The sequence below is a fragment of the Brevibacillus sp. B_LB10_24 genome, from assembly GCF_046036945.1.
Classification (GTDB): Bacteria; Bacillota; Bacilli; order Brevibacillales; family Brevibacillaceae; genus Brevibacillus_C.
The window spans coordinates 57672-115014 of record NZ_JBJQOQ010000005.1; the positions used below are offsets into that span (position 1 = coordinate 57672).

Sequence of the window (57343 nt, forward strand, 5' to 3'; positions counted from 1 at the left end):
GCAGAAGCGTCCGGTCAGGCCGATAGCCGATCAGGGTGAAGACAAAGTCATTCTCCAGAGCCAACGTGTCTTCTGGTGTCTCCACCGCAATAAAATGATCGTGGATTTCCGTTACGCGGGACGAGTAATAGACGGTGATCCGTCCCTTTTGCTCCATACTTTCGAAAAGGGGCCGGGTCCACGCCTTGACGCGATCAGACAACCGCTCACCCCGGCAGATCACGGTCACATCGGCACCCGCGCGTTCCAGGTCAAGTGCGGCATCTACCGCGGAGTTGTTCCCGCCGACGATCGCCACCTTCATGCCGGCATACGGATGCGCTTCTTTATAGAAGGAGAAAACCTTTGGCAGGTCTTCGCCGGGGATCCCCAAACGGTTCGGGTGGTCAAAATACCCGGTCGCGATAATGACATTGGCAGAGCCGTATGCCCGCTTCGCTCCAAACCGGTCCTTTGTCAGCACGCGAAACATCTGGTCTCCCCGTTCGATCGATGTCACTGTTTCGTACTGATGGATGCGCAGCTGATAACGTTCCGCGACCATGCGGTAGTAGTTTAGCGCCTCCAGTCTGGTCGGCTTCTCATGGGGAGTGGTAAACGGAAAACCTCCGATTTCGAGCAGTTCCGGTGTACTGTGAAAAATCATATAGGTTGGGTAATTGAATACCGAGTTGACCAAAGCACCCTTTTCAATGACGAGCGGCTCAATGCCGACTTTCCTAAGTTCTACAGCGGCGGAGAGGCCGCACGGGCCAGCGCCGATGATAATGGCTTGTTCCATAAGTGCGTTTCATACTCCCTTTCAACGATCGCCAGGATGTGCTACCCTATTATGATACCTGATCCACCCCGTGATTTGTAGTTCTCTCAACACAAAAGCAGAGAACCGGTCTTGATGGCCCTCTGCCTTTTGAAAGATTTGCGAATAGCGTATGACTGTTCTTCAATTTCTGTTCCGGTAAAACTCCCTCGCCTTTTCCAGATAGATTTTGTCTTCGTCCGCCAACTCGTCTTCCGCATAGATCGCCGCCACGGGACAAGCCGTTTGACACGCACCGCAGTCAATGCATACATCCGGATCGATGAAGTACTGATCCTCGCCTTCATGGATGCAATCAACCGGGCATACTTCGACACAATCCGCCGCTTTTTCCGTCACACAGGGGGACGTGATCACAAAAGGCACAGGAATTCCTCCTTTTTTGATTTGGCATCCTATTGCGAATTTTCGGTACTATCATAACTCATTGTCTGGCCAAATGCAATGTTATTCGCCTTTTATAGGGCGGCATCTGATGCGACGTTTAAAAAGAGGGGAATGACAAAATAGGTCACATTTAGCTGCACAAACAGCTGCCCGCATCAACAGGCAGCTGACCGTCTTTTCAGATGCGGTTGTACATTCGCATCACTTCGAGCAATTTTTCGTGATCGATCGCATGTACCTTTTCTCCGTACGGTTTTACCAAGGACATGGTTTCCGCCGCCAGCATGGCGTTGACCACGGATTCGTCAACTGCCTGGCAGGCCGCTTCGTAGATCGGATCAAACACCTCATCATTGAGGTATTCCATCGCGAGCTTTTTGCTCGACTCTTGCGGTATATCCATTGGATTGGCGACGGAGAACGCAAGGAAAATGTCACCCGAACTGTTGCCGCCCGGCGTGCCGCCCCTTCCGATTCCAATCGCCGCCCGTTTGGCAACCCGCCGCAGTTGGTGAGGCAGCAGCGGAAGATCGGTTCCGATGACGACGATGATGGAGCCGCGTTCATTCGTGTACAGCGTGTTTTCCGTGAGATGTTTCCCGACTGGAACACCGAGGACCGTCAGCCATTCGCGCAAGCCGTGGTTAGCCTGGATCAATGCGCCGACGTGGTAGGTCTCCCCGTCGATGTTCACCACGCGTGAAGAGGTACCGGTCCCCCCTTTAAACTCATAGCAGATCATTCCGGTTCCGCCGCCGACGTTTCCTTCTGCCACGGGACCGGACTTGGCGGCCTCGATCGCAGACAAGACGTGTTCCTCCCGGATATGCCGGCCGTTGATGTCATTGAGCGAACCGTCATACGTCTCGGCTACGACCGGCATGGCCCAGAAATGGCCATCGGAAAACTGTTCCCGGTACTGCTGAATCATCCAACCGGTTACCGCGTGATGGGCGATCCCGACCGAGTGGGTATTGGTAATGCAGATCGGGCTGACAAAGTAACCGGCATCGTTGATCCAGTGAACCCCGGTCATTTCGCCGTTGCCGTTGAGTGCGTAAAACCCCGCCCAGATCGGCTGCATCTTCGCTTGTCTGCCCCGCGGCAAAATCGCCGTCACTCCGGTGCGGATCGGCCCGGAACCGATTTTTACCGGGCCTTCCCCCTGGACCAAGGTCGTGTATCCCACTTCTACCCCGGGAACATCAGTAATCGCGTTGTACCTGCCCGTCTCTCCCGGAAAGGGCAGGCCGAGTTCGCGCGCCCGTTTTTTCCCCATAACGACTCCCCCTCTTCTTCCTGAAAACCTAGGAGATCAGCTTCAAACCGACAGCCGAAGCAAGCACCATACAGATGAACAGAACCCGCCGCCAGTCTTTCGACTCTCCGTAAAAGAACATGCCCAACAGAGCGCCTCCCGAAGCGCCAATCCCTGTCCAGACAGCGTAAGCCGTTCCCATCGACAAGGATTTCATCGCGATCGCCAGGAAGACAAAGCTGGCGGTAAATCCGCCGATCATCAAAGCCAGCGCCTGCCATGACTTGTCGTGATGCAGCTTGTTGATCATCCCGACGGAAAACATTTCGAACAATCCCGCCAAGATCAGCGAAACCCATGCCATTACGACTCAGCTCCTTTTGTCCCCGGATCTTTCTCTTTCGTCACCAGCTTGAGGCCGATCACTCCAGCCAAGAGCAAGAGGATCAACAGGACCTTCATGATTTTAAAGGGCTCTCCAAAAAAGACTAACTCGGCAAACACCGTTCCCGCTGTACCCAGTCCGACGAACACAGCGTAAACCGTACCGACCGGAAGCTTACTGCTGGCTGCGATCATCAAGTAGAAGCTGACAAGAATGGACACAGCCGTTCCCAGCCATGCCCATGGCGTCGCAGCGTGCTTCAAGCCGATGACCCAGAACACCTCAAATAATGCGGCAATCAATACTTTTAGCCATTCCCGATTCACGTTTCCCTCTCTCCTTCATCCAACGCTTACGTATTTATCTCGTAATTCCGCGCCAGTATATGTCCCATGAAGCCTCAAACCTTCTGTCAAAGCGCTCCGGGCCGCCGTACAGCAATTCGACCAGGACGCCGTCCAACATGCACATAAACGCGATAGCGGCCCGCTGCGGACCGGCATAGGAAATTTCGCCGCGCTCTGCAGCCTGTTTGAAGACTGGTTCGAGCAGCAGCTCCATGTGATCCAAGTACTGATACACCAGCTCCATGACCGCCGCCTCCAGAGGAACAGGCGGAAAGTACATCATCCTCATCCAAAATTTGATCCGGTCACTGCGCTCATAGCGTTCCTTGTACTGCCAGATCAAGTCATGCAAGAAACCTGGCAGGGATTTTCCGTCGCAATCTCGGAAATACTTTGTCACAAAGCTTAACTCGCTGCCGGCGACATCGCGGATCACATGCAAAAAAAGGTCGTCTTTCCCCTTAAAGTGTGCGTATATGGATGGCTTTTTAATCCCGACTTCATCGGCGATATGTGCCAGAGAGGCGCCTTCATATCCATGCTCGGCAAAGTGTGTCAGCGCAACTTCCTTGATGCGGTTAGCGGTCATAGAATCCCCCTACCTAACGGTCGTTAGGGACATTATTTCACATTTCCTTGTTCATGTCAAACGAAGGTATCCCTCATGCAATCCCTCGTTATCTCTGGAAGTTCAGGAAATGAGGAAATAAGAAACGCACCAGACTCTGCTGCTGTCTGCTGCGTTATCACTGTTTTTGTCTACTAAGACATTCTGCCAGTTACAATCGTTGTGGAAGACATCACTCGCCTTTTGCTGAAAAGAGGATTTTTGACTAACGATTTGTCTTACTGTCTCTATTTCTGAATGAAACGAATCGAATGCGGTTTCAGCCACAAAAGGAAGCAAATGTTTTTCCAGCACATCACTTTGGCAGGCTTTCTTTCTGCTTCCGCCAGTGGCGCCACGATCCTTCAGGAATGGGCGGATATCCTCGGGAATCGCCATATACGTAGACCCAGCCCGAACGATCCGCTTCCCCATCTTGAATCCATACTCTTTCGTACTCACGGTTATGGGCTTCCCCCGTGTACCCTTCCAACTCATCGAGGTCCCTCAGTCCCTCTTCACGGATACAATGCCATTCTCCTTCTACCCAGTCCGCTTGTTCATCCAGAACGAGCGCGGGATAAGCGCCAATGTCGTAGAGCCGGCCCCGGACTCGCCCCGGCTGCGATTGCACCAGGTACGGTTTTACAACGTGATGATTGCTTTCTCCAGGCAAGAGAGTCCCGTAAACAAAAACCCATATCATCGCCTCACCCTTTTGTCCATGATCACTCATTATATTCCAAATGACGGTAACAGGAACAGACCGGCTAAAGCGAGAGCCAGTTGTCCCTGACTCCCCTTTCACTGCCGGTCTGCCCTCGTTTCTTTTGTTTACCGTGCCGCCACTTTCTCTGGCGACGTTTTCTTCGCTGTTTTTCCCTGCTCTTTTTTCTGGCTTCGCTCAAAGGCAATCAGGATGGCCTCCTGACGTTTTACCCCTGTTTTTTCCAGATCTTCAATGGTTTGGACGATCTCTTTGTAATCTTTAGGGATGACTTTGACGAACTTCGTTACCGTCTGCCCCCAATTGGCCAGCAGCTTTTCGGCCAACGGACTGCCAGTGTACGCGAAGTGCTTCTCGATCAGCTGCTTGACTTCTTTGATCTCGCGCTTGTCTTCCAACCCCTCCAGCAGCACCATTTCCGGATTGTACAGAGCCGAAAACTGGTCTTTGTCCTCTGCGAGTACGTAAGCGGTGCCGCCAGACATGCCCGCTGCGAAGTTTTTGCCGACGCGTCCGAGGATCACGACGCGTCCTCCCGTCATGTACTCGCAGCCGTGGTCGCCGACTCCCTCGACGACTGCCGTAACACCGCTGTTGCGGACGCAGAAGCGCTCGCCGGCCATCCCGTTGATGTACGCTTCGCCGGCTGTTGCCCCGTAAAAAGCGACGTTGCCGATGATGATGTTCTCCTCCGGAGCGAAGGCGCTGCGCCCGGATGGATAAAGGATCATTTTTCCGCCGGACAGACCTTTTCCAACGTAGTCATTCGCATCTCCTTCCAGCCGGAGCGTGACGCCTCTTGGTACAAACGCGCCAAAGCTTTGTCCGGCAGACCCCTGGAAGCGCAGCTGAATCGTATCTTCCGGCATGCCGTGCTCGCCGAAGCGCTTGGTTACTTCACTGCCCAAAATCGTCCCGGTTACCCGGTCGGCGTTTCGGATCGGCAGTGTCGCTTCCACCTTTCCGTGACCTTCAATAGCCGATCGGCAGATATTGATCAGCTTTTGGCGATCCAGCGTTTTTTCCAATTTGTGGTCTTGGGAACGCTGGTGGAATCTTCCCGTTTCCTCCGGTACAGCCGGTTGATGCAGAAGCGGAGTCAAATCTACGTATTTGGCTTTCCAGTGTCCGCTTGCCTTGTCGCTCATCTTCAGCACATCGCTTTGGCCGATCATTTCCTCCATCGTGTGAAATCCGAGCTGTGCCATGATTTCGCGCACTTCACGGGCAACGAAACGCATGAAGTTGACCGTGTGCTGCGGATCTCCCTTGAACTTCTTGCGCAGGTCCGGATTTTGCGTGGCCACTCCGACCGGGCAGGTATCCAGGTGGCAAACCCGGGCCATCACACAGCCGACGGACACCAGCGGCGCCGTGGCAAAGCCGAATTCTTCGGCACCGAGCAGAGCGGCAACCACTACGTCGCGGCCGGTCATCATTTTGCCGTCCGCTTCCAGTACGACCCGATCGCGCAGCTGGTTGAGCATGAGCGTCTGGTGGGTTTCAGCCAGACCCAGTTCCCACGGCATGCCGGCATGCTTGATGCTGGACTTCGGCGAAGCGCCGGTACCGCCGTCGTGTCCACTGATGACGATCACGTCGGCCAGGCCTTTGGCTACGCCGGCGGCGATCGTCCCTACGCCTGTTTTGGCGACCAGCTTGACGCTGATGCGGGCGCGCGGATTGGCATTTTTCAGATCGAAGATCAGCTGTGCCAGGTCTTCAATCGAGTAGATGTCATGGTGCGGCGGCGGCGAGATCAGCCCTACGCCTGGCGTAGAACCGCGCACTTCGGCAATCCAGGGATACACCTTGTTTCCGGGGAGCTGGCCTCCTTCTCCGGGTTTGGCCCCCTGCGCCATTTTGATCTGGATTTCAGTCGCATTGACCAGGTAGTGGCTGGAAACGCCAAATCGTCCCGAGGCCACCTGCTTGATGGCGCTTCGTCTGAGATCGCCGTTTTCATCCGTGATGTAGCGCTGCGGATCTTCTCCGCCTTCGCCGCTGTTGCTCTTGCCGCCCAGCCGGTTCATGGCGATCGCGAGCGTTTCGTGCGCTTCCTTGCTGAGGGAACCGTACGACATCGCACCCGTTTTAAAGCGGCGGACGATGGAATCGACCGACTCGACCTCGGTGATCGGCACCGGTTTGCGGTTGGGCTGGAAATCGAGCAGATGGCGCAAAAAGACGAGCTGCTGTTCGTTTACCATCTCGGAATACAGCTTATACTGCTCGTAATCCCCTTCCCGGCAGGCTTTTTGCAGCGCGTGAACCGTCTTCGGGTTAAACAGGTGAAACTCCCCGTCCCGCCTGAATTGAAACTCGCTGCCGTGCTCCAGGGCCTCTTCCCGATGTTCCGGCAAAAACGCTTTGGCGTGCCGCATCGCGGTCTCTTCCGCGATTACGTCGAGGGTGATGCCGCCGATCGGGGCCGGCGTCCGGGTGAAATAACGGTCAATCACCTCGGGCGCGATCCCGACCGATTCAAAAATTTGCGCCCCGCGATAACTCTGGATGGTGGAGATCCCCATCTTGGACATCACTTTGACGACGCCTTCCACGGAAGTTCGCAGGTAAGCGCGTACGGCTTCTTCCATACGCAGTTCGCCGTAGGATTTTTCCCGGACAAGCTCACGGACGGTGTCGATCGCCAGATAAGGATTGACCACATCAGCTCCATAGCCGATCAGCATGGCAAATTGATGTACGTCGCGCGGCTCGCCGGACTCCACGATAATGCTGGCCTTGGTCCGCGTTCCCGTGCGGACCAGGTGGTGATGCAGTCCGCTTGCTGCCAGCAGGGCCGGGATCGCCGCCCGCTCCTGGTCCATCATGCGATCAGACAGGATCAACAGCGTGTAACCCGAGGCTATCGCTTCATCTGCCGCTGCGAACAGCCGGTCAAGCGACTGCTCAAGCGCTCCCGTCTTGCCGTCTGCGGGAAATACCATCGGCAGGGTGATTGCCTGGTACCGCTCGTATGGACTTTGTCTCAACCGGGCCAATTCTTCATTGGAGATCAGCGGCATCGCCAACCGGAGCCGGCTGCAATTGGCGGCGCCGGGTTCGAGCAGGTTTCCTTCCGCCCCGAGAAAGCTGATCGTCGATGTGACGCACGCTTCGCGAATCGCGTCAATCGGCGGATTGGTCACTTGTGCAAACGACTGCTTGAAGTAGTTGTACAAGAGCTTGGGGCGATCAGACAGTACGGCCAGCGGCATATCGATGCCCATGGAACCGATCGGGTCCTTTTGCTCCCATACCATCGGCGCGATGATCTTGTTTACTTCTTCCTGGGTATAGCCAAACGCCTTTTGCCGGGCGAGCAGTCCCGCGCCCTGCAGGTCTTTTTCCGGCGCTGCCTGCGGCAGATGGTCCAGGCTGAGCAGATTCTCGCTTACCCAGTCCTGGTACGGCTGTGCCGCAGCGATCTGCTGCTTGATTTCCTCGTCCGAGACGATTCGCCCTTCGTCCAGGTCGACGAGCAGCATCCGACCCGGACTGAGACGGCCTTTCTGGAGGATTTTATCTTCCGGAATATCCAAGACCCCTACCTCGGACGAGAAGACAATGGTATCATCAGAGGTCAGGTAGTATCTGGCGGGACGCAGCCCATTGCGGTCGAGGATAGCTCCGATCTGCCTGCCGTCCGTAAAGGCGATGGCAGTCGGTCCGTCCCAAGGCTCCATTAAAGCGCTGTGGTATTCGTAAAACGCCTTTTTGGCTTCGTCCATCTGTTCGTCCCTGTCCCACGGTTCCGGGATCATCATCATCGCTACATGCGGCAAGGAGCGGCCGGCCAGTGTAAAGAACTCGACGCAATTGTCCAAAATGGCTGAATCGCTGCCCTGCAGATCGATGACCGGCAGTACTTTTTCAAGCTCTGCCCCGAACACTTTGGATTGGAACATCTTCTCCCGGGCCATCATCCAGTTGATGTTGCCCTGCAGGGTGTTGATCTCCCCGTTGTGAATCAGATAGCGATTGGGATGAGCCCGCTCCCAGGTAGGAAACGTATTGGTGCTGTATCGGGAATGGACCATAGAGAAAGTAGACGCAAAAGCCGGGTCCTGCAAGTCCAGATAGTAGGCATCCAACTGCTCAGGGGTCAGCAGTCCCTTGTAAACGATGGTGCGGCTGGAGAAAGATACCGCATAAAAATCTTCCCCGGCGGCACGTTCCATTTGTTTGCGGATCATGTACAGCTTCCGTTCAAAATCGTCAGCGTCCTGCAGATCGTCACTGGCCCCGATGAAGAGCTGGCGAATGAACGGCTGGCTGGCCAAGGCCGTTTTGCCTAGTTTGGATGGATCGGTTGGCACCGTCCGCCAGCCGAGCAAAGTCTGCCCTTCTGCCTGAACCCACTTCTCCAATTGCTGTTCATAAGCGGCCCGGCGCTGTTCATCCCTCGGCAGGAAGAGCATGCCGACGCCGTATTTACCCGCAGCCGGAAGCTTGATTTTCAACTCTTTGCACGCTTTTTGCAGCAGTTTATGGGGGATCAGCGTCATGATGCCGGCTCCGTCCCCCGTCTCGGGATCGCTTCCCTGGCCGCCGCGATGCTCCAGGCGGCGAAGAATCTCCAACCCGCTGGCGACGATTTTATGAGACGCTTTTGCTTTCAGGTTGGCAATAAAGCCAATTCCACAGGCATCGTGTTCGTAGGCCGGATCGTAAAGTCCCTGTTTTTGCGGCAGTCCTTTCATGGTCATGGCAATCCACTCCTTCTCCATGTGTTTTCCTGATGCGACGAACCTGCCTCGGTCAGCTGTCCGCTGAATATTCCGTCTATATCTATGGCAGGGAATAAGGCTTGGCAATGTGTTTGTTCGTGCTTCGAAAAGTATGGTTTTATTGTAGATGAGCCGATTCATGCAAACAATATATAAATGAGATAAAATTAATCTCATTATGAGATGTGTGGAGGATTTTACCATAGAATTGGTTATGATTTCCTGCCGTCTGATGCAAAAAATAAGCTGACACTGTTGGGATCAGTGTCAGCTTGCAGGAGACGAAGACGCCAGCATGGATTAATGACCGATGACAAGGGAAGATGTCCGGTCACGCAACGTTTTCACTACGCTCATGGCCACGATGTAGCCTGTCTTGGGGTTTCTCGCAGACGGAGTGTTCTGGATTTGCAGCTGAATTCTCCCAAACCTCCCGCTTGCTACGATCTCATGCGTATTTTGGGTGATCGCTGGATCCACCCATACCTTGACCTTTGTCTTATCGAAGCCAATACCGGCAAGGCTTAACGCAGCCGATACATTGACGCTCTCCGGAAACTGCCGCGCCGAATCCCTGGCAACTCCATCAAACGCCAGATAAGGCTCCGTCAATCCCGCGAGGTCCACCTGCTGTTCAATAAACGTACCGTACCAGGCCTGCGGAGGCTTGCGGGTAATCAGCGTGACCTCGTCCATTTCCCCTACACTACCCGCAGCTATGCGGTCCAATCCGCCTATTGCCGCCGAGGGAATGAAGACTTTGCTGCCGCTTTCCGCTGCCCTGGCTTTGATTTGATGCAACAGCTGGTCATCAGCAAACGCCCCCACACTTACCACAATGAGATCGGCTCCCTGCGTCAGCGCAAGCGGTCCGTATTTTCTGACAGCCTCATGGCCGGCACTCTCAACGACTACATCCGGACGCTGTGCAAAGAATTCTTCCACCTTATCTGTCAGCACGGATGTATCGTCCTTCGTCGCGTTGTCATATTTGGATACATCCCGAACCAAAACGGAGACCAGCTTTGCCGCCCCTGCCTTTCCTTGTTTGATCGCTTCCGCCACATCTTCGCCAATCGTACCAAATCCTATGATTCCAACCTTTAACATAAACCCCTCCACCGTCAGCTGTCATTTGATTCCATACTCGTATCATACCAAAATAAAGTTGCATTTGGTATACCATAAACCAAGTTTGTGTGGTATATTTATCCTATACCGAACGGGAGGGATACTTAATGCCATCTGTTACTTTTCAAACCTCGGGTAAAATCATTGAAATTGATAAAGACACGAATTTGTTAAGAACGTCCATCCGATATGAAGGCTCTGTCCCCTATAAATGCGGCGGAGGTCTGTGCGGGACCTGCAAAGTACGCATTGTGTCAGGTCATGAGAATCTCAGCAAGGTGATGAAGAAGGAAGTAGACAGACTTGGAGAGGAAAAAATCAAGGAAGGCTACCGGCTCGCCTGCCAAACCTTCATTACCGGGGACGTAACCGTGGCATGGGGCGAGGAAGATCTCGAACGCCTGAAAAAAATCGCGGAAAGGCGCATCAATGCAGCGAAATAGTCAGAAGATACGAAAATCGAGAGGCTGTCTCACCAGGCGGATTTACTGATGTAACTGCCCGGGAGAGCCTCTCTTTTCTATTGCCTGCATTTTGATTTTTCCGGGTTAGGCATCATAAATTAGTAAATAAAGATTCTTCGGCGAACAAAAGATAGTTAACCGTTGAGACTGACGAAGCTTTACCCGTTAAAAAAAGGCTGTGCCGCAAGCCTTACCTGACTTGCGTACAGCCCGATCCAAAAAACGCCGCTCACTGCACCTTGATGATTTTATTTTCTTCATCTTGGTCCAATTCGTAGATTTCCTTCTCAATGTCCTCGATCGACTCGAATTTCGGAAACACCTTCAGCGGGATGCTGTTATCCGGAAATACTTCTGCCACGCCTTGAATGGTAATTCTTGTATCCGGGTTTTTAATTTTGCATACCGAGAAGGTCGATTTCTTCTTCCCGAAGAAGTGGTACTCATAATCAACGATCTTCTCCAAGTCGGGATTGTCGGTAACGGTGCGGTAACGTTCGGTTGTCGTCATTAAAACGTATACGCTCATCGATAAACCCCTCCACCCATGAATTTTACACAAACATCTATACTTCTTTTATTCTTTGTCTAAGGCCTCCAAATAAGCCCTTTTGGCATTTTCCACGTGGATTTTCGTGAAATATTCCGCCAACTCCGCTTCTCCGTCGCGAACTGCTCGTGCCAGGTCGCGATTCTCCTCCATCGCTTTGCGCATCCGGCCCGGCAGCTCGTAACCCAGATGCACAAACGCGCGAATATAATCGGACAATCCATCCAGCATCTGTGTCAGGCGGGGGCTCTGTGTCGCCTGGCAGATGACATCGTTAATTTTAAAATGAAAATGCCAGTGCTCCTGTTCAAAATTAGGCTGGGCCAGCGCGTGATCGATTTCTTCAATGATTTGTGTAAGCTCTTCGCGCTGAGCGGCTGTGGCCTTCTGCGCGGCCAGCTTCATCGCCAGACTTTGCAGGGCGGACAAAATCGTGAAAATCTCGATCACTTCCTCCGGCGACAGTTTGGATACGACTACCCCTTTTCGCGGAAGCGTTTTTACAAATCCCTGTGATTCCAGGCGGAACAAGGCTTCCCGGATCGGCGTCCGGCTTACGTTCAATTGATCTGCAAGCTCACGCTCAATGATTCGCTCTCCCGATTTATAGACACCTTGCATAATCGACTGCTTGATATATTGATATACTTTATCGCGAATGGGACTCAGTTCTTCGTCTTTCCAAATAATTGGTGTCTTCGGCATATGGTATACCTCCGATTGTTGTTTTTCCTTAGTGTAATCGATAATCTTACAACAATCAATGTACTGGAGGTCGTACCGAAGGAGAACAGTCGGCCGAGTACAGGAGCTCCATCATCCGTTGCTAATCGGGTGATGCTTATCTTTCTCCTGGACAGCAGGCTGACGAGCGCAATTCAACAGAGAACCGGCAGTACCTTTTTTCACTTCTTGATATCTGCTTGTGTCATTACTTCGTAAGCATCGCCCAGGTATTCCTGCAACGCTTTGAGCGCGGCGGTTCCTACCACGGTGTCTTGTTCGCCATTGCCGCCGCTGACACCGACACCGCCAACGACCTCGCCGTTCACGACGATCGGGAAACCGCCTACGAATATGGCAAATTTGCCTGGCATCATCACATGAATCCCGAATGCTTCGCCTGTCGTTGTCGCCGGACCGCCCGGTTGATTGAACAAATGGGTCGAGCGTTTATGCCCGCTTGCCGTAAATGCTTTGGCTATCGCGATCTCCGGGCCTGTAATGCGCGCGCCGTTCATACGCTCCAGCGCAATGATGCAGCCGCCATCGTCAACGATGCAGATCGTCTCCAACACGCCAACGTTCTCAGCGGCTTTCTTTGCCGCTTCGATCATTGCTTTTGCTTCTTCCAATTCCAATCTTAGAACCGATTTCATCGAAGGCCCTCCGTATCTGAATATGGATTAGGCATTGTTTTTTTTGTTCCGTAGTAAACGGTTTTTTCCTGCAGGTAAAAATCTAGCGCTGCCCGCCCGGATTCCCGGTAAGTCGCCGTGCTGGACATCTTTACGCCGCCAAACGGGGCGTTCAGCGCATTGCCCGTTGTCGGCCGATTTACCTTTACGACTCCGGATTGTATGTGGTCAATAAAATATTGCACCCGGTTGGCATCAGCCGTACAGATCGCGGCGGATAATCCGAAATCAACATCATTGGCAATCTCCACCGCCTCCTGGCAGCTGCCTGCGCGAATGACGGAAATCACAGGGCCGAAAATTTCCTCCCGGGCAATGCGCATCCCTGGCCTTACATCGGTAAAAATAGCCGGACTTACATAGTACCCGTTCGCGTAATCACCTTCGCGGAGCTGCTCCCCGCCAAAAACCAGCTTTGCGCCTTCCGCTATGCCGAGCTCGATGTACGACAGTACGTTCGTCAATTGGCTTTCATTTGCCAGCGGACCAATCTCAACGCCCTCGCTCAACCCGCTGCCGACCTTCAGCGCCTTTGTCTTCACGACTAACGCATCGACGAACCGATCGTGCACTTCATCCATGACGATTACCCTGCTGGTTCCCGTGCAGGCTTGTCCGGTCAGTTCGAAGCCGCCTTTAATCGCCAGCTCGGCCGCTTGCTCGAGGTCGGCATCCTCCAACACAATCAGCGGGTTTTTGCCGCCCAGTTCAAGCTGAACGCGGGTGGAGAGGCGCACGGATTGGCTGATTTGCTCTCCGGCCGCTGTCGAGCCGGTAAAGGTGACCGCCTTGACTGCCGGGTGGGTGACCAGCGGTTTCCCGATTTTCGCGGCCGAGCCGGTTACAAAGTTGATGACGCCTGCCGGCAAACCCGCATGGTGCAGCGCTTCTACCAAACGGTAAGCGATGAGCGGAGTGTCCGATGCCGGCTTGAAAACCACTGTATTGCCCGTCGCGAGAGCGGGTGCGATTTTGCGTACAGGAATGGAAATCGGGAAGTTCCAGGGCGTGATGACAGCTACGACACCAAGCGGTTCTTTTTTCGTGTAAACAAAGACGGTCGGATCGTCCGAAGGCAAAGTAACGCCAGAGACGTTCAACCCCTCCGAAGCGTAATAGCGCAGCGTCTGTACGGAACGTTTCACTTCCATCCGGCTGCTCGCCAGCGTTTTGCCCTCCTCGCGGGTCAGTTCCGCTGCGTACTGCTCAATGCCCGCTTCCAGCAAATCGGCCGCTTTGTACAGGATTTCCGCCCGTTTGCTGGGTGAAACAGCGCGCCAAGACAAGAAGGCTTGCTGAGCCGCTTCAATCGCTTGCCGTACATCCTCTTCTACGGAGGCCTGGAAACGCGCGACAACCTCTGTCGAAAGGGCCGGATTCCTGCTGTCGAAGGTCTCCTTGCTTACTGACTCTACCCATTCTCCGTTAATCAAGTTTTTGAAGGTCTGTACTGCCGTTTCAACCGCCATGTGAATCTCCTTTCCGTGCAATGCAACGTTTTGGCAAAACCCATTTCGCGACCGCGGAGCAGTTTTTCGTTATATGGGCTTTGCACAGCCCATTACCCGATTTGCTACTTCCCGCAAAATTCGCGTGAAATGGCGGCGATGTACATTCTGCGCATCTTGGTCGCTTCTTCAACGATTTGGATGCAGCGCTGCTGCTCTTCCGGTGTTCTCGCATATTCCAAGACGATTTGATAACCGCGCTCGCCGTGGATTTCGTCAGACACGATGTGCAGGTCGAAAAATTCCACTTCCTCATCGGTGAATCCGTAATGCTCGCGAAGGGTTGGCGTCTGTCTGCGGTAGATCGCAGGCACTTGCGATTCTAACCCGACGACAAGAGCGGCTGTCGCGTACAGGAAATTTTCTCTAAATGCCATTCGGTAACACCAGGATTGCAGGCCGATCGTTTCCGGCAGCAAATGCTTCATCGAAACAATCCGCTCCCGCGTCGTGCCGCAAGCTTCCCCAAACCGGATCAGAAGTTCGGTATGGCGGTCGCCGCCAAGCTCTTCCTCCCACATGTTTTGAAGCAAAAAGTCTCTCGCGTCCTCATGCGGGCAGTTGGCATACACGTAAGCCAAATACTCCGCAAACGGGCCGACGTAAGCATAATGCTGCTCTACCCATCTGGCAAAATGCTCTTTCTTCAATTCACCGTTTGCCCACATGGTCGTGAATGGCGCTTTGGCCACTGCATTGCCTTCAATCGCCTGTTCCAGTGCGTGACGAAATTCCTCTTTGTTCATCAAGGCAGCTTTGGTAGCGGTTTGGGTCATCTGAAAACTCTCCTCTCAAAATAAGATCATGATTTGTAGCACACACGCTACTTTAGTTTTCGGTATATTGTATACCAAAATTCGATCTGAGTTTATTATCTCTGCCTTGTACTTGTTTGTCAACCCGCAATTTTCAAAATAATCAGCAACAGCATCGACATCAAGAGGAACGTGATCGTAAACGGGGCATTCCAACGGGACAGCTTATACGAGCTTTTCTTGGTCAAGCTTGCCATCATCGCTACTGTCGCATTATACGGCCCCATTAAGAAAGCCGCTGCCGCACCAGTCAGCATCGCAATCGCCATTAATTCTATGGATACTCCCAGCGCTTGCGGGTTCATCGACTCAGCAGTCAGCGCGAGCGCAACTGCGGGCTGCAGCCCGAGAAAAGCCAGCGCAAATGGAATCAGGGGAATCATCAGGATAAAGACATCCGCTCCCACCGCATTTTTTACCATCAACAGCGATTCATTGACGACATGGCCGGCACCGGTGCTTTGAATCGCTGAAATCATATAGCCGGCACTCAAAAAGATAAAAAACTGCTCCTTCATGCGAAGAAGTTGCTCCGGGAGCTTTTTTCTTGCCGATTGAAGAAACGCCCTGCCTTGGCCGAGCAATAAAGACCAGACGAAGGCGTATGGAATGACGATCAACGTAACAATCAGCAGGAAACCGACATGGGCTGTGCTGTCCAATACCGATATCAGCCCATTGAAGATCAAGATCGCCGCCAGGATGTGAACCGGATGCCCCCCCTTTTCCGTTGCTGTCCTCCGCGTTTCGCTTTCCCCCGTACTTTCATGCGCCGCAGCCGTTTCACTAATCGACGATTGGGCGAGCTGCTTTTGCCTGCGTTTGGCGACCGCAAACGCCATCAGGCAGTCCACCACAATGCCCAGCAAACTAAAGGGAATCACGATCGGCAAAATATGGCTCCATTTCACTCCGGTAATTTCCACAACAATGCCCACAATTGGCGTCACTGGCGTCCACATGGTCGGCATACTGAAACCGTGCGTAATGGATCGGCTCAAAAACCGTTCCTTCTCGCTAATCGGATACAGCTCCACGGAAGGACGCATCGTCTGGTACATCATCGGAAGCGCGGCAAGATTCATAAAGGAACTGGATACGAAGGACATAAACGACGTAATGGCGTACAACAAGCCGGGATGCTTCACGTTCTGCTGAATGATCGCCTGTACACGAACGGCGTAACGTCCCAGCTCAATCGGAATCACGATGAGCGGTATGAGGGCAAATAAGCTCAAAATATTAAGCATCCTGCCAAAGCCGAGGATGTAGCTTTGCCAAGGTGCGCCGTAGAGCACAAGCAGCGCGATGCCGACAGCCAGCATGAGGCTGCCCAGGATCTGTACAAATCGCTTGGCTAACCGAAATACCGAAATGACTATGAACAAGCTGACGATGGCGATCAGCCAGTCCAGCAAAACGCTCGGGTGCAATGAGTTGCAGAGATAGGCGACGATAGCGGTTAGAAATAAGGTTGGCAGTCTCATCCTACAACACGTCTTTCACGGCCTTTGTCAAGCGTTCAAGTGCGGTTTCCACGATCTCTTCCCCCATCTCGCGGCTGGCTTTCCTCGCATCTCCCAGGTTTCCGTTACGCGTCATCTCTTCATAGTAATAAAAGCCTTGCAGCGGATTTCCCGGCCGCAGCTTCTGCCATCTTCCGCCCTCCTGGATCTCACCCTTGGCCAGCTTTTCCTGGCGCACCAGCCACGGCGCCAGATAGAGCGCTTCGGAAACCTCGCGATCGCAGCTGTGGCCGTACAGCTTTGATTCAATGCGCCGATCCATCACATCCTTTGCGGAGGCGGTCGTTTTGGCGTAGTAAAAATCAACGCCGAGCTCTCTGGTAAGAGTATCAGCCGCTACGCCAAGCGTAGCTTGATTGCCCCCATGTGAATTTAATACGAGAAATTTTTTGATACCATGCTCTTTCAACGATCTGATCATATCGCGGAGCAGCGCTATTAATGTCGACGGCTCCAAGGAGATGGTGCCTGGAAAATGAAGATGGTGGGAAGAGACCCCCATATTGATGGTAGGGGTCAAAACCGCTTCCGGAAAAAGCTTCTCAGCCAGCCGCTTGCCCATCTCCTCCGCAAGCACGGCGTCACAGCTTTCGACCATGTGCGGCCCGTGCTGTTCATGTGCGCCCAGCGGAATCACGGCAATTTTCACCGTCTGCAGCGCTTCTTCTATTTCGGGCCAGGTCATTTGAGTTAATAGATAGGATGCAGGCATAATCGGGGCTCCCTTCTACTCTTTATTGATTCGGAGTTTGGTTCATTGTACATTGTATACCAATATTAACCAAAAGTCACCCCTATCCATCGGGTGTTACATTAAGAAAATTGCGATAATACAGGATACAAATAACCCAGCCATGGTCGGGATAAGATTTCTTCTTACAAGATCGGCCGGCTTCACGCCTGCAATACCACAGTCAGCAACCACTCCAAACGCCCAGGCGGTTATCGTTCCTCCGCCTGCAAAGATAGTTGCAACTTGTCCAAGCGATGCAAGCACTGCTACATCTGCATGAGCTGACGTACCAAGTGAAGCAGACAAAGCGCCGACTAGCGGCAATCCGGCAAATCCGGAACCTTCCAAACCCGTTATTAATGCGATGAAGACGATTCCAAACGTTAAAATGAAGTGGTTTCCACCAATATATTGGCCAAGTTCCGTACCTAAATCATATAAGTATCCCGTCGAGCCTTCCCCTAATACCTTTGCTGCATGATCTGGATGTCCGAGTAAGAAAAACGCTGCAATGGGGATGATGGGAGCAAAAATTTTCACGGCAAAGAAGAACCCTTCCCGTAAATGGGTGACAATCTCTTCGATTGCTTTTCCCTTTTCATGTGAAAAAGTGGACAGGATTAACAGGATAACAGCAACTCCTCCTAATAATGCAGTAGCCGCTCCTCCTTTAATCGCATGAGCAGGATCAAATATGGCACGGTAAATGAACAAGATGACGATAGCGAGCAAGACCAAAGGAACTAATACTGCGAATAATTTCGCAAGCTTCCCTATTTTTTCCTGTCCACCGTAACCATCACTTGCCGTCGCGATTTCTTCCTTCGCCATGATCTGTTCCTTGCTAATTTTGGCGGTAAAGTTTTCAGCTTTTTTCGATTCCTGTAAAATACCATTCTTCATGTCTCGACGAATCGTATAGAAAGAAATGGCAATCGCTATGAAACCTACCGTAAGAGAAAAAAATGCTGTATAGGGCAGGATTTGTGAAATGTCCAATCCGGCAGCTTTGGCCGTTAAACGAGCTGCTCCTTGAATCACCAGATCTCCGGATAAAGCCATTCCATGTCCGAACAGATTAACAGCTACTGCCGCCCCCATTGCCGGCAAGCCAACTTGCATCGCGATCGGAACCAACACGGTACCGACCAACGCAACCGCCGGTGTAGGCCAGAAAAACGTAGCAGCGATATATATTGTGATACCTAAAACAAAGAAAGCTGCCCATCGATTTACCATTAATTTTTTCACTTGTGCAACCATCAACACATCTGCGCCTGACTTCTGTAATGATTTTAACATCGCTACCATCAAGGCAATTACCAGCATGATATCAAATAGTTCCACTGCTGAATTCAATAACGCCTTAAACACCACTTGCATTCCGTTAATCACCGTATTCAGGAATCCGTTGCCCGTTCCAGCAAAAAGGCCTAATCCAAAGATACCGATAATCGAAGGCAAAACAATGTCACGTCTAAAAATCATAAAGGCAAAAATCGTGACAATAATCAGTAAAAAATACCAGTGTGCCGAAGTTAGTTGGACATGCTCCAAGTAAAGCCCTCCCTGTTTAAAATTTTAACACTTATCTGATAATGATTTATCAGGATGAACAGAATTGTACCACACTTCATTTGGTATTTGGTATACAATTTTTGAATTAAAATTTAGAAATATCTATGTATTTATTGAAAAAGCAACCCTTCTTTCAAATTCGTGAAAGAAGGGTTGTTTTTCCAGCCTACTCATAATGAAAGTTTTTCAGGGCATATCGACCTAACAGATCCACCAAACCATACAGAACAATCGACAGCAGGCCCAGGATGGCAATACTGACCATCACCATGTTCATCTGGAACACCTGGCCTCCATACGTGATCAAATAACCAAGTCCCGCCTTTGACGAGAGAAACTCTCCCATAATCACGCCGACTAAGGTCAAGCCGACATTTACCTTTAAGGTGGCAATGAAATTCGGCAAACTCGCCGGCAAGAGCACCATCGTCAGCATCTGTGTACGGGTAGCCCCGAACGATTCCATCAGCTTGAGTTTGGTTTTGCTGATCTCTTTAAATCCGCTCTCAATCATGATGATCGTCACAATAATGGAGATGGCTACGGCCATGCCGTATATGGAATAACGGTCGCCAAGCCAGATATAGAAGATCGGGCCTAGTGCTACCTTGGGAAGGGCGTTTAACACGACAACATAAGGCTCCAGCACCTTTGCTGCAAAGTTCGACCACCAGAAAACGACAGCGATCAGCGTTCCGAGCGCCATGGAAACGACAATGCCGATGATCGTTTCCCAAGTAGTAATCCACGTATGCCGGAATAACTCCCCTTCAAGCGCGAGCTCCTGAAAAGACGTCACGATGCTGGAGGGCCTGCTTGTCAGCATCGGATTCACCCATTGCTTTGAGGCGGCCAGCTCCCATACGGCAAGGAAGAGGAGCAGCACTCCAATCCGGGACAAGCGGATCAGCCACAGTTTTCTTTTTTGGGTTCGCAAATACTCAGTGTAACGGGACGATGGCATGTTGCGGCTGCTGTTGATGGAAGCTGCCGACTGCTGTTCTGTACGCGGTTCTGCAACTGAAGTTGACGCTTCTCTAGCCGGTAGAGACGACATGGCCCTGCAACTCCTTCCAAATAGCGTTAAAGTACGTATGATATCGGCTGGCTTCTCTCTTTTTCCACGGGGAGAGCTCCTCTTCTGCACTAAATTGCATCGTATGGACAGATGAAATCGTACTTGGCCTTTTGGACATGACCATCACCCGGTCGGCCATGCTGATCGCCTCGGATATATCGTGGGTAACGAGAATCGCGGTCTTGCCCTGCTCTTTAATAATCCGGACGATCTCATCAGCAAGCGTCAAACGTGTCTGGTAATCAAGGGCCGAGAACGGTTCATCCAACAGCATGATGTCCGGCTCGGTCACAAGCGTACGGATGAGCGCCACTCGTTGGCGCATCCCCCCGGACAGTTGGGCCGGACTATGATGCTCAAAGCCGCCCAACCCGTAGCGCTCCATCAGCTCAAGCGCTTTTCGCTTTGCCCGCTGAAGGTCCATCCTGCGAATTTCCGCTCCCACCATCAGGTTGCTCAAGATATCCCGCCATTCGAACAAATGGTCCTGCTGCAGCATATATCCCACTTTGGGGGAGGTGCCAGACACCTCCTGCCCGTCGATCATCACCCTCCCCTTCGTCGGCTTCACCATCCCGGAGATCAGGGAGAGCAGCGTGCTTTTGCCGCAGCCGCTCGGTCCTACAATACTGATGAATTCTCCGGGTTGAATCGTGAAATGAATATCCCGCAGCGCTTCCGTTTCCTGCTTCAAAGTGAAATAGCTTAAGCACACGCCTCTTAATTCAATTTGCGACATCGGCTCATACCTCCTTACTTAAGATTTTTCACAAAGCTCATATCTGCCACGTCATCCATGTTGGCTATTTTTTCCTCCGGCTTTAATACGCCATTTTCTATCAGTACATTTTGGAGCGTTGCAAAGCTTTCAGCCGTCAACTCCGGAACAGGTGCCCAAGTACCCTGATTTTTGTAGCGGGCAACCGATTGAATGATCAATTCCTTTGGCGTTCCTTCAAAGAACGGCATCAAAGCGGCGGCAATTTCTTCATCGCTGGCTGTTTGAATCCATTTTGTTCCTTTGGCAACCGCATTTACAAACTTCTGAATGATCTCAGGATGCTGTTTAATAAAATCTGCAGTCGCCACATAGGAGGTTTCCGGGAACGAACCGAATACTTCGCCCATGGAAGCCACATAGTGGGCAACGCCGTCCTTCTCCAGCTTGGAAGCCACCGGCTCGTACAGTTGAATAAAATCCCCCTGGCCGCTCATAAAGGCGCCGGCCATTGCCGGGGAGGCAAGGTTGGTGATCACCTTTACATCCGTCACTCTATCTTTTTGCAGCTGCGAGTTTAATACCATTTGCGGAGCACTGCCCGGCCTCCAGCCGATAACCGTTTTGCCCGCCAAATCGCTCAATTTGAAGTGATCCAGCTTTTCCCTGGAGAGCAGGAACGAGCCGTCCTTCATCGTCAATTGATGGAAGATTTTGATTTTTTTGTCCCCTTCCTGGTTGAAAATATAGATCGCCGTTTCCGGTCCAACCAGCGAGATGTCTGCCGTCCCGGCGATCAATGCGGCGGCGCCCTTATCCGAGCCTTGAGCGGTATTCATGTCGATCGCAAGCCCTTCCTCGGCAAAGAAGCCCTTTTGTATCGCCACATAATGCGGGGCATAAAAAATCGAACGGATGACCTCTGAAAATTTAACCGTTACCACTTCCCCTTGACTTGCCGGCTGGGTCCCGGACTTTGTCCCCGTATCCCCGCTTGCGTTGGCGGCGAGCGCATTAGCCGGAGGGGTATTGGCCTGATTCGACTCAGGCGTGTTCCCACAAGCCGCTGCTAATGCCGCCAACATCATACAGAACAACCAAACAGCCAGTTTCCTCATCATCATGGCAACTTCCTCCCAGAAATGATATTTGTTTTATTGAACGGCACGAGACGGCACATTGACCAAGTAAGCCTCTGCCATCCCCCTGCCATATTCAACCATCTTGGCATGGCCGACATCGTGAAGCGAAACAGCCGTAATGCGTTCCCTGAGCAAGAACACCTCGACGCCGGGAAGCAGCATCTCCAAGGCAAAGGCAAGCGGGAGCCCGTTCTCCAAAATTTCAACGGAATGCGGGTTGCCGACAATAAAATTCAGCCCCCTTCGCCTGGCAAGCTCCACAAATTCATGATCCTCTCTCACCCGGCTGATGCTTACGATAATGGTGTCCGTCTCCGGGTACATCCCCAGGGCGATTTCGAGATGCTCCAATGAAAAGCCCGTATGCGGAAAAAAGTGAAGAATGTGCTTGACGGGCTGATCAACCGAACCGCTAAGCAACCTGACCGGATTGGACAGCGTCGCCTCCTGCAAGGTAGATTCCCCGCGAATCGCCCGTTCCGCCTCCAATAAATCCGCATCGATCTCCTTTCCCATCCAGCTGTCGATTCTCGCCAGGATGTCGCCGGCTGTATGTACCCCCTCCAGCGCAATACCCTTATGCAGCACATTTCCGGGCAGCCCGCAAAATGAAATATCGGTCGAAAGCTTCCGATGCCCGTGCAGCAGCGTAAGCCCGGGGTGAAGTCCGTGAAAAGCCTCGTGCATCTCAATCAGGGCCAAATCGTACAGGGGCAGGTAATCTGCAAACGGTACCCCGCCTGAATTGGCCGCATCTGCTACGGGATGGTGCACGACGATCAAATCAAGCCCCATGGCCGAAGCCATCTCAATCATCGACTCTGTCAAGGTCATCCCGACGCCGATACGCCTGACAGGTTTATGCTTGCTGCCAAAGATAAGCCCTGGAATCTCCAATACATTTTTGCCGGGAATATTGGAGGTTTTCATGACCACATAAGGATTTGTACCGGAAGTAATCTCGTCCCAATCCATGACCATTCGACCTCTTGAGATCGTGTTGAGCACCTCCAAAACATGCCTGACCTCTGTCTGTGTCTGTACGTTGAACATAACTATTCTCCTTTCCAAACTGTGTTTTGGCTTTATGAAAAATTGGCTAGCGCCAAACCGCTAGAACAAAAAAACCGCCATCATGAACATACGGGTCTTGGAATACCCGGATATGTCACAATTAGCGGCTGTAAAACTCTCCATGCGGAGATCTTTAACACCTGCTTATGTGTTGTCTAAGGAATGGAAAGGAAATGAATCTCTTTCCAGATAGACGGAAGGATCCACACCCTAATCTTCCTTAGACTCATACATATCAGATTGAACGAAACCTGAACAACTTGCGCGGTAATTTGTCGCGCAAAACGGTGAAATCAAGAAGACTCCATATCATTTTTCGTCATGCAACGACAAACTCCTCCTCAAAAACAATAACAGTTCCAGAAAATTCAGTTATCGGGTCGTAATCTTTCAGCACCAGCTTCACTTTCAAGCCAAGTGTTTTTTCGATCTGCTCCTTCAGCATTTTTTTGTTTGCTTCCATTACCAAGGCATCTACATTTGCCGTCACGCTGCGATGGGTCTCATCCAAAATCTTCAGTGCCGGGATTCGTTTATGGGTAGCGAAAATATAAGCTTTGTCACCTGATAGTTCGATTTTTTGCGATTTGATTCCGATTCCGAAAATCTCTTGGTTGATGGAATTGTAAATTTTAATAATCTCCTGCTTTAACACGCCAATTGGATATTGCTTTTGCATGCCCATCCCTTCCCTTGTCATTCTTGAAAGCAGCTGCAAGCATTTCCCAGCCTCATAGGAGCTACGGCCACGGAAACGGAATATTCAGTCATCATTTTTGTCTATTCATCAAAAACGGCCAGATAGCGAAACTGGTTGCTGCGTTTACCTGTAAATCGAGCTTTTTGCAAGGACTTCGATAAGGGATGAACGGAATTTCCCTTATCATCTGTAAAATGCTCTTTCAAAAGATATGAATTTGGTATACAATATACTAAAATTGATTGATGCAAGATTCAGGCATTCCGCCGATCCGCCAGTACCTGGTCCAATACCGTTTTGCCGAAGTGGCCGAGAGTCCCGTCAGGATAAGACTGCAGGATGCCTTTTGCAACCGTGGTTTGTGCGGCGTAAATCAGTTCTTCGGGAATCCCCAGCCGGCGAATGTCCGCTTCAATCCGAAGACAGGCTTCCAAGGCGTGATAGGCAGCGATCCGGTTACAGTTGGCGACCCAATCTTCTTCGCCGGCCAGCACGTTGCCCAACGGTGAGAACAGAGCTTGCAGCATTTCTTGGTAACTAGGAGAGTCGGTGATCAAAATACCTCTTTTGCCGGTACCGAGCTCCTTGACGCTGCCAAGCAGCTTCATGCCGATCCACGTATGCTTAGGACAATCCTTGCGAAGCTGCTCCGTCGACATAAGTGTGGCCGGATTTACAAGCAGAGTTCCAGGGGACAAGTGCTGTGAGACTGCCTCATAATAAGGAATCAGCGTGTGCGCGGGTAGCGCCATGACGACAACGGAAGCCTCGTGCAGCCGCTTCTCGCTGCCCGGTTCGGCGCGCGGGATCTCTGCTGCAAGACGACTCGACTTCCGTTCATCCGAACTGACCAGCAGCAGCCGGGAGGCTTGTACTCTTTTGGAGAGCAACTCGCCGAGCTGGCCGAGGCCGATGATAGCAACCACGTCATTCTTCACAATCATCACCCTTTTCAGTCCATTAAATCAAAGCAGGAGGAGTATGCAAATGCCTAAAATTACCTTTCACCGCGGTGACTTCCATCATGAGCAGACAGTCAAGGATAACGCCAACCTGGTTGTACTGGCCGGAATCAAGCAGTTTCCCGGCATCAAGTACGGCTGCGGCATGGGGCGCTGTACCAAATGCGTCAGCAAGATCATCAAAGGGGCCGAACACCTGTCTGAACCGAATTGGAAGGAAGTGAAGATGCTCGGTGACAAACTGCAGCAAGGGTACCGGCTGACCTGTCAACTGTTTATCACAGCGGATTTGGAGCTGGAGCAGGAAGAGTAATTTGTATACTTTAGTATATCGTATACCAAATGCAAATGAAATAGCTATTTGAAAAAAAGACCTTGAATCAAATAGCGTTCTTTTATGCGGAAAATACGATGAAGCACAGACCTTTCCTTTCCAATACCTAAAATGGCGGAAGCTGTGTTTCTACTAAACATAGCTTCCGCCATCGCGTAAAATATGGAAGTCTCCCCCGCCCAACTATTCTTTCGAATTGTCAAACTGAGCAATCGCCTGGCGAATCCTGCCGCCCGTCTGCTGCATCAGCCGCTCGGCCTCTTCCGCGCTTGCTCCGGTCTTCTGCATGATAATCGCAACCCGGGCGTCTCCGCCAGCTGCTTCGGACAGGCGTTCCGCTTCGGCGTAGCTGACGCCGGTCACTTCCATGACGATGCGCTTTACCCGCTCTTTCAGCTTGTAGTTGGTCGCCTGCACGTTGACCATCAGGTTGCCGTATACCTTCCCCAGTTTGATCATCGTGGCGGTGGTCAGCATATTGAGTACCATTTTCTGTGCCGTCCCTGCCTTGAGCCGTGTCGAGCCTGTGACCACCTCCGGTCCCGTGACCACGTTGATGGCGACGTCGGCAGCCTGACCGATCAAAGCGCTAGGATTACAAGAGAGCGAGATAGTTGCAGCCCCTCTGGCTTTCGCCTCGGCTAGCGCGCCCAGCACGTAAGGGGTGCGGCCGCTGGCTGCGATCCCGACGACGGCGTCATTAGCCGACACGCCGTATTTATGAACATCCTCTTTTCCCAGTTCCTCCAGGTCTTCCGCTCCCTCGACGGCCTGGATCAGGGCAGCGGGTCCCCCGGCAATCACTCCCTGCACCAGGTGGGGCGGCGTCCCGAAGGTCGGCGGGCACTCCGCCGCATCCAGGATGCCGAGGCGGCCGCTAGTGCCGGCGCCGAAGTAAAGCAGCCTGCCTCCTTTTTCCACGGCAGCGTGAATCAGGTCGACGGCCTTGGCCACCTGTTCCAGGGTTTGCTCGACGGCAAGGGCGACCTTTTTGTCTTCTTCATTCATCAGTTTCACAATTTCTAAGGTCGACAACTGATCCAGATTGGCTGAACCGCTGTGTTTCATCTCTGTTGTCAGTTCATTTAAATGATTGATCATGCATCCCATCCTCTCTTCGCAATCGATCCCCCTGTATCTGTCTTACTATTTGCTCGATATGCGTTTCGTTCTGCTCACCGCGATCCGCGTATTTTCCAACCGGGGAATGATTTCGTCCTGCAGTTGGCTGGCAATTGTCACAAACAAGATATCAATCACGTTCAACTGGGCGATGCGCGAGGCCATTGCCCCGCTGCGAATGCTTTGCTCCACGGAGCTTGTGTACAGCCGGATGTCTGCCAGGTCAGATACCGGCGATTTGCCGAATTTGGTCAGGCTGATCACCGTCGCACCCTGCCGCTTCGCTTCGGCCAGCGATTGGATGATGTCTTCCGTCTGCCCGGAATAGGAGATCCCGAAGGCGACATCCCGCTCCGTCAGCGTTACGGCAGAGGTAAGCTGTGCGTGAAAATCCGAGTGGGCTTCACACCACCAGTTGATCCGGGAAAATTTTTGCCTGACGTCGTAAGCGATTACGGCTGAAGCTCCGACCCCGTAAACGTCAATTTTTCTCGCTTGTGACAGGGCATCTGCTGCCCGTCTCACCTCTTCAACGGACAGCACGGTGACCGTATCCCGGATTGATTGCTGATTGTTGTTGCTGACAGCCTGGATGATCGATTCAACGGAGCCGCCCATGCTGATTTCTTGATAGCTGTTTGCTGTTACATTTTTTGTCAAATCTCCGGCGATGCGAAGTTTCAATTCCTGAAAACCGCCCATGTCGAGCGAACGGGTCAAACGGATGATCGTCGCTTCTGAAACGCCGCAGAGCTCCGCCAATTTGTGAACGGAAAGCTGTACGGCGACTTCCGGGTTCTGCAAGATGAATTCCGCTGCTTTTCGCTCCGACGGCTTCAAATGATACAACATTTCCTGTAACCGAATCAGTCCGCCATTCAAGCCAAACAACCCGCTTTCCGCTGTTTTTCTTCTACATCTATTCCAAATGACAGCTGACGAAGTGGCCCGCTGCCTTCTTGCGCAAGGCAGGAATCTCCCTTTTGCACATCTCCACGCACACCGGACAGCGCGGATGGAACGTACAGCCTGTCGGCGGATTGGCCGGACTGGGCAAGTCTCCTTCCAACAGGATTCTCTCTGCCTTGTGCTCCGGATCCGGCACCGGCACGGCAGAAAGCAGCGCCCGCGTGTAGGGATGAACCGGATTTTCATACAAGGATTTCTTGTCTGCCACTTCCACGACCTTGCCCAAATACATGACGGCAACCCGATCGGAGATATGGCGTACCACGCTTAAATCGTGGGAGATGAACAGGTAGGTCAGTTGAAATTCCTTTTGCAGATCCTGCATCAAATTGAGAATCTGCGCCTGGATCGACACGTCCAAGGCAGAGACCGGTTCATCGGCGATCACCAGTTTCGGCTTTAAGATCAACGCCCGGGCGATTCCAATCCGCTGCCGCTGCCCGCCGGAGAATTCATGCGGGTAACGGTCGAGATGCTGTTTGGTCAAGCCGACGATCTCGATCATTTCCTCCACTTGCTTTTTCCGCTCCGCCGCTGTCCCGATCCCGTGGACGATCAGCGGGTCGGCCAAGATCTGCCCGATCGTCTTGCGCGGGTTGAGCGAGGCAAATGGATCCTGGAAGACGATCTGCATGTTGCGCCGCATGGTTCGCATCTGTTCTTCGTTCAGCTTCAAGATATCCTTGCCTTGAAACAAAATCTCTCCTTCAGTCGGCTCGAGCAGCCGCAGAATGCAGCGGCCGGTCGTCGATTTGCCGCATCCGGATTCGCCGACGATGCTGACCGTCTCTCCGGGGTACACCGTCAAGTCAACGCCGTCGACGGCTCGAACCACGCCCTGGTTTCCCCAGAATCCACTCTTGCCGGGGAAGTGCTTTTTCAGCGATTTGACCGTAAGCAAAGGCTGCGTCATTTACTTTTCCCCCTCGGCGTACAGCCAGCAACGGCATCTATGGCCGTCCCCTGCCGCATGTAGTTCGGGCGCCTGCCGGTGACAGATGTCCATCACTTGTGAACAGCGCGGCGCAAACCGGCACCCGCCAGGCATTTCATGGAGCAGCGGAACCGCGCCCGGAATCGATTCCAGCCGTTCCTGCTCCGACTTTACATCGGGCATCGACTTCATCAATCCAACTGTGTACGGATGCTTCGGCTCGCGAAAGAGGCTGCGCACATCGGCTTCCTCGACGATTTGCCCCGCGTACATGACGATCACCCGGTCGCACATTTCCGCCACGACGCCCAGGTCGTGGGTGATCAGGAGAATCGCTGTCCCCTGTTCGCGTTTTACCTTTTTCATCAATTCCAGGATTTGCGCTTGAATCGTCACGTCCAAAGCCGTCGTCGGCTCGTCGGCGATGAGCACCTTCGGGTTGCACGCCATCGCCATCGCGATCATCACCCGCTGGCGCATCCCGCCCGACAGCTGGTGCGGGTATTCCAAGCAGATTTCCGCCGGACGCGGAATGCCTACCTCCCGCAGCAGCTGAATCGCCCGTTCCTTCGCTTCCCGTTTGGACAGTCCCTGGTGACGGATCAGCGGCTCTGCGATCTGTTTCCCGATCGTGTGCAGCGGATTCAGCGAAGTCATCGGCTCTTGAAAGATCATCGCGATCTGATTGCCGCGCAGCCTTTGCATCTCTTTTTCGCTCAGCTTCAGAAGGTCTGAGCCCTCGAACAAAACGTTCCCGGTGATGTCTACTTTTTTATCCAGAAGGCGCATGACCGACAAGCTGGTCACGCTCTTGCCGCAGCCCGATTCACCGACCACGCCAAGCGTTTCCCCTGCCTCCAGCGCAATGCTGACGCCGTTTACGATCGTCAGCTTGCATTTTGCGGACGTAATCGAGGTTGTCAAATCTTTTATTTCCAGCAACGGTGCCATTTGCTATTCCCCTCTTTTCCTGCCGTTATCTGCATGGCATGATCAAGGCAAAAATTCGATTGTGATGAGCCCTGCGCCATTGGAGAATTTCCGGGCTAACAGTGGGATGGACCCGATTGGTTAATGTAATTAAGGTTGCCTGCCGCAGCGGATCGTGCCAGATAGAAGTGCCGGTAAACCCTGTATGGCCGAATGCAGCCGGTGAGACCAGATCGCCGCCCGAGCATCCGGCGACTACCTCCTCCAGCGTCCCTCCTGTCGGGGATGCCTCCCAGCCGAGCGCCCGCTGAATCGGCGAGCATCCGCCCGTATGGGTGCGGGCGGCAAATTGGCGCAGCACAGGATTGATCGAGAACGGCGCTGTCTCGGCGGACCAAATCTTCATGTAGCGCTCCAGATCCGCTATCGTGGAAAACAATCCGGCGTGACCGCTGACACCAGCCAAACCGTAATGCGCGTTGCAGTCGTGAACCGTTCCGCAGATCGTGCCCTGCCTCCAGGGGAAAGAGGCTTCCCGCTTACGCATAGCAAGGCAGCGCTGATCCGTCCGTTCGGTAAGAAAGCGGATCGCCATGTTCCGCTCATAGCCGTTTCCCTCTTCGGCAGCAGCGATCCGCTGGGCGTGCTCCGCCAGTGCTTCAAGCGGTTTGTACGCCGTCATGCTCATGCCCATGGGAGAAAAGAGCAGTCGCTGAGCCAATTGGTCAAGCTCTTCGTCCCAGACTCGCTCCAGCGTAAAGCCGAGCAGCATGAATCCGAGGTCGCTGTAGACGACCTGTCCCCCTGGCGTTCCGTCCAGCGCTTCTGCTGCGATCAGGGAAAGATACGCCGCCCGGCCGCTCCCCTCCAGGAAATACGGCCTCCAGGCAGGCAGACCAGACGTATGGGTCAGCAAGTGGAACAGCGTGATCTTCCGCTTCGCATCTACGTCGGGGCCCGCTTCCAGTTCCGGGAGATGCTTGACCACGGGATCATTCAGTGAGAGCCTGCCCTGCTGCACCGCATGCAAGACCAGAGGCAGGGTAACGACCACCTTGGTCAGCGAAGCGACGTCGTAAATCGTGTCGACATCAACCGGCCGAGACTGCTGCCCTGTCGAAGTGTGTCCGCGGGCGACGATAATCGGCGGGCGGCTGCCTACCGTCAGACTGCAAATGCCGCCTGGAAAAATCCCGTCCTGAATCCCTTGTTCCAGATTGCTGGCAATCTGCCGCCCAATCTGATCAAAGTGATGCGTACCTTCTCTTTTCGTCATCATCTGTCAACACCTCCCGCTTACTTGCTGCGATGGCGCGGATCCAAAATGTCGCGCACGGCGTCTCCGAACAGGTTAAAGGACAGGATCGTCACGGTCATCGCCACGCTGGGCCAGACGATCATACCGGGAGCCAGCTCCATGTACCTTCTCGCTTCCGATATCATCCCGCCCCACGACGGATCCGGCGGCTGCACGCCCAAGCCCAAAAAGCTGAGGGCCGACTCGGTTAAAATCGCGCCCGATATGGCCAGCGAGGCCTGAACGAGCAGCGGTGCCGTCACGTTAGGGAAAATCTCGCGAAACAGGATGCGTCCGGTTTTGGCGCCGATCGCTTTTGCGCTCTCGACAAATTCGAGATTCTTGATCGACAGGACGGCTCCGCGAACCGTACGGGTAAAGATCGGGATATTGACAATGCCGATCGCCAGGATCGTATTAGAGGTACCCGGTCCCAGTGCGGCCACAATCGCCAAGGCCAGGAGAATTTCCGGAAAGGCAAAAAGCACGTCCATCAAGCGCATGATCAAGGAGTCAATCCACTTGCCAAAGTAGCCGGCGAGCAGCCCGAACACGGTGCCGAAGGCCGCGCTGATGAAGACGGAAGACAGCCCGACCCACAGCGAAACCCGGGCTCCGTAGACAATCCGGCTGAGCAAATCCCGGCCAAACTGGTCCGTTCCCAGCACATAGTCGGATGAACTGCCCTGCAGGCGGCTTTCCTGAAACATCTGGGTGGGATCATGGGGAGCGATGAGCGGGGCTAAAACAGCAGCCAATGCAATCAGTACCAGGATGAGAAAGCAGGCGACCGCGGTCTTGTTTTGTACGAAGCGCTGTATGAATGTATGCATCACGTATCCTCCTTCCGCTAATACTTGATCCGCGGGTCTATCCAGGTATAGATCACATCAACCAGCAGATTGACCAGGACGAATACGAGTGCTACGAACAATACTCCGCCCTGCACGACTGGATAATCCCGCTGATAGATGCCGTCCAAAATATACTGGCCGAGTCCCGGAATGGAGAATAGCTGTTCGACGATCACAGAGCCGCCCAAGAGATAGCCGATTTGCATCCCGGCGATGGTGATGATCGGGATCGACGAGTTGCGCAGGGCGTGGCCGATCACGACGGTCCATTGGTTGTTTCCCTTGGCGCGGGCGGTGCGGATGAAGTCTTTGTCAAGGGTCTCCAAAAAGGCGGAGCGAGTCATCCGCATCACCCCGGCAGCCAGCACGATCCCCATCGTAACGGCAGGCAGGACAAATACCTGAAAGGCTTCAACCGGATTTTCCCAAAAATTCACAACGTCAATCGGCGGAAACCACCCGAAGTACAGGGAGAGCCCTAGTAAGAGCAGCGTCCCGATGGCAAAGTTCGGCACGGAAATGCCCAGCATTGCGGTCACCCGAACGAGCACGTCGACGGGAGAGTGAACGCGGACAGCCGAGATGATCCCGAGGGGAATCGCAATTGCCCAACCGATGATCGCCCCAAACAGGGTAAGCTGCAGCGTGATTGCGAAACGTTTTACAATTTCTGGCAAAATATCTTGACCCGTGTGTACGGAAACGCCAAAATCGCCTTGCAACAGTCCGCCCATCCAGTGCAGGTACTGGGTGACAAGCGGTTGATCCAATCCCATGCTTTGGCGCAGGGCCTTGATCGCTTCAGGGGTGGCATTGGTTCCGAGCATGATCGAGGCCGGGTCGCCTGGAACCAGATGCAAGATCGTAAAAACCAGGACTGAGATGCCGAAGACAATCGGTATCAGGCTGACAATCCGCTTTAGAATATATCGTCCCACGCTTACTCCTCCAATAGAAATTTGGCCAACGCCAACTCTTGGCGCAGATGGTTGCCTGCTAAACAGGGAAGGGACCGGGGAGACTCCCCGATCCCCTGACCAGATCTTTCGTTACTTCTTCACAGATGTTTTCACCAAGGCATACACTTCCCCGGCTGCCGACGGCGTAAATCCTTCTACTTTGTCAGATACAGCATAGAAGTTTTGCGGCGAGGCCAGGAACAGGTTTGGCGCATCTTCGACGATCAGCTTTTGGGCATCGTCGTACAGTTTTTTGCGCTCTGTCTGATCGGTTGCTTCCAGTGCTTTTTGCACGAGTTCGTCAAATTTGGCATTGGAGTAGTTCCAGACGTTGGCCGATCCTTCCGACGAGAAGAAGAAGCGCAGCGAACGGTCCGGATCTACGCCGGAAGTGTTGCGCCCGACCAGAAGATCCATGTCTTTCGATTTCCACGTCTCAATGTAAGTACCCCATTCCAGCTGCTTGATCTCGGCGTTAATGCCGACTGCCTTCAGCTGCTGCTGCAGTACCTGGGCGGTTTCGATCATATCGGGATAGGTAGACGACGTTTGGATGACAGTGTTAAATCCGCTGGGATATCCTGCTTCGGCGAGCAGTTGTTTCGCTTTTTCTACATCCTGCTTGTAGCTCGGGTATTCGCCGGTGTCCAAAGCCCAGTTCGTCTGCGCCGGAGAGAGCGGACCCGTCAGCGCAGCCTGCCCCTTCCAGACGGTTTGCAACAGTTGGTTGCGGTCAACGGCGTAGCTGATCGCCTGTCTTATCCGCGGATCGTCAAACGGCTTTTTAGCGACGTTAATGCCCAGGTAGCTGTACTCCATGGACTGGTAGTTTTTGATCGTCACATTTTTGGAACTCTCAAGCAGTTTGGCCGAGTCAGCCGAAACCGTGGTCAAATCAACCTTTCCGGTCCGAATCGCAGCCAGCCGCTCCGCTTCATCCTTCATGATCTGAAACTTGATCGAATCGACTTTTGGCATGTCTTTCACGAAGTAGTCCGGGTTTTTCTTCAACAGCACATATTGTCCGGATTCCATTTTTTCCAGTTCGAACGGGCCGGTTCCGACCGCTTCCTTGTTCAGGTCGGTTACTTCCTTCGGCACGATTGACGCATAAGCGCTGGCGGTGTTGGCCAGGAAAGCGGCATCCGGTGTTTTCAGCTTGAACACGACCGTGTATTTATCCGGCGCTTCAATCGCGTCGATGCTGGAGAAGTAGGACTTCGCCACTGCACCGGTATCCGGGTTCAAGATGCGCTCAAAGCTGTACTTCACATCGTCCGAGGTCATCTCCCGTCCGTTGTGGAACTTCACGCCTTCGTGGAGCTTAAACGTAACGGATTTACCGTCGTCAGAGAGTTTCCAAGAGTCAGCCAAAGCCGGAACGACGCTCATATCGTCATCCAGCTTGGTCAAACTGTCGTACACCAGCGAGTAAATGCGGTTGCTGGAGACGGCAGGCACCTTGTGCGGATCCAAACCAACCGGATCCTGGTCAGCCGCAATGATGAGCTGCGAAGATCCCGCTGCCCCTGTCTGGCTGTCTGGATTTTTCGCCGGATCTGCGGAGCTTCCCCCACCCGAGCAAGCCGTCAGCAGCAGGCTTGCCGATAAAAACAGCGATGCAATGAACCTCTTTTTCATCATGAATCCCCCCATATGTAGAGTTTTGAGGTTTTCTGTTTTAGAAGCAAAGATTTCCCAATACGACCGGGCGGGATGCTCCGGTCACGGACGGCACGTTGCTTGGCCGCCCCATCAGTGTCTCATGTCCGAGAATGGCAAAAGCGATGGCCTCCTTGGCATCGTCCGGGATGCCGTATTCAGCTGAGGTCGTGACACTGATCTCCTGCGGAAGCTCCCGGCGGATCATGTCCAACATCGTGCCGTTATACGCCCCGCCGCCGGAGACGATTACCTCCTCTGCCTGCATCCCCGGAAAGACAAACTGCTTGTACGCCCCTGCTATCGTCAGAGCCGTCAGCGCAGTGGCACTGGCTACGGTATCCTCAAACGAGAGTCCCAGCTTCTGCGCTTTTCCGGTAAATTGCTCTACGAACGCTTTCCCGTACACCTCGCGCCCGGTGCTCTTCGGCGGCGCGAGCCGGTAATAGGGATCGGCCAAAAACGACTCCAACAGGTCCCGGGAGACGCTGCCGGCCGCCGCGATTTTGCCGCCATCATCAAAGCGCTGCCGGCCATCCGTTCCAAGCATGACGATCGCGTCGATCACCATATTGCCGGGGCCGGTGTCAAAAGCAAATACTTGCTCCAGCGCGGCACCTGCCGGAATGACCGTCACGTTGGCGATGCCTCCGATGTTCTGAAGCAGACGTCCTTTTTTGGCATCCCGAAACAAGATCATGTCTGCGTACGGGACCAATGGCGCTCCCACTCCTCCTGCCGCCAGGTCGCGAGCGCGGAAATTGCCTACGACAGGGATTCCGGTCCGCTCCGCCAAGACAGACAGTTCGCCGATTTGCAAGGAGGCTCTGACCGGCATCATGCCGTTCGGCCCGGGAAATGGGGTGCTGTCGGCGACATGCCATACCGTCTGGCCGTGGGTGCAGACGGCATCCACCTGTTTCGCGGACACTCCCGTGGTAGTCAGCAGCTGTGCCACAGCGTGGGCATACCATTCGGATACGGCGTAGTGGGCGACCGTCAATTCGTCGAGACGGGCCGTTTCCACGCTGCAGAGGGCCATCAGCCGCTCTCTGATCTCGTCGGAGTACGGGACGTAGTGGAATCCTTTGAGGGAAACGCTGCTGATATTCTTCTGCTCGTCCGTGTCAATGGAAACCAGTGCAGCATCAACGCCGTCCAGCGACGTTCCCGACATCAGACCGATGAGCAGGTGGCTGCGTTTTGCTTGATACGCCTGGTTCATACCCAACATTCCCCTCCTCACTGGTCGTGGATCTGTGTCATCAATCTGTTATCACTGCTAAAGCGGTTTCAATCTAAACAACCTCATTTTATGTAATAATGTTACGAAAATCAACTTCTTTTATAAAATTTTATTACATACCGAGTTGTCTGATGCTTACGGAAAGGCCAAAAATAATAACCCGGCTTCACTTGGAAGCCGGGCATAACAGCTTTTTTCTCTTTCTTATATGGTAACGGTTTCCACCGTATTGATCATTTGTTTCAGGAATTGCGGCAATTGGAAGCAGCTGGTCAGGATCTCTTGATTGACGTACTTCGTCTCCAGGTCAAAACGGTTCTTCGGGCGTGCCGCCAGCGGCTGTTTGGCCCCGATGGTAAAGCTCCAAAGGCCTCCCGGGTACGTTGGGACAACAGCCGTATACATGTGGACATGCGGATAGACGCTGCTCATGCGGGCGTACGTCCGCTGCATGACCTCTGCATGGAAGATCGGGGATTGGCTTTGGCACACCATCATGCCGTCTGCCTTCAGCGCACGGTAGAGATTCTGGTAGAAGCTTCTCTCAAACAACTGTTCAGCCGGTCCAATCGGGTCGGATGAATCCACAATAATGACATCGTACAAACCCTCCGGCTGCCTCGCATAGCGGACGCCATCCGTAAACAGAAAGCGCACGCGGGGATCGGACAGATTGCCGGACACTTCCGGCAGATAGGTTTTGCACGCCGTTACGACACGTTCGTCAATTTCCACCATATCGATTTGCTCTACCTGGGGGTGTTTGCAGGCTTCTCTTGCCGCTCCGCAATCACCGCCGCCAATGATCAGGACCCGGCGCGGACTGGGATGATAAGCAAGCGGGACGTGGACGATCATCTCGTTGTAGATATGCCCGTCTGCCGACGTCGTTTGAACAATGCCGTCCAGGACAAGCATGCGGCCAAAATCGTACGAATCTAAAATCATGACATGCTGAAGGGGAGACGTTTCTTCAAATACCACTTGCCTGATTCGGTAATTGAGCTTTAAATTTTCCCTTTCATTTTCGGTCAACCAGAGTTCACCCTTGTCACGATGAAGATACATGGGTAACCGTTCCATTTTCAACCTCCTAGACTGATATTTTTTTGGAAGATTTCTCTTCTATTGTATCAGGATGGGCTGGAAATGGATTGTCAATTTGTGAAAATAAAAGCAAATCCCTCAAATTTTGCGGATTTGGGCTGGAAACTCGGAAATGCCCGCCGGCTGCAGCAGTACTTGGGGAACGCCGCTGACCGGATGGGAGATAATCGTTGCGCTCGCCCCGTACACTTCCTGAATCAGAGAACGGGTGAATACCTCCCGCGGCGCGCCGTCGGCAACAACGCCGCCGTCCTTGAGCACGATGACCCTGTCGCAATACTGCGCGGCAATGTTCAGGTCGTGCAGTACAGCTACGACAGTCAGCTTATGCTCTCGCTGCCAGTTGCGAATGTAGTCCATCATCTGAATCTGAAAACCGATGTCCAGGTAGGTGGTTGGCTCGTCGAGCAGCAGCAGTTTTGGCTCCTGCGCCATGGCTTTGGCCAGGGCCACCCTCTGCCGCTCGCCGCCGCTCAGCCGCTCGAGGGTCCGCTCCGCCAGCGGCAGGATTCCCAACCGATCCATAATCTCATCGATCAAGCTGCCATCTCCCCCGACTTCCTCACCCAGCCAGTTTTGATAGGGAAAGCGCCCCATCTCTACCACTTCTCTCACGGTGAAGCCAAGCGGCGGCAGTGCTTCCTGCTGCAGAACAGAGAGTTGCTTGGCCAGTTCTCGGCGGGAGTAAGCTTCGACCGGTTTGCCGGCGAGCAGGATCGTCCCTGAGCTCTTCGGCTCCACTCCGGAGATCAGCTTCAGCAAGGTAGACTTGCCGCTGCCGTTCGGACCGATGATACCGACGACATGACCCGTCTCGACCTCAAAGCTGAGGCCGCCCAGGATCGCCTTTTGGCCATAGTATTTGGTGAGGTTCTGTACCGTAATCATCCGTTTACGTTCCCCCCTTCATCCGGGCTTTTTGCTTGATCAGCAGGTACGCAAAAAACGGAGCGCCGATCATCGCGGTTACCACGCCGAGCGGAATCTCCTTGGGACTCAGCAGCGTTCTGGCCAAGGTGTCCGCCCACAAGACGTATCCGCCGCCGAGAATGGCGGACACCGGCACAAGCAGCCGATAGTCCGGCCCAAACATCAATCGGACCAGATGCGGCACGACCAACCCGACGAATCCGATCACCCCGGATACAGAGACGGCGCCGGCGGTCAATAAAGTGGAGACGATCAGCACTACGGTTTTGGAGCGTTCCACGTTCACCCCGAGGTGGGCGGCCTGACGCTCACCCAAGGCAAACAAGTTCAACGTCCTGCTGTACGCTGCCAAAACGACGGCTCCGATCGCCAAATACGGCAGCAGCACCAGGGAAAAATCCCAGTTGCGCATCGACAAGCTTCCCATCAGCCAAAACAAAATCTCATTGACCACGTTGTTTGACAGCGAAACCATGAAGGAGACGAGCGATCCGAGAAATGCCTGCAGCACGACCCCGGACAGGATCAGCGTCTCCACCCTCATCTTTCCTTGCGAGCTCGCCAGTGAAAAAACGACGAACAGCGTCACCGAACCGGTCACAAACGCGGCGATCGGAACCGTCCACTGGCCGAGGATGGCCTGCAGCCCGAACAGGATGAGGAACGCCGCTCCTACGGATGCCCCGGAAGCAACGCCAAGCGTGTAAGGGTCAGCCAGCGGATTGCGCAGCACGCCTTGAAATCCGCAGCCCGCCAAGGCGAGCGAAGCGCCGACCAGGATCGCCAGGACGACGCGCGACAGCCTCACCTGTGTAATGATCATCTCTTCCGCTGTCGTCCAGGTGGGCTGGATCCACTGATCCGCCAACGGGAGTTGATGCAGGAGGATTTTCCAAACCTGCACCAGCGGCACGCTCGCCGTGCCGACCGAGAGGCTGATACTGGCGGAGAGCAGCAGCAGCACGAGGGCCCCTCCGCCGTACAGGAGAAGTTTTCTCTTCATTTTATTTCACCAGGTCAGGATGGATCGCCTTGGCGATTTCTTTCAGCCCATCGGTCAAACGCGGACCGACGCGGACGACCGGTGATTGCTCAAAAGAGAACATGCGATTGTTCTTCACGGCGTCGATCTGTCCCCAACCGGGACGCTTTTTGATGCCGTCCAGAATCACATCGCCGGCTCCTTCCCCCTCCGGATACAGGATGATTTCAGGATTGGCCTGAATGATGTGCTCGGGATCGATCTCGTACCAACCGCTCTTGTCCCCGCCGACGTTGATCCCGCCGGCTAACGAGATCAGTTCATCCAAAAATTCGCCTTTCCCCACCGTCCAGCCAGGGTTGTACTCGAGATACACTTTCTTTTTCGGCACGTCCTTCACGGCATCGACCACGCTCTGCTTGTCCGCCCGCATTTTTTCCGCCACGTGCTTGGCGTTTTGCTGCAAATTCATGATTTTCCCGACGGTTTCTATTTTTTCGATCACTTGGTCAACCGTTTTCGGGCTGGAAGCGTAGACCTTGATGTCATAAGAGCGCAGCTGCTCGATCGCCTTCTGATTCATGCTGGCGGAAGCGACAACCAGATCGGGCTGCAAGGCGATGACTGCTTCGACATTGGTATTCATATCGCCCACCTTCTCCTTGCTTTTCGCTTCTTCCGGGTAATCGCTGTATTGGTCGACACCTACCACCTTGTCCCCGGCCCCGATCGCAAACAGGATCTCTGTCTCGCTGGGAGCCAGTGTGATCACCCGCTTGGGCTCCTGTTCCAGGGTGATAGACGTATTCGTCCCATCGGTCAATGAAAGCGGATAGGTTGTTTCCGATTCCGGCGCTGTTGTTTCCGGCACAGCTTGCGGGGCAGTGTCAGTGCCGGGTGCCGGTGACTGGTTTGCGGGTGCTGAGCAGCCGAACAAGGTCAGGCTGAGCATCAAACAGATGAACCATAAAACGTTTGCTTGCATAATCTTGCGCATGATTTTCTCTCCCTTTCTCCTCTTCCAACAAGAAAAAGCATTTCTAATCGTGTTAGAAATGCTTTGCTGAACATTCGCCATTGCCTGATCAGATGCTTGGCCGCATACCTATTTCCAAGCGTTGCAAGGGTCGTGCCCGATCTCTAACACCAGCCTAAATCCGCGTAGGTCATCAGTGTCGCTGAAACAGGCAGGTCTCCTGACTTAGAGTCGAGCTTTTGCCGTCTTCCCGGCAGTACCAGTGACATGCTAGCAAAAGCTTACCGATGCGTGTGCCATCGGTGCTCACCACAGTGGCGGGTCCGTGTCGGCTTTTAACCGAACTTCCCAATTAAGCCGAAGCTAAAAATTTAGCGTTCAGCACCTGTTTCCTCCGATATGCGATTGTACAAGTAACTATATCACTCCGGCACCCACTTGTCTATGCCGGCTGGCAGCGGACGCAGCCGACCTTCACGGCGATCCGCCGTCTATTTCACTTGTTTTGACAGGTAATCGGCTAAACCCATGGCGCACACTTCCAAATCGATCTGCAGCACCTGGTAAACCGGATGGTCTTGCGGGACGCTGCGGCCGGTCAGGTGATCCCGCACGCGAGAGAGCAGCGCAGAGGCTATTTCGCCCTCTCCCTTTCCTTGTGCGGAAAGCTGCTTCGCTGTCTCTACGAAGATGGGCAGCCAAATCTTCATCTGACGATAAGCGTCATCGACATCTGTCGTCATTCCGTAGTGGCCAAAGTAGATGCGGTCTACCTGCAGGTCTTTGATCAGATCGATCGAGCGTTCCATCGCTTCCGGCAAAAACTGGTTAGGCGATGTAGAAGGCAGATACAAGGTACAACCTGCGTCTTCCACCTGATGGTAACGTATGCCAAAGGTGTCGCCGGTAAACATGCCGTTGCTCTTCGGATCATAGATGGAAAAGTGATGATTGGCGTGTCCCGGCGTATCGAAAAACTCGAGCGTCCGGTTTGGACCGATCTTCAGCGATTCGCGGTCTGCTTTCACCACGATCCGATCCTCCGCTACCGGAAGGATCGGATCGAACAGACTGTCGAATTTCTCCTTGTACACCGCTCTGGCTCCCTGGATCAGCCGCTCCGGGTTGGCGAGGTGGCGTGCTCCCTTCGGGTGGACAATCACCTGAGCGTCCGGGCACTCCTGCAGCAGCAGTCCCACTCCCCCGGCGTGGTCCAGGTGTATATGCGTCACGATAATGTATCTGATCTCTTCCGGCCGCAGCCCCAGTTCAAGCAGCCCCTTCAAGATGTAAGGAACCGACGGGCTGGCACTCGTCTCGATAATCGTCAGCTCCGGTTCCCGGAGGACATAGGTTCCGGTCCTGCCAGCCAGGCCGAGATCAAACCCGTCAATGAGAAACACATCATTTCCTAGATCAATTGGTTGGTTATCGCTCATCCTTGCCTCACCTCATTCTTCGTCTCTTCGCTCCTGCTCTCCGGTAAATGCCGGCGGCCGCTTTTCCCGAAAGGCCCGGACTCCCTCCAGATAATCTTGCGTAGTGAAGGCCAGTCCCTGTGCCATCGCTTCAGCTTGCAGAACCTGTTCCAACGTCATCTCGCTGCTGCGGTTCAAGATGGACTTGGCCATCCCGATGGCGGCACTGGGACCCTGCGCCAGGGAAGCCGCCATTTCTTCGGCTCTCGGCAAGAGCGCATCTGCCGTCGTCACTTCCAGCACAATCCCGTACGCCTGTGCCTCCCGGGCAGTAATCATCCGGCCGGAGAACATCAGCTCCTTGGCCCGTTGCAGCCCTACCAATCTTGGCAGGAAGAAAATTCCACCGTAATCCGGCACCAATCCTATTTTAGCAAAAACTTGTCCAAATGAAGCATTTTCCGAGGCGATCAGCAAATCACAGGCCAGGGCCAGGTTAAAACCGGCTCCGACTGCATAGCCGTTGACCGCTGCAATGACGGGCTTTTCCAAGGAGACGAGATCGAGCAGCAGCCGATGCGCCTCCTGCATATACCGCCTTGCCTCCGCCCCGCTCGGACTGCTGCCTTGGCTTGCGCCCTGGCCGGGAAATCCCTTGATGTCGCCGCCGGCGCAAAAAGCCGGGCCGCTCCCCGTCACAATCAGGCTGCGAATCCGGGCGTCCGTCCGCACTTCCTCCAGGGAGGCGCGAAATTCGTCTACCAATGCCCGCGACAGGGCGTTTCGGTTGTCGGGGCGGTTGAACGTGATTACCGCTACCCCGCCTTTTCGCTCAAGCAAAACAGATTGACTCTCCATTGTACCCCCTCCATTCGCTGGTTCAGATCATGCCGCGCCTTTTCCAGTCTGTCATCTGTTCCGAGGCGACAGACAAGACAGATCGAAAAACTTCTTCGGTATGTTCACCTGCTGCGGGCGGCGGTGCAAAAGCCATGCCGGACGTGCTCCGCCCCGGATCATAGCCGCCCGCAGAGGTATCCGTCTGAATCAAATCCCCCCATCGCTGTGTGTGCCGTACAAACGCCAAGACTTTTGCCTGCACGTGAGGATGCTGTATGACTTCGCCGATTTCCAGCACGGGAGTCAGGCAGCAATCCACTTTGTGGGAAAACTGCGACCACTCTGCCTGCGTACGGCTTTGAAACAGCTCCTTTACCTGCAAATACACGGGATTCTCTGAAGTCGCCCGGCTCACATGGGCGGCAATCCAGTCTTCCCGTCCCACTCCCCGGCAAAAATTCTGCCAAAATTTTTCCTCCAGCGCTGCCAAACCGACGAATTTTTGGTCTCGGGTCTCGTAGATCCGGTACGAGATCAGCTCCCCTCCCAATTCGGGAACGCCGTCCGTGTATCCAGTCACTTCCCGGATCAGGGTGTGTGTGTTCAAAAGGCCGATCAGCGCATCTGTCAGCGAAATGTCCAGGTATGTTCCCTTTCCGGTCAGCCCTCGCTTGACCAGTGCCGCCAGAATCGCTTCCGAAGCCGCGATCCCCCCGATCAGATCGCCAAATTGGACGCCCGGCTGGACAGGTCTGCCTTCTTCATCCTTCAATTGGGAAAGGAGACCGCTAAGGGCCTGAAAATTGAGATCGTGACCCGCCAGATCGGACAGCGGCCCCGTCTGGCCATATCCTGTCAAGGAACAGTAGACCAGCTCCGGCCGCTCCCGGCTCAGCTCCTCATAACCGATGCCGAGGGCAGCGGCCACTTTTGGACGGAAGCTTTCAATGACGACATCTGCACGGCAGGCTAATTGAAAGGCGAGCTGTCTTCCTTCTGTTTCCTTCAGATTGATCGTGACACTTTTTTTGTTGCGGTTGTTCGCCAGGTAGATCAAGCCCGTCCCTTTCGACTGGTCTCCGACCAACCGGGCAGGATCGCCGAAAGGCGGCTGCTCCACCTGTATCACTTCCGCCCCCATGTCAGCCAGCCGCAAAGCGGCGTACGGGCCCGGCAGATAACGCGAAAAGTCGACGACGCGGATTCCGTTCAGCATCGGATATTCCAGCCTCCGTTTCTTTGGACGACACGGCCGTTAACGCCGCAAGACACTCCTTATAGCGCTACTTCAAACTCGCCGATCAGCTTGACTTCGCCCACCTGGTTGCAGGCGCACAATTCGCAGAACAGTCTGTTTCCTCCGTCGGCGGACAGCGGTCTGACAACCCGTCCCGTGACGTTGATCTGCTCTCCCGGCCTGGTCATATCTGCAAAACGCACTTTCAGGCGGCGAAGCTGTTTTCGGGGATACCAGGTGCAGACCGCTTGGCCGGCAAACCCCATGATCAGCATCCCGTGGGCGATGACGCCGCCAAGCCCGGCTTCTTCGCCCACTGGGACGACCGTGTGGATCGGGTTGAAATCGCCTGACGCTCCGGCGTAGCGGACCAACTGGGTATGGGTGATCGCCGGTTTCTTCAGCGCGGGCAGCTCCCCTGCATTTTCGTCCTGGGCCGGCGGGAGCTGGCTGCGACCCGACGCCCGCCCCTCCCTGCTTCCACTGTGCTCGATCACCGCCGAACGCCCCATGCACACCGTTTCGCCATGCTGGTTGACGTACACGGTTTCGATCGTAAATAGCTTCATCGTCCCGCTGCGCCCTGACTTTGCCTTTGCTCCCGTCACTTTTGCCGTTGCCGTGATCTCGTCTCCCGGGTAGATTTCTCCTAGGTATTCGTATTCCTGCTCGCCGTGCAGCACGCGAAGCAAGTCAAGGTCTAGGACCTCGATCTGGGTGAAGAAGTCAGCCCCGCCCCACATGTCGATGACGGTGGGAAACGTCGGCGGGATCGTGACGTCCCTCCACCCCGCTTCTATCGCGCTTCTCTTATCCCGGTAGAGCGGGTTGTCATCGCCGATCGCCCTAGCGAATTCGCGTATCTTTCCCCGCTCGACGATAAAGCGATACGGCTCAAACTCATAGCCGACAAATTTGCTGATATCCGAAGCCATCTACTCCACCTCACAGCCCCAGGTTCTTGGCGATAATCAGTTTCATGATCTCGTTGCTGCCCGCATAAACCGCCGAAACGGGGATGTCACGGTAGCGCCGGGCGATCTCGTACTCCTCCATGTATCCGTAGCCGCCGTGAAGCTGCAAGCACTGGACTGCCACGCGCTTGGCCATCTCGGTCGTCCACCACTTGGACATGGAGACCTTCGTGACGATGTCCTCGCCGCCGAGGTGATCGGCGATCAACTGGTCGAGAAACGCCCGCCCCAGTTCAACCTCTGTCGCCATCTCTACGATCTTGAACTGGTTGTGCTGAAACTTGCTCACAGGTTGGCCAAAGGCCTGCCGGTTCTTCGTGTACTCGATCGTCAACCGGAGCATTTCCTCTGCAGCCGCCTGGGCGGCGATGGCGACGACCAGCCGCTCCTGCTGCAGCTTTTCCATCATGTAGCGAAAGCCCTGCCCCTCCGCTCCCAGCAGATTTACCGCCGGCACGCGGCAGTCTTCAAAGATGAGCTCCGCCGTGTCCTGGGCGTGCAGCCCGATCTTATCCAGCTTTCGACCGCGCGAAAAGCCGGGCGCATCCCGTTCGACCATAAGCAGGCTGATCCCCTTGTGAGGCGGCACGGCATGCGGGTCGGTCTTGCAGGCCACCATGACGAGGTCTGCCTGGATGCCGTTGGTGATAAAGGTTTTTTGTCCATTGAGGATGTAGTGGTCTCCCTGTTTGACCGCTGTCGTCCGAATGCTGGCCAGATCCGACCCCGCCCCCGGCTCCGTCATCGCAATCGCTGTGATGATATCGCCGCTGACGCAGCCGGGCAGCCAGCGCTGTTTCTGTTCTTCCGAGCCGTAGGCCACCAGATAGGGTACGACGATGTCACTGTGCAGCGGAATGCCGATGAGACTGGAGCCAACCCGTTCCAATTCTTGGATGATGACGACCGAGTAGGCCCAATCGGCTCCAACACCACCGTACTTCTCTTCGACGGTTGGACAGAGGAATCCCTCTCCACCCATTTTCTTCCAAAAAATTCGCGGTATCAAGCGTTCCTGCTCCCACTGGCTGTAGCAGGGAACGGCTTCCTTCGCCAGGAATTTTTGCAGGGCCGAACGGAACATGCGATGCTCTTCTTGCAGGTAATGCTGAGCCATTCTCCCAATCCCCCTGTTAAAAAGATAGAGTCTGAAACGATATGTACCGGCAGCAGATGGGCTGTGTCCTCCTCAAGAAAAGTCGTAGGCGTAGGAGACTCGGTACAGCTCCACGATTTCCTGATGAGTCGGCACTCTGGGATTGTTGCCCGGACTGCCGCTGTCCAGCGCATCCTGGGCCATTTTGGCAAGCGACCGCTGGAAGGCTGCTTCGTCAATGCCCCAGATCTGCATATTGGGAATATTCAGATCAAGGCACAGCCGTTTTATCTGTGCGATCAGGCTGTCAGCCAGTTCACTGTCGCTGAGCCCCGCCCCGTCGGGGAGGATATGCCTGCCGATCGCGGCCAGACGCTCCGCTGCGCTCTCTCTGGTAAATTCCAGCACAGCTGGCAGCAGCATCGCATTGGAGACGCCGTGCGGCACGTGGAACAAGGCTCCTATCGGCCTTGACATCCCGTGCACAAGCGTAACGGAAGCGTTGGAAAAAGCGGCTCCCGCCAGCATGGCGGCAAGCGCCATATGGCTTCTCGCTTCGATATCGTCCCCCTGCCGATACGCTTGCAGCAAGTTTCCGGCGATCAGCTCAATCGCCCGAAACGCCATCATGTCGGTCACCGGCTGGGCGCGCCGGGAGATGTACGCTTCCACAGCGTGGCAGAGCGCGTCAACCCCGGTAGCCGCCGTTACGGACGGCGGACAGGATACCGTGAGCAGCGGATCGACAATCGCCGCCGCCGGAAGCAGCTCGGGCTGGGACAGCATCATCTTAACATCATTTGCCGTGTCGATGATCACGGTCACCTTAGTCATCTCCGATCCGGTACCCGCCGTAGTCGGAATAGCAACCAGCGGCAGCGGCTTTTGCTGGAATCTTTTTTTATTTCCGACATATTCGCGGATGTGTCCGCCATTGCTCATCAGCACGGCGACTGCCTTGGCTGCGTCGATGGCGCTGCCTCCGCCGAGGGCGACGATCACATCGCACGCTTCGCCCGTACAGATTTCTAACGCTTCCTGGACGTGTAGATCCGTCGGCTCCGTATTCACTCCCGTGTAGCTGGCATGCGAAAGTCCTGCTCGCTCCAAATAGTTCCGGCAAAGTGATACATGGCCGATTTGTTCCATGACGGGATCGCTGATGATCATCGCCTTGCTTCCAAGCGACGCTGCCTGTCTGCCAACCCCGGCAAACGAATTGGTCCCGTACAAAATATTTTGCGGCATGAGTATCTGATGGATGTTTGACATCATCGGACTGCACCCCCGTGTTCCTATCTTTCCTATTTTATAGATATTTCTCTTCGGATGGGGGGATACCTGCTTTTTCCTGGCGGCGGGATGCCTATCTGTTGACATCGAATTTACCTGTGGGTACACCAAATAAGCTGACACCCCTAGACGGGCATCAGCTTACGGCCTGAGGACACAGGTCTTGTACCTTGACACTTATAGCGCTAAGAAGACTTTTTGGGTGGTTCCGGTTGGTACATCATAAACATGCTGGTTGTTCCAATGTTCATCATAGCAACTACGGCTAGCACTTTTGCCGTGGTTTGGAACAATGGTTTGGTTAGAAACTTTACCATTTTACCTCGCCTCCTTTTGGTTTAGGACTAAGCAAAATATCCCATGAGCCAATAAATTTGTGGCCCACTGGTGTCAAAGTAAAAGCTTGCCAGAGAAGTGCAGTCGCCATCGTCCAGCCCATAAAGTTCTTGGGGCCAACAATGATGGAGACAATTGATAGAGCAACAACAGCAAGTAAGGTGCAGCGGCGAAAGGTCAACTCGCTTGCCTTGTTCTCAAATGGCTTATTCGGGGGAGCTTGCGGTGCATAGCGCCAATACAAATACAGGGAGAGCAAAATCACGCCGTATAAAACGATCGACGGCAATACACTGAGCCACGGCTGCATCAGCTTAACCGCGGAACCCAAGGCGGCAAGTACGACGATACTCGTAATCAGGCACCGGTAATAGGCGGAACAATGCGCACCGCCAGACAAGATACGAACAAGGCCGGTGACGATCAGCAGAACGGTCACCTCATATGTGATATGCAGAAAAGCCGCTACGGAAAAAAGAAGCGTTAATTTCACAACACTTCCTAGCAAAATCTCGGCGCCATAGGATAACATTTCAGCTTGTTCGAGTCTGGAAGCCTTTTGTGCCACATATGATCCAACTGCTTGTCCCATTTTATGAATGGAGATTTCGAACATCGTTTCACCTCCGTTATCCTGGCAGGACTTGTTTCTTGATGTGCTTGTATAAGGAACTTTTTTCACAGGAAAAATGGCTCTTGAATATGCTGACGGGTTTGATAGACTTCAACTAAAAATTCATCTTTGATTGGCGACGATTGACACAAAGCTAGATTCCTTCTCTACCCCGTATATTATCAAGATTTATTTCCGCTTCCTATATTCCATGCTCAACCTGTACCTATCGAAGCATGAACCGTAGATTTCTGTGTTCATATCGCCAGTTCTATGGATGAAGCCTGTTGCTCATTTGACTTCTTGTGACAAAAGGCTCACAATGATCGGCTCGTCAAGGAAACATCTTCACTTTCTCTGCCATCAGCCAAATTTTCCCACGGGATATAGATTTCAAATTCCACACCCTGATAATTTTCAGGTTCTTTTAATTTCAAACTGCCTTGATAACGGTCGATGATTTGCCCGATGATAAAAAGCCCCAGACCGCTGTGCTGGTTTGGATCTTTGGTCGTATACCCTGCAGTAGAGAATTTCTTCCAGTCGTCTTGAGAGATGCGGTGGCCATTATTCGATACGTTCAGAGCCAAGCCGAGTTTATTGCTAATAAACGTCAAGTCTACTCTTGGCGAACTGTCGGCTTTTGCAGCATCCAAGGCGTTGTCCAACAAGTTGCCGACCAAGTGGGTGAGATCCTCAGGTGAAAGCGGAAACGTGTTTCCTTCCGTTTTGACCCGCCAATGAAATGCAACCCCGCAGGCCTTTGCTTCCTCCTGTTTTACGCTTAGAATGGCAGCCAGTTCCGGTGGATCCATTTTCAAGAGACTGTCTATGTGCCGAACGGTTTGATACACGTTTTCAATATAAGCTTCTGCCTGGCTATAATGACCTACTTTTAAATATCCATACATCGCGGTAAGGTGATTATAGAAATCATGTCGTTCCACCTGTAATTGCAAATTCAGCTTATGCTTTTCCCGAAAATGGCGCAATTCTGTTTGTAATCGGGCTTCCCGTTCCGCAGCCTTTAGGAGGTAACCAGCGACAAGAATGGTTGCAAGAGCCGAGACCATCAGCACAATGCTGCTAATTTCTACTAAAGTGGCGAGGGTAAAGCTAGGATAAACATCTGAATAATAGACGTAAAAACTGATATTCAACAATGCCAGCATTAATGCTTGTACCAGATACAGGGCAAACAGGCTCATTTGGCTAAGCGTTTGCCTTTTTCCCCTATTTATCACCCCGTTGTTTCCTTCCCTCAGCCGTTCCAAAAAGGGCAGCCGCCATTTTTGTTTCCGAACAAGAAAGGTTACGAATAACAGGAAGAGCAGATGTGGCAGGGAAAACAGGATCCTCAACACAGGGTTGGAAATAATCTCCTCAAGATTCACAGAAAAAAGCCAGGCAAGCAAAGGAACAAAAACGCCCTCTGCCAATCCTAGCACCACACTGGCAAGAATCATGACAGTTGCAGCTGTAAACCAGGAAAGTTGAAAAAAAAGGTTTAGTAGCATGACCATTCCGATTACCTGTAAAAAGCTGTGGATACCAAATACCATTGACACCGAGCGGATAAAATAGGAAAAAAGCGAGGTTAACAGGGAAAGAGCCAAAATAAAGAGCGGTGATCCTTTTTTTCCTACCAGGGTAAGTGCCAAGTAATATAAAACGATGCTTTCTGGTACTGACACTCCTAAAAATGGTATCAATGGCATAAAATCCATCTTCTATTTTCTCCTTTAGACATTGTACTGTGCATAGGACATTAGTTCATGTACACGGTCACGGCTGAGCAGAGCTTTGCCATCATAATTTTTAAATCTGACTTCATAGTAGGAAGAATTAGGATAATGGACGATTCGTTCCAGCAGTTCCGTATTGATGATATAGGACTTGTGAGAGCGAAAAAAACCTGTTCCCAAGTTTTGTTCCAGCTCCTGCAGGGTATGCCGTGTCTTGAATTTTCCATTCACACAAGAGATAAAGGTATGGCGCCCTGCTTTCTCAATGTAAAAGATCTCACTGAGTTTTACAAAAATCCGTTCGTGACCGAGGTTGATGGAGATTCTGGGGGTCTGCAAGCGGGAGGCTGGATGATGTTTCTCGGGTCGTTTTAGGATTTGCTGAATATACCGAACCGTCTGTTTTACCCGATCGGGGTCAATCGGTTTTAATATATAGTCACAAGCATACAGATGAAAAGCCTCGAGGGAATATTCCGGATGAGCGGTGATAAAAACGATAAACATATCCGGCTTGATCTTTCGCAGGTCTTCAGCCAACTCCAGCCCTTTCCTGTCGGGCAATTCGATGTCTAAAAAAGCCAAATCTGGATCTTTTTCATTGACAAGCCTGATGGTGTCCTTGGCATTTTCGGCTGTCCCTGCAATCAGTACATCTGGAAGCTCACTGAGAATGGAACGAAGCAATAGCAAGATTCCCGGCTCATCGTCTGCTATTACGATTTTGATCGGCAACAAATCTACCCCTCCACTGATCATTAAGTATTCTCTTCCATACCCAAAATACCTTTTAACAGTCGACTTTACCGGTTTGCTGGCTGGTGGACTGTTCGTTGCATAAAGCCGCGCAGTTGGTATATAAAAGTTCGCTCAACCGTGATCATTCCGAATCAGCAACCTCACCATCATGCTTTCCATCAATAATTCTACAAGCAAGCTGATCAACAGCACATATACAATCATAATAGCAATATCTAGCAAGTTATTTGCCTTTTCCTCTCTATCTGTATCTTTTTTCATGATGTTCGCAGCTTTCTTTCTGACACATATCAGAACAAAAAGGATCAAACTGACGTAAAAGATTGTCTGGCTGATGTAATACGTTGTACTGTAACCAACATAAAACGGGTCAGCAAACGTAAAGAGGAATATCTTTCCCAGACAAACATAGACGGAGAGGAAGACATAAAAATACATAACAGACAGAATGACCACTCTCCTTCAATCAAACAATTCAACCGATTTCTACCATTCGAAAATAGTATAATAGAAGAAAAATCAAATGAAAACAGCTAAGGAGGAAGGCACGATGAAAGCAGTCGGATTATTTCGTTATTTGCCCGTTGACCATGAGGAGAGTCTGCTCGACCTTGAAGTGGAAAAACCTGTCCCGACAGGCCGCGAGCTATTGGTAAAGGTACATGCTGTCTCGGTCAACCCCGTGGACACGAAGGAACGCTCGCCCAAGGACCGTACGGAAGAGTCTGCGAGGATTCTTGGCTGGGACGCCAGTGGGATCGTGGAAGCGGTTGGAGAGGACTGCCGCCTGTTTCGTCCAGGAGACGCCGTCTATTACGCCGGAGATATTACCCGCCAGGGCTCCAACAGCGAGTATCAGTTGGTCGATGAGCGGATCGTCGGGAAAAAGCCGGCCCGTCTCTCCTTTGCCGAGGCGGCTGCCATGCCGTTGACCACGATTACCGCTTGGGAAGGCTTGTTTGACCGTCTGGGAATTGGGAAAGAGAAAGATGCCGGCAAGAGCATTCTGATCATCAACGGTGCCGGCGGCGTAGGCTCAATCGCGATCCAACTGGCAAAATGGGCCGGACTGACCGTCATCGCGACCGCCTCTCGCCAGGATTCGATTGACTGGTGCCAAAAGCTTGGGGCCGATACGGTGATCGACCATCGGCAGGAACTGCTCCCCCAGCTGCAGGCGGCCGGTTTTCCCGGGGTGCACTACATCTTCTGCTTGAACGATACGAGCGGACATTGGAATAACATGGCAGACAGCATACTGCCCCAAGGGAAGATATGCTCCATCGTCAGGGCGAACCAAATTCCCGATCTGAATGCGCTTATGAACAAGAGTGTCACTTTTGCCTGGGAGCGCATGTTTACCCGATCCATGTTCCAAACAGACGACATGATCAAACAGCATGAGCTGCTGGAGCAAGCGAGCCGCTTGTTCGACGAAGGAATCCTGCAATCGACGATGACAGAGGTCTTGTCGCCGATATGCGCCGAACAGCTTCGAAAGGCACATGCCAAGGTGGAGTCTGGCAAGATGATCGGAAAGCTTGTATTGGAGAATTTTTAGCAAAAAGTCCCATCCCGCCGCACGTCGATTGTGAAACGGGATGGGGCTTTCCATTGCTACCGATCGGGACCAATTCCTACCAGCATGGCCAGCTTGGCAAACAGATATTGCCGGAAAATAGCCATGCCGTACCTTCCCCCGGAAACATCCCCCCTGAAGCCGTGAAATCTCACGCCGCGCGGCTGTCTGACCAGTCCCGTTTGGCGCTCCCTTTGGTTGCGATGCTGACCACAACCATCACGACGACATTGACGATCATAGCGATCACACCGACATTCAAATCCTGTATCGCCTGCGGCAGGGACGGAAACAGCGTGCCTATCGTCGTATTCTGGATCGTGATATAGGTCACGGTCGCAACGCCGGCGATGATCCCGGCTGCCGAACCCTGCTTCGTCACAAAATTGCGCTTCCACAGGCTGAGGACCAGCGATGGGAACAGTTGTGTCACCAGACTGTAGCCCATCAACAGCAGCGTCACGATCGTATTGCCGCCCTGGAAGGTAAAATAGAGCGCGACGAGTCCGACGACCGGTACCAGGATCTTGGCCAGACGGGAAACTTGCGCTTCGGTAGCGGACTTGGCAAACACTTGATAGATGTTTTTCGAAAGCAGCGTCGCGGACGACATTAAAATGATCGATCCGGGAACGATTGCCGTAAGCAGACCTGCCGCTCCGATCACGCCGACAAACCACGGATCAAACGTCTGGATGGAAAGCCTGAGCAGAGAGAGGTCCCCGTCCGCCCCTTTCAGCCCGGGAACTTGCAGGATAGCGGAAAATCCGACAAAAAACACAAACAGGAGCACCAGTCCGTACAGCGGCAAGACAATCGCGTTTTTCCGAAAAACGCTTGCTTTCTTGGCGGAATAGACAGAACCGAAGGTATGGGGCCACATGTAAAAGCCGAGTGCCGTCAAGATGACCGTCGAGACAAACCAGGAGGGGCTAAGCCCTTTGTCAGGCAGGGCCAGAAATCCCGGATGAGCCGCCTCGATCGCGGTAAACATCGGTTGATAGCCGCCGTAGTAGTGGAACGGCAGGTAGATTCCCATAAAGATGACGACAAACAAGATCATGATGTCCTTGACCACCGCTGTCCAGGCGGAACCGTGAATTCCGGAAACCATCACGTAGGCGACGACGGCAATCAGGCCGATCCAGATGGCGGCCGTCGGGGAAATCGAGCCGTAAGACGCTTCCGACACGATAATACCCAGCCCTTTCAACTGCAGCACCAAATACGGGACCATCGCCGCTACGCCGACAAGCGAGACGAGTACGCCCAGGTAAGGGCTCTTATACTTGCTGACGAAAAAGTCGGACTGGGAGACCAGTTTATGTTCTTTGGCATACTTCCAGATCGCCGGGAGCAGCCAGTACGACAAGACGTAAGCCAGCGATCCGTAGGCGATGATGTAAAAAGTGGGACCGCCTTTGCCGTACGCCCAACCGCTGCCGCCAAGAAAAGTAAACGTCGTGTAGATTTCCCCCGCCAACAACAGAAAGACAAACAGTGTTCCAAATCCCCGGCCGCCTACTGTCCACTGCTCCAGGTTCATGTCTTTCCCTTTTCGCGCCAGGATGCCGAGGACGAGCGACAAGGCCAGGAAGGCGAAAATGATCGTCAGAGCGGCATTCACTCCTGATCACCTCCCCGATTGGCGGGGTCCAGCCTGTAGACGATAAACATGATCAGAGATGTCAGCACCGTCCATAAGACGATCCAGAAAAGCAGAAACGGCATGCCCAGGACGTAAGGAGTCACCTTATTGACCAACGTGATGCAGCCCAAAATGCCGATAAACGGTAAGAGTGCGAGTACGTGAATGACTTTCAACGCACTTCCTCCTTTCGTTTTCATTCGGTTTGGTTTCTTCCGTTTGTAAGAAATCCGGCGACAATGCCGATCTTGCCGAACTCCATCGACGCCCAGAGATGTGCCCCGATGACCAGGTCCACGCCATCCATCACCCCGGCGGCGACCATCTCTTCCGCGCCTCCTGGAAACAGCTCCTCGGCATGCTGAAACAAAAAGCGGACTTCTCCTTTGATCTGATCCTTCATCCTCGAGAGGATTTTTGCCGCCGCGAGCAGCATGGAGGTATGCCCGTCGTGGCCGCAGGCGTGCATGACGCCCTGGTTTTTCGAGACGAACGCAAACGTATTCGCTTCCGTGATCGGCAGGGCGTCCATATCTGCCCGCATCGCCAGCACCTTTCCCGGCTGGGCGCCGATCAGGCGAGCCATCACACTCGTCTTGGTGGGACGAGTAACTTCGAGATTGCCAAATGAGTTGAGTGTGTCATAAACAAATTGCGCCGTCTTCTCTTCGTGGAAAGACAGTTCCGGATGCTCATGCAGATAGCACCTCCAAGCGATCACCTGCTCCCTCAGTTGTTCTGCTGCCTGATCCAGAGTAGCTGTCGTCATCTGAAAAACAATCCTATCCAGAAAATGTTTTCTGCTGCCCTACAGCCGCTTGTACTGTTTCATGATGTCGACCAAATCGTCCAGCGGCAGCGCCGTCACGGTTTTGCCGTTCGCTCCTGTCATTGTTTCCGCCTTGCACATTGCATTTAATATCGCTTCCTCCGTGGCCTCGATGACCGCTTCAAACAACGGCGACATGGCGTTGTGAGACAACATTTTCACCGAGCTGGGGACGGCGGGATTGGCCGATTCAATCGAGCGGTTCGCGGTGGAAAAGGCCAGGAAGATATCGCCGCTGCCATTGCCGCCGGTGCCTCCCATGCGTGCGACGCCAAGACCAGCCCGCTGCGCCAAGCGTCTGCACTGCGTCGGGATAACGGGGGCGTTGGTAGCCACGATGATGATGATCGAGCCCATTTCAGCGGGAACCTCACCGGTGAATGCTGTTCCCTTTTCTTTTTGGACGAGTTCCATGCCGACAGGAACGCCATCGACACGCAGCAATTCTTTGCTTCCGTAATTAGCCTGAACGAGAACGCCAACGGTCCAACCCCCTTGAGACTCGGGCAGAACCCGGGAGGATGTGCCGGTTCCGCCTTTGAAGCCATGGCACACCATCCCGGTTCCGCCGCCGACGTTGCCCTCTGCGATCACGCCATCAGAAGCACTTTCAAGCGCTTGCCAGACATGCTCCGGTTTTACGTGGAACCCGTTGATGTCGCTCAAGCCTCCGTCGTATGTCTCCGCAACCACGGGCAGGCTCCACGGTGTGCCTTGCTTGATGTTGCCGTTTTTCACGTCGTATTCGATCAGGGCGTCACGCACAACCCCGACGCTGTGGGTGTTGGTAATCCCGATAGGCGACGTCAACAGCCCTGATTCCACCACCCAAGCAAGCCCGGTCATCTCACCGTTGCCATTGAGCACATGCGGGGCGGCGAACAGCGGATCCGCCCGCAAGTTCCCGTCGTGCGGGAGGATCACAGTGACACCCGTCCGCACCGGACCCCTTCCCTCCACCAACTGGCCTTCTCCGGAAATCAGCGTCGTATAGCCCACTTTTACCCCCGGCACATCGGTAATCGCATTCCATTTGCCGGGATTGAACCGGCCGATTTTGATCCCCAGCTCGCGTACCCGCACCCGACCGGTGATTTTCTTTTGGACCTCGGCACCTGCCGCACTCTCATCCGCCGCCATGGCCGTCCCGAGACCGAATAAGGAACCGGGAACAGCCGCAGTCAGTCCCAGCAACGCCGTCTTCTGCAGAAACTCTCTCCTGCTGACTTCCTTCTCTGCGATCTGTGATTTGATATCCTGCTGCTCATCCTGGTGTGAACCATCTCGTTTCGACATCCGATCCTCACCTTCCCCTGATTAATGAAAGAGTACTTTGTATAACATTATCTGAAAATTTTAAATATAATTCTTCAAATCTTTCCATCATCCTTCCCATTCGTTACTTTTTCTTGCCGTAACTAACCTCCAATCCGCTTCTGGCATCCATTTGTATGCCGTATTGCGGAATCGGGTAGCGTAGTCCATTTTTACTCAACTGTTCCAGCCCTGCCAGCGCCTTGACTAAATGCTCTGGCGACAAGGCCATCAGCAGTTCATCGTCCAATACACCGCCGTAACGCCGTTCGGCAAAGCAGGGTATCGACAAGCTGGGTTTTCCCGTGACGAGGGCCCGCCCCCACGAGTCGGCGCAAGAGGATTCTCCGACGATGCTCCACTCGAATTTTTCGTATTGGGACCATTGCAAACCGTTGATAAATAGAATCATTTGTCCAGGTGTCGCATAGATCAGACAGATGTCGGGCGGGTTTAAACGGCCAGAGGCCAGCGGCGACACCGCCATCGCTTCAAACCTTCCGTACGGCACGGTGGTCATCGCCTGCTGATGGGCTGCCGAATCCCGCTCTCCTTCAAACCACACTCCCGCCATTTCCCTGCCGGACAGCCATTCCTCGTTTCTCGGATGCAGACCGATGACCACGCCGCATTGAGCTGAGACCAGGTCCTCTGCCGTGATGCCCACCGTCCAGCCCAGCCGCGCTGCCTGTGCGACAACCTGGTCTGCCGTGTGGATCGCGTTTGGCCGTCGAATCTTCGGAATCGCCTCCATCTCCTCCTTGGTCGGAAACATTTTCATCCCGATCGGAATGGTTTTCAACCGCAGCAGCTGATACAGTTTGTTCGTGATTTCTTCCCAATGAAACACTTTCGTTTGCCCGTCCATTTTGCCACTCCTTTTTTCAGAAGATTTAAACACTTCTTTTTAAAGGTAGCACTTTGCCCTGCAAAATGAAAGCCGTCCGCTCCCGACATGCGGAAACGAACAGCTTATTTCAAGAATTTACGCTTTTTTTTGAACTAAGACATCTGGGAAGCTTTTATTTCCGTGAGGCATTCTGATCTACGGCGAAAACCGCCTTTTCGATATCTTGTTTCACCTGTTGCGACAAGCGGTCGATCACGGAGAAGTCGATCATTTCAAAATACAAGCCCTTTAACCGGTCGCGCCTTTTTTTGGCTTCGGCGAGGTATGACGTCGCCTCGTTCATTGCACTTCTGTAACGCGCTTTGATCCCGTCCATTTCTCTAGCGTATTTTTCATCCGTCCCCGAAGCAATTACCTGTTCGTACATATCCAGGATCTCGTCACTTTCCCTGCTGGGGAAGTACTCGTGCGGCGCCGTGGAATCGAAGATCGCCACACTGATTTCCGGAAAGATCAACATATCCAGGCTGCCCGGATCGAAACCGCAGTGAAACACTTCCGCATCAAAGCCTCTTTCTTCCGCGACGGAGACTAATTTTTTCAGCATCGTCGACTTTCCCGATCCAGGCCGGCCTTTGACAAAAATTCGTTTGGACACACCTGCTGTTAGATTCTCGACAAAATCGACCGCCCCTTTGGGAGTAGCCGCCCCCAGGAAGACGTGTCTGATCTTCGACTGTTTCTGCTGCACGCGATTGGCAAAGAACAAATCGACCAATTCTTCCGCCGCTTGATTTGCCTTGGTAAAATTCATGCTGTCGATGTAGTACTTTTCCCATTCGTCATGAATCCGCAGAGCCTTGGCAAAGGTCTCATACGCTTTTGTGCAGGTCTCCTCAAAGCCTGCCTGCAGGGCAGCCAAATTGGACTGGTTTCGCGAGACTTTGGCTTGATCCACTGCCTGATCCATATCGATAGAGAAGACCGCTTTGGCACTCTCCGGCCCCAGCGTTTCCCGGCAAGCGCTGCCATCAACGATCCCGATTCTCTCTTCAGTCAGGATAAGCCCATCGAGCGTATCGCTGTCAAACGGGCAGTGAAACATCTCTACACTTCGTCCCTGCCTGAGCATCTCGTCTGCAACCTGCTGCATGATCGTCGACTTGCCCGTACCCGGGCGACCCTTGAGAATATAGAGTTGGTCAAGCTCTTGAAAAGCGGAGTCAAATAAAAGATGGACCCCCGCCGCCGTATTTCCGCTGGCAAAGTAATGCCGAACCGTTTCACCCATTGGGACCGCTCCTTTCCAGTATCGAGGGTGTGGTTTACACCACCTATCATATGACGGCAGAAGCAAATTGTGCGTCTGTCCCTTGTATGTATAAACGGGAATTGGGTAACATACATATAGAAGAAAGCAGGGGTGGACAAGACCTCTGCTTTCCCGGGAGTCTACTTCTTTCGCTTTGGTCGGCGGGAGTGGGCTCCTCTCGGTTTTTTTCGGGGACAAAAAATCCGGACAAGTTCAAACGAGGTTACGACAACCTTCAACAGCCAGAACAGCTTTTCCAAGTATCCCATGACTTCACCTCCTCCCTGAAAGAGGTGGAAATGTTCCTTGCTGTGTATGGAATCAGGGATCGATGGTAACACTTGTAACAAACTGTTTTTACCAATAGATTATGAGGCAAAGGTTGTCCTTTATGTCATAAGAATGAATTTGAAATTCATTGTTCCGAATCACTGGACATAAAGAAAGCTCATTTCTTTTCCTCGGGCATCTCCCGATAAAGCAGTTCCTTCAACGGGGGAACACCAAGCCAGATCCAAATCCGCAAAAAAACGTCAA

Annotated in this window: 58 protein-coding genes and 1 riboswitch (2 of these 59 only partly in view); of the genes, 3 read left to right on the forward strand and 55 right to left on the reverse strand. The window is 53.2% G+C overall.

Annotated features, from left to right (window positions below; genetic code table 11):
- The 9 genes from ACI7RC_RS06975 to nadX form a co-directional block, all read right to left on the reverse strand.
- Positions 1-781, reverse strand: the 5' portion of a protein-coding gene (locus tag ACI7RC_RS06975) for a YpdA family putative bacillithiol disulfide reductase (protein WP_408107516.1). The gene continues 206 nt to the left of window position 1, outside the view; the window shows 781 of its 987 coding nt (coding positions 1-781); it begins with the start codon at positions 779-781; its stop codon lies beyond the left edge, outside the window.
- 162 nt (positions 782-943) lie between these two features.
- Positions 944-1186, reverse strand: a complete 243-nt coding sequence (locus ACI7RC_RS06980) for a DUF362 domain-containing protein (protein ID WP_019122308.1) — start codon at positions 1184-1186, stop codon at positions 944-946.
- A 199-nt stretch (positions 1187-1385) separates the two neighbouring features.
- The gene (locus ACI7RC_RS06985; protein WP_408107517.1) at positions 1386-2486 is read right to left on the reverse strand and encodes a DmpA family aminopeptidase; all 1101 of its coding nucleotides are present in this window, start codon (positions 2484-2486) and stop codon (positions 1386-1388) included.
- 28 nt (positions 2487-2514) lie between these two features.
- Complete coding sequence (locus tag ACI7RC_RS06990; protein ID WP_019122310.1) at positions 2515-2829, reverse strand: DMT family transporter; 315 nt, start codon at positions 2827-2829, stop codon at positions 2515-2517.
- Positions 2829-3176, reverse strand: coding sequence for a DMT family transporter (locus ACI7RC_RS06995; protein ID WP_408107518.1), 348 nt, complete (start codon positions 3174-3176; stop codon positions 2829-2831). The genes ACI7RC_RS06990 and ACI7RC_RS06995 overlap by 1 nt, the downstream gene beginning before the upstream one ends.
- Positions 3177-3210: 34 nt before the next feature.
- Entirely contained in the window at positions 3211-3786 is a 576-nt protein-coding gene (locus ACI7RC_RS07000; protein ID WP_408107519.1) for a TetR/AcrR family transcriptional regulator, read from the reverse strand.
- Between the two features lie 334 nt (positions 3787-4120).
- Complete coding sequence (locus tag ACI7RC_RS07005; RefSeq protein WP_408107520.1) at positions 4121-4510, reverse strand: gamma-glutamylcyclotransferase family protein; 390 nt, start codon at positions 4508-4510, stop codon at positions 4121-4123.
- A 128-nt stretch (positions 4511-4638) separates the two neighbouring features.
- Positions 4639-9243 carry a glutamate synthase large subunit gene (gltB, locus tag ACI7RC_RS07010; protein WP_408107521.1) on the reverse strand — a complete coding sequence of 1535 codons (4605 nt, stop codon included), beginning with the start codon at positions 9241-9243 and terminating at the stop codon, positions 4639-4641.
- A 321-nt stretch (positions 9244-9564) separates the two neighbouring features.
- Positions 9565-10374 (reverse strand): aspartate dehydrogenase, encoded by an 810-nt coding sequence (nadX, locus tag ACI7RC_RS07015; RefSeq protein ID WP_408107522.1) that lies wholly within the window; start codon positions 10372-10374, stop codon positions 9565-9567.
- A gap of 128 nt (positions 10375-10502) precedes the next feature.
- Here nadX and ACI7RC_RS07020 point away from each other — a divergent pair, with 128 nt between their 5' ends.
- Positions 10503-10838, forward strand: coding sequence for a 2Fe-2S iron-sulfur cluster-binding protein (locus ACI7RC_RS07020; protein WP_408107523.1), 336 nt, complete (start codon positions 10503-10505; stop codon positions 10836-10838).
- Between the two features lie 250 nt (positions 10839-11088).
- Here the strand turns inward: ACI7RC_RS07020 and ACI7RC_RS07025 are convergent, their stop codons facing one another.
- The 14 genes from ACI7RC_RS07025 to ACI7RC_RS07090 form a co-directional block, all read right to left on the reverse strand.
- Positions 11089-11388, reverse strand: coding sequence for a hypothetical protein (locus tag ACI7RC_RS07025; protein ID WP_408107524.1), 300 nt, complete (start codon positions 11386-11388; stop codon positions 11089-11091).
- A 48-nt stretch (positions 11389-11436) separates the two neighbouring features.
- Positions 11437-12114, reverse strand: a complete 678-nt coding sequence (locus tag ACI7RC_RS07030; RefSeq protein WP_408107525.1) for a GntR family transcriptional regulator — start codon at positions 12112-12114, stop codon at positions 11437-11439.
- Positions 12115-12314: 200 nt separating this feature from the next.
- Positions 12315-12788, reverse strand: a complete 474-nt coding sequence (locus tag ACI7RC_RS07035) for a GlcG/HbpS family heme-binding protein (protein ID WP_408107526.1) — start codon at positions 12786-12788, stop codon at positions 12315-12317.
- Positions 12785-14296, reverse strand: coding sequence for an aldehyde dehydrogenase family protein (locus ACI7RC_RS07040; RefSeq protein WP_408107527.1), 1512 nt, complete (start codon positions 14294-14296; stop codon positions 12785-12787). Before ACI7RC_RS07040 ends, ACI7RC_RS07035 begins: the two co-directional genes overlap by 4 nt.
- A 104-nt stretch (positions 14297-14400) precedes the next feature.
- Entirely contained in the window at positions 14401-15111 is a 711-nt protein-coding gene (locus ACI7RC_RS07045) for an iron-containing redox enzyme family protein (protein WP_408107528.1), read from the reverse strand.
- Between the two features lie 119 nt (positions 15112-15230).
- Complete coding sequence (locus ACI7RC_RS07050) at positions 15231-16637, reverse strand: hypothetical protein (protein ID WP_408107529.1); 1407 nt, start codon at positions 16635-16637, stop codon at positions 15231-15233.
- Between the two features lies 1 nt (position 16638).
- On the reverse strand, positions 16639-17388 hold the full coding sequence (locus ACI7RC_RS07055; RefSeq protein ID WP_408107530.1) for a creatininase family protein: 750 nt from the start codon (positions 17386-17388) through the stop codon (positions 16639-16641).
- 96 nt (positions 17389-17484) lie between these two features.
- Entirely contained in the window at positions 17485-18966 is a 1482-nt protein-coding gene (locus ACI7RC_RS07060) for a hypothetical protein (RefSeq protein WP_408107531.1), read from the reverse strand.
- A 187-nt stretch (positions 18967-19153) separates the two neighbouring features.
- Entirely contained in the window at positions 19154-20044 is an 891-nt protein-coding gene (locus ACI7RC_RS07065; protein ID WP_408107532.1) for an ABC transporter permease, read from the reverse strand.
- Positions 20025-20804, reverse strand: a complete 780-nt coding sequence (locus ACI7RC_RS07070; RefSeq protein ID WP_408107533.1) for an ABC transporter ATP-binding protein — start codon at positions 20802-20804, stop codon at positions 20025-20027. Before ACI7RC_RS07070 ends, ACI7RC_RS07065 begins: the two co-directional genes overlap by 20 nt.
- Before the next feature lie 14 nt (positions 20805-20818).
- Positions 20819-21907, reverse strand: a complete 1089-nt coding sequence (locus ACI7RC_RS07075; RefSeq protein ID WP_408107534.1) for an ABC transporter substrate-binding protein — start codon at positions 21905-21907, stop codon at positions 20819-20821.
- Between the two features lie 30 nt (positions 21908-21937).
- Positions 21938-22978, reverse strand: coding sequence for a Nif3-like dinuclear metal center hexameric protein (locus ACI7RC_RS07080; protein ID WP_408107535.1), 1041 nt, complete (start codon positions 22976-22978; stop codon positions 21938-21940).
- A gap of 340 nt (positions 22979-23318) precedes the next feature.
- On the reverse strand, positions 23319-23678 hold the full coding sequence (locus tag ACI7RC_RS07085) for a Na-translocating system protein MpsC family protein (RefSeq protein WP_408107536.1): 360 nt from the start codon (positions 23676-23678) through the stop codon (positions 23319-23321).
- A 275-nt stretch (positions 23679-23953) separates the two neighbouring features.
- Positions 23954-24637, reverse strand: coding sequence for an NAD(P)-binding domain-containing protein (locus tag ACI7RC_RS07090; RefSeq protein WP_408107537.1), 684 nt, complete (start codon positions 24635-24637; stop codon positions 23954-23956).
- Positions 24638-24686: 49 nt separating this feature from the next.
- Here ACI7RC_RS07090 and ACI7RC_RS07095 point away from each other — a divergent pair, with 49 nt between their 5' ends.
- Positions 24687-24974 (forward strand): 2Fe-2S iron-sulfur cluster-binding protein, encoded by a 288-nt coding sequence (locus ACI7RC_RS07095; RefSeq protein ID WP_408107538.1) that lies wholly within the window; start codon positions 24687-24689, stop codon positions 24972-24974.
- A gap of 204 nt (positions 24975-25178) precedes the next feature.
- Here ACI7RC_RS07095 and murQ read toward each other — a convergent pair whose 3' ends face one another.
- The 24 genes from murQ to ACI7RC_RS07215 all read right to left on the reverse strand — a co-directional run bounded on the left by murQ (position 25179) and on the right by ACI7RC_RS07215 (position 49535).
- Positions 25179-26096 (reverse strand): N-acetylmuramic acid 6-phosphate etherase, encoded by a 918-nt coding sequence (murQ, locus tag ACI7RC_RS07100; protein WP_408107539.1) that lies wholly within the window; start codon positions 26094-26096, stop codon positions 25179-25181.
- Positions 26097-26141: 45 nt separating this feature from the next.
- Positions 26142-27008 (reverse strand): MurR/RpiR family transcriptional regulator, encoded by an 867-nt coding sequence (locus ACI7RC_RS07105; RefSeq protein WP_408107540.1) that lies wholly within the window; start codon positions 27006-27008, stop codon positions 26142-26144.
- Positions 27009-27036: 28 nt separating this feature from the next.
- Positions 27037-27999, reverse strand: coding sequence for an ABC transporter ATP-binding protein (locus tag ACI7RC_RS07110; protein WP_408107541.1), 963 nt, complete (start codon positions 27997-27999; stop codon positions 27037-27039).
- Positions 28000-28971, reverse strand: coding sequence for an ABC transporter ATP-binding protein (locus ACI7RC_RS07115; RefSeq protein WP_408107542.1), 972 nt, complete (start codon positions 28969-28971; stop codon positions 28000-28002). It abuts the gene before it with no gap.
- A gap of 25 nt (positions 28972-28996) precedes the next feature.
- Complete coding sequence (locus ACI7RC_RS07120; RefSeq protein ID WP_408107543.1) at positions 28997-30229, reverse strand: serine hydrolase domain-containing protein; 1233 nt, start codon at positions 30227-30229, stop codon at positions 28997-28999.
- Positions 30230-30246: 17 nt separating this feature from the next.
- Positions 30247-31080 carry an ABC transporter permease gene (locus ACI7RC_RS07125; RefSeq protein ID WP_408107544.1) on the reverse strand — a complete coding sequence of 278 codons (834 nt, stop codon included), beginning with the start codon at positions 31078-31080 and terminating at the stop codon, positions 30247-30249.
- 17 nt (positions 31081-31097) lie between these two features.
- A complete protein-coding gene (locus ACI7RC_RS07130) occupies positions 31098-32039 on the reverse strand; it encodes an ABC transporter permease (RefSeq protein ID WP_408107545.1) in 942 nt (313 codons plus the stop codon).
- A 111-nt stretch (positions 32040-32150) separates the two neighbouring features.
- Positions 32151-33701 (reverse strand): ABC transporter substrate-binding protein, encoded by a 1551-nt coding sequence (locus tag ACI7RC_RS07135; protein WP_408107546.1) that lies wholly within the window; start codon positions 33699-33701, stop codon positions 32151-32153.
- A 40-nt stretch (positions 33702-33741) separates the two neighbouring features.
- A complete protein-coding gene (locus tag ACI7RC_RS07140; protein ID WP_408107547.1) occupies positions 33742-34956 on the reverse strand; it encodes an anhydro-N-acetylmuramic acid kinase in 1215 nt (404 codons plus the stop codon).
- 216 nt (positions 34957-35172) lie between these two features.
- Positions 35173-36051 carry a polyamine aminopropyltransferase gene (gene speE / locus ACI7RC_RS07145; protein ID WP_408107548.1) on the reverse strand — a complete coding sequence of 293 codons (879 nt, stop codon included), beginning with the start codon at positions 36049-36051 and terminating at the stop codon, positions 35173-35175.
- 102 nt (positions 36052-36153) lie between these two features.
- Entirely contained in the window at positions 36154-36963 is an 810-nt protein-coding gene (locus ACI7RC_RS07150) for a heme ABC transporter ATP-binding protein (protein WP_408107549.1), read from the reverse strand.
- Between the two features lie 4 nt (positions 36964-36967).
- Positions 36968-38008, reverse strand: a complete 1041-nt coding sequence (locus ACI7RC_RS07155; RefSeq protein ID WP_408107550.1) for a FecCD family ABC transporter permease — start codon at positions 38006-38008, stop codon at positions 36968-36970.
- Between the two features lies 1 nt (position 38009).
- A complete protein-coding gene (locus ACI7RC_RS07160) occupies positions 38010-38984 on the reverse strand; it encodes an ABC transporter substrate-binding protein (RefSeq protein ID WP_408107551.1) in 975 nt (324 codons plus the stop codon).
- Positions 38985-39156: 172 nt separating this feature from the next.
- A riboswitch (cobalamin riboswitch) is annotated at positions 39157-39367 on the reverse strand.
- 87 nt (positions 39368-39454) lie between these two features.
- Entirely contained in the window at positions 39455-40402 is a 948-nt protein-coding gene (locus ACI7RC_RS07165; protein ID WP_408107552.1) for an MBL fold metallo-hydrolase, read from the reverse strand.
- A 12-nt stretch (positions 40403-40414) separates the two neighbouring features.
- Complete coding sequence (locus ACI7RC_RS07170) at positions 40415-41239, reverse strand: enoyl-CoA hydratase/isomerase family protein (RefSeq protein WP_408107553.1); 825 nt, start codon at positions 41237-41239, stop codon at positions 40415-40417.
- Between the two features lie 22 nt (positions 41240-41261).
- Positions 41262-42437, reverse strand: a complete 1176-nt coding sequence (locus ACI7RC_RS07175; protein ID WP_408107554.1) for a CaiB/BaiF CoA transferase family protein — start codon at positions 42435-42437, stop codon at positions 41262-41264.
- Between the two features lie 59 nt (positions 42438-42496).
- Positions 42497-43393 carry an FAS1-like dehydratase domain-containing protein gene (locus ACI7RC_RS07180; RefSeq protein WP_408107555.1) on the reverse strand — a complete coding sequence of 299 codons (897 nt, stop codon included), beginning with the start codon at positions 43391-43393 and terminating at the stop codon, positions 42497-42499.
- 10 nt (positions 43394-43403) lie between these two features.
- Positions 43404-44549 (reverse strand): acyl-CoA dehydrogenase family protein, encoded by a 1146-nt coding sequence (locus ACI7RC_RS07185; protein ID WP_408107556.1) that lies wholly within the window; start codon positions 44547-44549, stop codon positions 43404-43406.
- A 72-nt stretch (positions 44550-44621) separates the two neighbouring features.
- Positions 44622-45800, reverse strand: coding sequence for an iron-containing alcohol dehydrogenase (locus ACI7RC_RS07190; RefSeq protein ID WP_408107645.1), 1179 nt, complete (start codon positions 45798-45800; stop codon positions 44622-44624).
- A 206-nt stretch (positions 45801-46006) separates the two neighbouring features.
- Positions 46007-46138, reverse strand: a complete 132-nt coding sequence (locus ACI7RC_RS07195; RefSeq protein WP_408107557.1) for a cyclic lactone autoinducer peptide — start codon at positions 46136-46138, stop codon at positions 46007-46009.
- Positions 46132-46773, reverse strand: a complete 642-nt coding sequence (locus ACI7RC_RS07200) for an accessory gene regulator ArgB-like protein (protein ID WP_408107558.1) — start codon at positions 46771-46773, stop codon at positions 46132-46134. The genes ACI7RC_RS07195 and ACI7RC_RS07200 overlap by 7 nt, the downstream gene beginning before the upstream one ends.
- Positions 46774-47087: 314 nt before the next feature.
- Positions 47088-48497 (reverse strand): ATP-binding protein, encoded by a 1410-nt coding sequence (locus ACI7RC_RS07205; protein ID WP_408107559.1) that lies wholly within the window; start codon positions 48495-48497, stop codon positions 47088-47090.
- A 15-nt stretch (positions 48498-48512) separates the two neighbouring features.
- Complete coding sequence (locus tag ACI7RC_RS07210; RefSeq protein ID WP_408107560.1) at positions 48513-49253, reverse strand: LytR/AlgR family response regulator transcription factor; 741 nt, start codon at positions 49251-49253, stop codon at positions 48513-48515.
- Between the two features lie 132 nt (positions 49254-49385).
- Positions 49386-49535 carry a hypothetical protein gene (locus tag ACI7RC_RS07215; protein WP_408107561.1) on the reverse strand — a complete coding sequence of 50 codons (150 nt, stop codon included), beginning with the start codon at positions 49533-49535 and terminating at the stop codon, positions 49386-49388.
- 289 nt (positions 49536-49824) lie between these two features.
- Here ACI7RC_RS07215 and ACI7RC_RS07220 point away from each other — a divergent pair, with 289 nt between their 5' ends.
- Positions 49825-50835: a zinc-binding alcohol dehydrogenase family protein gene (locus ACI7RC_RS07220; RefSeq protein WP_408107562.1), complete on the forward strand. Its 1011-nt coding sequence runs from the start codon at positions 49825-49827 to the stop codon at positions 50833-50835.
- Between the two features lie 169 nt (positions 50836-51004).
- Here ACI7RC_RS07220 and ACI7RC_RS07225 read toward each other — a convergent pair whose 3' ends face one another.
- The 8 genes from ACI7RC_RS07225 to ACI7RC_RS07260 form a co-directional block, all read right to left on the reverse strand.
- Positions 51005-52480, reverse strand: coding sequence for a sodium:solute symporter family protein (locus ACI7RC_RS07225; RefSeq protein WP_408107563.1), 1476 nt, complete (start codon positions 52478-52480; stop codon positions 51005-51007).
- On the reverse strand, positions 52477-52677 hold the full coding sequence (locus tag ACI7RC_RS07230; RefSeq protein WP_408107564.1) for a DUF3311 domain-containing protein: 201 nt from the start codon (positions 52675-52677) through the stop codon (positions 52477-52479). Before ACI7RC_RS07230 ends, ACI7RC_RS07225 begins: the two co-directional genes overlap by 4 nt.
- A 20-nt stretch (positions 52678-52697) precedes the next feature.
- The gene (locus ACI7RC_RS07235) at positions 52698-53270 is read right to left on the reverse strand and encodes an amidohydrolase (protein WP_408107565.1); all 573 of its coding nucleotides are present in this window, start codon (positions 53268-53270) and stop codon (positions 52698-52700) included.
- 39 nt (positions 53271-53309) lie between these two features.
- Positions 53310-54626 (reverse strand): DmpA family aminopeptidase, encoded by a 1317-nt coding sequence (locus tag ACI7RC_RS07240; protein WP_408107566.1) that lies wholly within the window; start codon positions 54624-54626, stop codon positions 53310-53312.
- A 103-nt stretch (positions 54627-54729) separates the two neighbouring features.
- Entirely contained in the window at positions 54730-55512 is a 783-nt protein-coding gene (locus tag ACI7RC_RS07245; RefSeq protein WP_408107567.1) for a DUF169 domain-containing protein, read from the reverse strand.
- Between the two features lie 154 nt (positions 55513-55666).
- On the reverse strand, positions 55667-56785 hold the full coding sequence (locus ACI7RC_RS07250) for a PRK06851 family protein (RefSeq protein WP_408107568.1): 1119 nt from the start codon (positions 56783-56785) through the stop codon (positions 55667-55669).
- A 161-nt stretch (positions 56786-56946) separates the two neighbouring features.
- Positions 56947-57075, reverse strand: coding sequence for a hypothetical protein (locus ACI7RC_RS07255; protein ID WP_408107569.1), 129 nt, complete (start codon positions 57073-57075; stop codon positions 56947-56949).
- Positions 57076-57254: 179 nt separating this feature from the next.
- A protein-coding gene (locus ACI7RC_RS07260; RefSeq protein WP_408107570.1) for a helix-turn-helix domain-containing protein crosses the window boundary here: on the reverse strand, positions 57255-57343 show its end. It continues 373 nt past the right edge of the window; only the last 89 of its 462 coding nucleotides appear in the window; its start codon lies off the right edge, out of view; it ends in the stop codon at positions 57255-57257.

Coding starts and splice junctions, on each gene's coding strand:
- ACI7RC_RS06985 (WP_408107517.1), bottom strand. CDS start 2,486: ATGGGGAAAAAACGGGCGCGCGAACTCGGCCTGCCCTTTCCGGGAGAG.
- ACI7RC_RS06990 (WP_019122310.1), bottom strand. CDS start 2,829: ATGGCATGGGTTTCGCTGATCTTGGCGGGATTGTTCGAAATGTTTTCC.
- ACI7RC_RS07000 (WP_408107519.1), bottom strand. CDS start 3,786: ATGACCGCTAACCGCATCAAGGAAGTTGCGCTGACACACTTTGCCGAG.
- ACI7RC_RS07005 (WP_408107520.1), bottom strand. CDS start 4,510: ATGATATGGGTTTTTGTTTACGGGACTCTCTTGCCTGGAGAAAGCAAT.
- gltB (WP_408107521.1), bottom strand. CDS start 9,243: ATGACCATGAAAGGACTGCCGCAAAAACAGGGACTTTACGATCCGGCC.
- nadX (WP_408107522.1), bottom strand. CDS start 10,374: ATGTTAAAGGTTGGAATCATAGGATTTGGTACGATTGGCGAAGATGTG.
- ACI7RC_RS07020 (WP_408107523.1), top strand. CDS start 10,503: ATGCCATCTGTTACTTTTCAAACCTCGGGTAAAATCATTGAAATTGAT.
- ACI7RC_RS07025 (WP_408107524.1), bottom strand. CDS start 11,388: ATGAGCGTATACGTTTTAATGACGACAACCGAACGTTACCGCACCGTT.
- ACI7RC_RS07030 (WP_408107525.1), bottom strand. CDS start 12,114: ATGCCGAAGACACCAATTATTTGGAAAGACGAAGAACTGAGTCCCATT.
- ACI7RC_RS07035 (WP_408107526.1), bottom strand. CDS start 12,788: ATGAAATCGGTTCTAAGATTGGAATTGGAAGAAGCAAAAGCAATGATC.
- ACI7RC_RS07040 (WP_408107527.1), bottom strand. CDS start 14,296: ATGGCGGTTGAAACGGCAGTACAGACCTTCAAAAACTTGATTAACGGA.
- ACI7RC_RS07045 (WP_408107528.1), bottom strand. CDS start 15,111: ATGACCCAAACCGCTACCAAAGCTGCCTTGATGAACAAAGAGGAATTT.
- ACI7RC_RS07050 (WP_408107529.1), bottom strand. CDS start 16,637: ATGAGACTGCCAACCTTATTTCTAACCGCTATCGTCGCCTATCTCTGC.
- ACI7RC_RS07055 (WP_408107530.1), bottom strand. CDS start 17,388: ATGCCTGCATCCTATCTATTAACTCAAATGACCTGGCCCGAAATAGAA.
- ACI7RC_RS07065 (WP_408107532.1), bottom strand. CDS start 20,044: ATGTCGTCTCTACCGGCTAGAGAAGCGTCAACTTCAGTTGCAGAACCG.
- ACI7RC_RS07070 (WP_408107533.1), bottom strand. CDS start 20,804: ATGTCGCAAATTGAATTAAGAGGCGTGTGCTTAAGCTATTTCACTTTG.
- ACI7RC_RS07075 (WP_408107534.1), bottom strand. CDS start 21,907: ATGATGATGAGGAAACTGGCTGTTTGGTTGTTCTGTATGATGTTGGCG.
- ACI7RC_RS07080 (WP_408107535.1), bottom strand. CDS start 22,978: ATGTTCAACGTACAGACACAGACAGAGGTCAGGCATGTTTTGGAGGTG.
- ACI7RC_RS07085 (WP_408107536.1), bottom strand. CDS start 23,678: ATGCAAAAGCAATATCCAATTGGCGTGTTAAAGCAGGAGATTATTAAA.
- ACI7RC_RS07095 (WP_408107538.1), top strand. CDS start 24,687: ATGCCTAAAATTACCTTTCACCGCGGTGACTTCCATCATGAGCAGACA.
- murQ (WP_408107539.1), bottom strand. CDS start 26,096: ATGATCAATCATTTAAATGAACTGACAACAGAGATGAAACACAGCGGT.
- ACI7RC_RS07110 (WP_408107541.1), bottom strand. CDS start 27,999: ATGACGCAGCCTTTGCTTACGGTCAAATCGCTGAAAAAGCACTTCCCC.
- ACI7RC_RS07115 (WP_408107542.1), bottom strand. CDS start 28,971: ATGGCACCGTTGCTGGAAATAAAAGATTTGACAACCTCGATTACGTCC.
- ACI7RC_RS07120 (WP_408107543.1), bottom strand. CDS start 30,229: ATGATGACGAAAAGAGAAGGTACGCATCACTTTGATCAGATTGGGCGG.
- ACI7RC_RS07125 (WP_408107544.1), bottom strand. CDS start 31,080: ATGCATACATTCATACAGCGCTTCGTACAAAACAAGACCGCGGTCGCC.
- ACI7RC_RS07135 (WP_408107546.1), bottom strand. CDS start 33,701: ATGAAAAAGAGGTTCATTGCATCGCTGTTTTTATCGGCAAGCCTGCTG.
- ACI7RC_RS07140 (WP_408107547.1), bottom strand. CDS start 34,956: ATGTTGGGTATGAACCAGGCGTATCAAGCAAAACGCAGCCACCTGCTC.
- speE (WP_408107548.1), bottom strand. CDS start 36,051: ATGGAACGGTTACCCATGTATCTTCATCGTGACAAGGGTGAACTCTGG.
- ACI7RC_RS07150 (WP_408107549.1), bottom strand. CDS start 36,963: ATGATTACGGTACAGAACCTCACCAAATACTATGGCCAAAAGGCGATC.
- ACI7RC_RS07155 (WP_408107550.1), bottom strand. CDS start 38,008: ATGAAGAGAAAACTTCTCCTGTACGGCGGAGGGGCCCTCGTGCTGCTG.
- ACI7RC_RS07160 (WP_408107551.1), bottom strand. CDS start 38,984: ATGCGCAAGATTATGCAAGCAAACGTTTTATGGTTCATCTGTTTGATG.
- ACI7RC_RS07165 (WP_408107552.1), bottom strand. CDS start 40,402: ATGAGCGATAACCAACCAATTGATCTAGGAAATGATGTGTTTCTCATT.
- ACI7RC_RS07170 (WP_408107553.1), bottom strand. CDS start 41,239: ATGGAGAGTCAATCTGTTTTGCTTGAGCGAAAAGGCGGGGTAGCGGTA.
- ACI7RC_RS07175 (WP_408107554.1), bottom strand. CDS start 42,437: ATGCTGAACGGAATCCGCGTCGTCGACTTTTCGCGTTATCTGCCGGGC.
- ACI7RC_RS07180 (WP_408107555.1), bottom strand. CDS start 43,393: ATGGCTTCGGATATCAGCAAATTTGTCGGCTATGAGTTTGAGCCGTAT.
- ACI7RC_RS07185 (WP_408107556.1), bottom strand. CDS start 44,549: ATGGCTCAGCATTACCTGCAAGAAGAGCATCGCATGTTCCGTTCGGCC.
- ACI7RC_RS07190 (WP_408107645.1), bottom strand. CDS start 45,800: ATGTCAAACATCCATCAGATACTCATGCCGCAAAATATTTTGTACGGG.
- ACI7RC_RS07195 (WP_408107557.1), bottom strand. CDS start 46,138: ATGGTAAAGTTTCTAACCAAACCATTGTTCCAAACCACGGCAAAAGTG.
- ACI7RC_RS07200 (WP_408107558.1), bottom strand. CDS start 46,773: ATGTTCGAAATCTCCATTCATAAAATGGGACAAGCAGTTGGATCATAT.
- ACI7RC_RS07205 (WP_408107559.1), bottom strand. CDS start 48,497: ATGGATTTTATGCCATTGATACCATTTTTAGGAGTGTCAGTACCAGAA.
- ACI7RC_RS07215 (WP_408107561.1), bottom strand. CDS start 49,535: ATGAAAAAAGATACAGATAGAGAGGAAAAGGCAAATAACTTGCTAGAT.
- ACI7RC_RS07220 (WP_408107562.1), top strand. CDS start 49,825: ATGAAAGCAGTCGGATTATTTCGTTATTTGCCCGTTGACCATGAGGAG.
- ACI7RC_RS07235 (WP_408107565.1), bottom strand. CDS start 53,270: ATGACGACAGCTACTCTGGATCAGGCAGCAGAACAACTGAGGGAGCAG.
- ACI7RC_RS07240 (WP_408107566.1), bottom strand. CDS start 54,626: ATGTCGAAACGAGATGGTTCACACCAGGATGAGCAGCAGGATATCAAA.
- ACI7RC_RS07245 (WP_408107567.1), bottom strand. CDS start 55,512: ATGGACGGGCAAACGAAAGTGTTTCATTGGGAAGAAATCACGAACAAA.
- ACI7RC_RS07250 (WP_408107568.1), bottom strand. CDS start 56,785: ATGGGTGAAACGGTTCGGCATTACTTTGCCAGCGGAAATACGGCGGCG.
- ACI7RC_RS07255 (WP_408107569.1), bottom strand. CDS start 57,075: ATGGGATACTTGGAAAAGCTGTTCTGGCTGTTGAAGGTTGTCGTAACC.